General features: G+C 70.7%; 55 protein-coding genes and 1 pseudogene (1 of these 56 cut by a window edge). 36 read left to right on the forward strand and 20 right to left on the reverse strand.

What is annotated here, in order from left to right:
* Positions 1 to 271: 271 nt before the first annotated feature.
* From ACIBM5_RS31160 to ACIBM5_RS31170, 3 genes are all read right to left on the reverse strand, one after another.
* On the reverse strand, positions 272 to 658 hold the full coding sequence (locus tag ACIBM5_RS31160) for a hypothetical protein (protein WP_396009902.1): 387 nt from the start codon (positions 656 to 658) through the stop codon (positions 272 to 274).
* Positions 659 to 1710: 1052 nt separating this feature from the next.
* Entirely contained in the window at positions 1711 to 2979 is a 1269-nt protein-coding gene (locus ACIBM5_RS31165; protein ID WP_396009903.1) for a sensor histidine kinase, read from the reverse strand.
* Positions 2980 to 2990: 11 nt separating this feature from the next.
* Positions 2991 to 3647 carry a response regulator transcription factor gene (locus ACIBM5_RS31170; protein ID WP_396009904.1) on the reverse strand — a complete coding sequence of 219 codons (657 nt, stop codon included), beginning with the start codon at positions 3645 to 3647 and terminating at the stop codon, positions 2991 to 2993.
* Between the two features lie 169 nt (positions 3648 to 3816).
* Here ACIBM5_RS31170 and ACIBM5_RS31175 point away from each other — a divergent pair, with 169 nt between their 5' ends.
* The 4 genes from ACIBM5_RS31175 (at position 3817) to ACIBM5_RS31190 (ending at position 7523) form a co-directional block, all read left to right on the forward strand.
* Complete coding sequence (locus tag ACIBM5_RS31175; protein ID WP_396009906.1) at positions 3817 to 4434, forward strand: hypothetical protein; 618 nt, start codon at positions 3817 to 3819, stop codon at positions 4432 to 4434.
* On the forward strand, positions 4431 to 5522 hold the full coding sequence (locus ACIBM5_RS31180) for a peptidoglycan-binding protein (protein ID WP_396009908.1): 1092 nt from the start codon (positions 4431 to 4433) through the stop codon (positions 5520 to 5522). The genes ACIBM5_RS31175 and ACIBM5_RS31180 overlap by 4 nt, the downstream gene beginning before the upstream one ends.
* 143 nt (positions 5523 to 5665) lie before the next feature.
* Positions 5666 to 6319: an ABC transporter ATP-binding protein gene (locus ACIBM5_RS31185; RefSeq protein WP_396010088.1), complete on the forward strand. Its 654-nt coding sequence runs from the start codon at positions 5666 to 5668 to the stop codon at positions 6317 to 6319.
* A gap of 1 nt (position 6320) precedes the next feature.
* Positions 6321 to 7523 (forward strand): ABC transporter permease, encoded by a 1203-nt coding sequence (locus tag ACIBM5_RS31190; RefSeq protein ID WP_396009909.1) that lies wholly within the window; start codon positions 6321 to 6323, stop codon positions 7521 to 7523.
* A 708-nt stretch (positions 7524 to 8231) separates the two neighbouring features.
* On the opposite strand, the gene ACIBM5_RS31195 is transcribed toward ACIBM5_RS31190, so the two are convergent.
* The 3 genes from ACIBM5_RS31195 to ACIBM5_RS31205 form a co-directional block, all read right to left on the reverse strand.
* The gene (locus ACIBM5_RS31195; protein WP_396009911.1) at positions 8232 to 8438 is read right to left on the reverse strand and encodes a hypothetical protein; all 207 of its coding nucleotides are present in this window, start codon (positions 8436 to 8438) and stop codon (positions 8232 to 8234) included.
* A gap of 11 nt (positions 8439 to 8449) precedes the next feature.
* Entirely contained in the window at positions 8450 to 8665 is a 216-nt protein-coding gene (locus ACIBM5_RS31200) for a hypothetical protein (protein WP_396009912.1), read from the reverse strand.
* Positions 8666 to 8933: 268 nt separating this feature from the next.
* Complete coding sequence (locus tag ACIBM5_RS31205) at positions 8934 to 9098, reverse strand: ATP-binding cassette domain-containing protein (RefSeq protein WP_396009913.1); 165 nt, start codon at positions 9096 to 9098, stop codon at positions 8934 to 8936.
* A 783-nt stretch (positions 9099 to 9881) separates the two neighbouring features.
* Here ACIBM5_RS31205 and ACIBM5_RS31210 point away from each other — a divergent pair.
* Both ACIBM5_RS31210 and ACIBM5_RS31215 read left to right on the forward strand, forming a co-directional pair.
* Complete coding sequence (locus ACIBM5_RS31210) at positions 9882 to 10028, forward strand: hypothetical protein (protein ID WP_396009914.1); 147 nt, start codon at positions 9882 to 9884, stop codon at positions 10026 to 10028.
* Positions 10025 to 10336: a hypothetical protein gene (locus tag ACIBM5_RS31215; RefSeq protein WP_396009915.1), complete on the forward strand. Its 312-nt coding sequence runs from the start codon at positions 10025 to 10027 to the stop codon at positions 10334 to 10336. Before ACIBM5_RS31210 ends, ACIBM5_RS31215 begins: the two co-directional genes overlap by 4 nt.
* A 93-nt stretch (positions 10337 to 10429) precedes the next feature.
* Here the strand turns inward: ACIBM5_RS31215 and ACIBM5_RS31220 are convergent, their stop codons facing one another.
* Positions 10430 to 11263 carry a hypothetical protein gene (locus ACIBM5_RS31220; protein WP_396009916.1) on the reverse strand — a complete coding sequence of 278 codons (834 nt, stop codon included), beginning with the start codon at positions 11261 to 11263 and terminating at the stop codon, positions 10430 to 10432.
* Positions 11256 to 11804: a SigE family RNA polymerase sigma factor gene (locus ACIBM5_RS31225; RefSeq protein ID WP_396009917.1), complete on the reverse strand. Its 549-nt coding sequence runs from the start codon at positions 11802 to 11804 to the stop codon at positions 11256 to 11258. The genes ACIBM5_RS31220 and ACIBM5_RS31225 overlap by 8 nt, the downstream gene beginning before the upstream one ends.
* A 691-nt stretch (positions 11805 to 12495) precedes the next feature.
* Between ACIBM5_RS31225 and ACIBM5_RS31230 the strand changes: the two genes are divergently transcribed.
* From ACIBM5_RS31230 to ACIBM5_RS31285, 12 genes are all read left to right on the forward strand, one after another.
* A complete protein-coding gene (locus ACIBM5_RS31230; RefSeq protein ID WP_396009918.1) occupies positions 12496 to 12915 on the forward strand; it encodes a hypothetical protein in 420 nt (139 codons plus the stop codon).
* Between the two features lie 164 nt (positions 12916 to 13079).
* Positions 13080 to 13988 (forward strand): helix-turn-helix domain-containing protein, encoded by a 909-nt coding sequence (locus ACIBM5_RS31235; RefSeq protein ID WP_396009919.1) that lies wholly within the window; start codon positions 13080 to 13082, stop codon positions 13986 to 13988.
* A 64-nt stretch (positions 13989 to 14052) separates the two neighbouring features.
* On the forward strand, positions 14053 to 14181 hold the full coding sequence (locus tag ACIBM5_RS31240) for a lasso RiPP family leader peptide-containing protein (RefSeq protein WP_396009920.1): 129 nt from the start codon (positions 14053 to 14055) through the stop codon (positions 14179 to 14181).
* Positions 14182 to 14296: 115 nt separating this feature from the next.
* Positions 14297 to 16138 carry an asparagine synthase-related protein gene (locus ACIBM5_RS31245; RefSeq protein WP_396009921.1) on the forward strand — a complete coding sequence of 614 codons (1842 nt, stop codon included), beginning with the start codon at positions 14297 to 14299 and terminating at the stop codon, positions 16136 to 16138.
* The gene (locus ACIBM5_RS31250) at positions 16135 to 16392 is read left to right on the forward strand and encodes a lasso peptide biosynthesis PqqD family chaperone (protein ID WP_396009922.1); all 258 of its coding nucleotides are present in this window, start codon (positions 16135 to 16137) and stop codon (positions 16390 to 16392) included. Before ACIBM5_RS31245 ends, ACIBM5_RS31250 begins: the two co-directional genes overlap by 4 nt.
* Positions 16389 to 16811, forward strand: coding sequence for a lasso peptide biosynthesis B2 protein (locus tag ACIBM5_RS31255; protein ID WP_396009923.1), 423 nt, complete (start codon positions 16389 to 16391; stop codon positions 16809 to 16811). Before ACIBM5_RS31250 ends, ACIBM5_RS31255 begins: the two co-directional genes overlap by 4 nt.
* The gene (locus ACIBM5_RS31260) at positions 16808 to 17776 is read left to right on the forward strand and encodes an ATP-binding cassette domain-containing protein (protein WP_396009924.1); all 969 of its coding nucleotides are present in this window, start codon (positions 16808 to 16810) and stop codon (positions 17774 to 17776) included. Before ACIBM5_RS31255 ends, ACIBM5_RS31260 begins: the two co-directional genes overlap by 4 nt.
* A 5-nt stretch (positions 17777 to 17781) precedes the next feature.
* Entirely contained in the window at positions 17782 to 18651 is an 870-nt protein-coding gene (locus tag ACIBM5_RS31265; protein WP_396009925.1) for an ABC transporter permease, read from the forward strand.
* Between the two features lie 87 nt (positions 18652 to 18738).
* Positions 18739 to 19140: a hypothetical protein gene (locus ACIBM5_RS31270; protein WP_396009926.1), complete on the forward strand. Its 402-nt coding sequence runs from the start codon at positions 18739 to 18741 to the stop codon at positions 19138 to 19140.
* 217 nt (positions 19141 to 19357) lie between these two features.
* Complete coding sequence (locus ACIBM5_RS31275) at positions 19358 to 19600, forward strand: DUF397 domain-containing protein (protein ID WP_396009927.1); 243 nt, start codon at positions 19358 to 19360, stop codon at positions 19598 to 19600.
* Positions 19601 to 19697: 97 nt separating this feature from the next.
* Positions 19698 to 19829, forward strand: a complete 132-nt coding sequence (locus tag ACIBM5_RS31280) for a hypothetical protein (protein ID WP_396009928.1) — start codon at positions 19698 to 19700, stop codon at positions 19827 to 19829.
* 243 nt (positions 19830 to 20072) lie between these two features.
* Entirely contained in the window at positions 20073 to 20546 is a 474-nt protein-coding gene (locus ACIBM5_RS31285) for a hypothetical protein (protein WP_396010095.1), read from the forward strand.
* Here the strand turns inward: ACIBM5_RS31285 and ACIBM5_RS31290 are convergent.
* The 5 genes and pseudogenes from ACIBM5_RS31290 to ACIBM5_RS31310 form a co-directional block, all read right to left on the reverse strand.
* A complete protein-coding gene (locus tag ACIBM5_RS31290) occupies positions 20482 to 20637 on the reverse strand; it encodes a hypothetical protein (RefSeq protein ID WP_396010089.1) in 156 nt (51 codons plus the stop codon). The two genes, ACIBM5_RS31285 and ACIBM5_RS31290, sit on opposite strands and share 65 nt — an antisense overlap.
* Before the next feature lie 106 nt (positions 20638 to 20743).
* Positions 20744 to 20914: pseudogene (locus ACIBM5_RS31295) on the reverse strand (DUF4259 domain-containing protein); the annotation flags it as partial.
* A 314-nt stretch (positions 20915 to 21228) separates the two neighbouring features.
* Positions 21229 to 21453: a hypothetical protein gene (locus tag ACIBM5_RS31300; protein WP_396009929.1), complete on the reverse strand. Its 225-nt coding sequence runs from the start codon at positions 21451 to 21453 to the stop codon at positions 21229 to 21231.
* A gap of 789 nt (positions 21454 to 22242) precedes the next feature.
* On the reverse strand, positions 22243 to 23961 hold the full coding sequence (locus ACIBM5_RS31305; protein ID WP_396009930.1) for an alpha/beta fold hydrolase: 1719 nt from the start codon (positions 23959 to 23961) through the stop codon (positions 22243 to 22245).
* A 62-nt stretch (positions 23962 to 24023) separates the two neighbouring features.
* Positions 24024 to 25490 carry an MFS transporter gene (locus ACIBM5_RS31310; RefSeq protein WP_396009931.1) on the reverse strand — a complete coding sequence of 489 codons (1467 nt, stop codon included), beginning with the start codon at positions 25488 to 25490 and terminating at the stop codon, positions 24024 to 24026.
* 113 nt (positions 25491 to 25603) lie between these two features.
* On the opposite strand from ACIBM5_RS31310, the gene ACIBM5_RS31315 reads away from it, so the two are divergent.
* Positions 25604 to 26629: an Lrp/AsnC family transcriptional regulator gene (locus ACIBM5_RS31315; protein ID WP_396009932.1), complete on the forward strand. Its 1026-nt coding sequence runs from the start codon at positions 25604 to 25606 to the stop codon at positions 26627 to 26629.
* Positions 26630 to 27068: 439 nt separating this feature from the next.
* Here the strand turns inward: ACIBM5_RS31315 and ACIBM5_RS31320 are convergent, their stop codons facing one another.
* Positions 27069 to 27509, reverse strand: coding sequence for a kinase (locus ACIBM5_RS31320; protein ID WP_396009933.1), 441 nt, complete (start codon positions 27507 to 27509; stop codon positions 27069 to 27071).
* Between the two features lie 97 nt (positions 27510 to 27606).
* Between ACIBM5_RS31320 and ACIBM5_RS31325 the strand changes: the two genes are divergently transcribed.
* A complete protein-coding gene (locus ACIBM5_RS31325; RefSeq protein WP_396009934.1) occupies positions 27607 to 27828 on the forward strand; it encodes a hypothetical protein in 222 nt (73 codons plus the stop codon).
* A gap of 516 nt (positions 27829 to 28344) precedes the next feature.
* Here the strand turns inward: ACIBM5_RS31325 and ACIBM5_RS31330 are convergent.
* Complete coding sequence (locus ACIBM5_RS31330; RefSeq protein WP_396009935.1) at positions 28345 to 29049, reverse strand: TetR/AcrR family transcriptional regulator; 705 nt, start codon at positions 29047 to 29049, stop codon at positions 28345 to 28347.
* A 94-nt stretch (positions 29050 to 29143) separates the two neighbouring features.
* On the opposite strand from ACIBM5_RS31330, the gene ACIBM5_RS31335 reads away from it, so the two are divergent.
* The 3 genes from ACIBM5_RS31335 to ACIBM5_RS31345 are packed head-to-tail and all read left to right on the forward strand — an operon-like array spanning position 29144 to position 34355.
* Entirely contained in the window at positions 29144 to 30649 is a 1506-nt protein-coding gene (locus tag ACIBM5_RS31335) for an APC family permease (protein ID WP_396009936.1), read from the forward strand.
* Positions 30646 to 32691, forward strand: a complete 2046-nt coding sequence (locus ACIBM5_RS31340) for an NAD(P)-binding protein (RefSeq protein ID WP_396009937.1) — start codon at positions 30646 to 30648, stop codon at positions 32689 to 32691. Before ACIBM5_RS31335 ends, ACIBM5_RS31340 begins: the two co-directional genes overlap by 4 nt.
* Entirely contained in the window at positions 32688 to 34355 is a 1668-nt protein-coding gene (locus ACIBM5_RS31345) for an amidohydrolase (RefSeq protein WP_396009938.1), read from the forward strand. The genes ACIBM5_RS31340 and ACIBM5_RS31345 overlap by 4 nt, the downstream gene beginning before the upstream one ends.
* Before the next feature lie 179 nt (positions 34356 to 34534).
* On the opposite strand, the gene ACIBM5_RS31350 is transcribed toward ACIBM5_RS31345, so the two are convergent.
* Positions 34535 to 35239 (reverse strand): substrate-binding domain-containing protein, encoded by a 705-nt coding sequence (locus ACIBM5_RS31350; protein ID WP_396009939.1) that lies wholly within the window; start codon positions 35237 to 35239, stop codon positions 34535 to 34537.
* A 95-nt stretch (positions 35240 to 35334) separates the two neighbouring features.
* Here ACIBM5_RS31350 and ACIBM5_RS31355 point away from each other — a divergent pair, with 95 nt between their 5' ends.
* The 8 genes from ACIBM5_RS31355 (at position 35335) to ACIBM5_RS31390 (ending at position 43650) form a co-directional block, all read left to right on the forward strand.
* Positions 35335 to 36102, forward strand: a complete 768-nt coding sequence (locus ACIBM5_RS31355) for an IclR family transcriptional regulator (RefSeq protein WP_396009940.1) — start codon at positions 35335 to 35337, stop codon at positions 36100 to 36102.
* A gap of 307 nt (positions 36103 to 36409) precedes the next feature.
* Positions 36410 to 37621 (forward strand): 4-hydroxybenzoate 3-monooxygenase, encoded by a 1212-nt coding sequence (locus ACIBM5_RS31360; RefSeq protein WP_396009941.1) that lies wholly within the window; start codon positions 36410 to 36412, stop codon positions 37619 to 37621.
* Between the two features lie 33 nt (positions 37622 to 37654).
* On the forward strand, positions 37655 to 38680 hold the full coding sequence (locus ACIBM5_RS31365; protein ID WP_396009942.1) for an amidohydrolase family protein: 1026 nt from the start codon (positions 37655 to 37657) through the stop codon (positions 38678 to 38680).
* A gap of 26 nt (positions 38681 to 38706) precedes the next feature.
* Entirely contained in the window at positions 38707 to 39396 is a 690-nt protein-coding gene (gene ligK / locus ACIBM5_RS31370; RefSeq protein ID WP_396009943.1) for a 4-carboxy-4-hydroxy-2-oxoadipate aldolase/oxaloacetate decarboxylase, read from the forward strand.
* Between the two features lie 2 nt (positions 39397 to 39398).
* Entirely contained in the window at positions 39399 to 40319 is a 921-nt protein-coding gene (locus ACIBM5_RS31375; RefSeq protein ID WP_396009944.1) for an amidohydrolase family protein, read from the forward strand.
* Between the two features lie 24 nt (positions 40320 to 40343).
* Entirely contained in the window at positions 40344 to 41654 is a 1311-nt protein-coding gene (ligA, locus tag ACIBM5_RS31380; RefSeq protein ID WP_396009945.1) for a protocatechuate 4,5-dioxygenase subunit alpha, read from the forward strand.
* Positions 41651 to 42625 (forward strand): Gfo/Idh/MocA family oxidoreductase, encoded by a 975-nt coding sequence (locus ACIBM5_RS31385; protein ID WP_396009946.1) that lies wholly within the window; start codon positions 41651 to 41653, stop codon positions 42623 to 42625. The genes ligA and ACIBM5_RS31385 overlap by 4 nt, the downstream gene beginning before the upstream one ends.
* Positions 42622 to 43650, forward strand: coding sequence for an aldo/keto reductase (locus ACIBM5_RS31390; protein WP_396009947.1), 1029 nt, complete (start codon positions 42622 to 42624; stop codon positions 43648 to 43650). The genes ACIBM5_RS31385 and ACIBM5_RS31390 overlap by 4 nt, the downstream gene beginning before the upstream one ends.
* Before the next feature lie 474 nt (positions 43651 to 44124).
* On the opposite strand, the gene ACIBM5_RS31395 is transcribed toward ACIBM5_RS31390, so the two are convergent.
* Together ACIBM5_RS31395 and ACIBM5_RS31400 are read right to left on the reverse strand one after the other, a co-directional pair.
* Complete coding sequence (locus ACIBM5_RS31395) at positions 44125 to 44694, reverse strand: sigma-70 family RNA polymerase sigma factor (RefSeq protein ID WP_396009948.1); 570 nt, start codon at positions 44692 to 44694, stop codon at positions 44125 to 44127.
* Between the two features lie 523 nt (positions 44695 to 45217).
* A complete protein-coding gene (locus tag ACIBM5_RS31400) occupies positions 45218 to 48319 on the reverse strand; it encodes an AfsR/SARP family transcriptional regulator (RefSeq protein WP_396009949.1) in 3102 nt (1033 codons plus the stop codon).
* A gap of 795 nt (positions 48320 to 49114) precedes the next feature.
* Between ACIBM5_RS31400 and ACIBM5_RS31405 the strand changes: the two genes are divergently transcribed.
* The 3 genes from ACIBM5_RS31405 (at position 49115) to ACIBM5_RS31415 (ending at position 52020) form a co-directional block, all read left to right on the forward strand.
* On the forward strand, positions 49115 to 49945 hold the full coding sequence (locus ACIBM5_RS31405) for an alpha/beta fold hydrolase (RefSeq protein ID WP_396009950.1): 831 nt from the start codon (positions 49115 to 49117) through the stop codon (positions 49943 to 49945).
* A 155-nt stretch (positions 49946 to 50100) separates the two neighbouring features.
* A complete protein-coding gene (locus ACIBM5_RS31410; RefSeq protein ID WP_396009951.1) occupies positions 50101 to 50934 on the forward strand; it encodes an alpha/beta fold hydrolase in 834 nt (277 codons plus the stop codon).
* A 375-nt stretch (positions 50935 to 51309) separates the two neighbouring features.
* Complete coding sequence (locus ACIBM5_RS31415; protein ID WP_396009952.1) at positions 51310 to 52020, forward strand: potassium channel family protein; 711 nt, start codon at positions 51310 to 51312, stop codon at positions 52018 to 52020.
* A gap of 102 nt (positions 52021 to 52122) precedes the next feature.
* Here the strand turns inward: ACIBM5_RS31415 and ACIBM5_RS31420 are convergent, their stop codons facing one another.
* Both ACIBM5_RS31420 and ACIBM5_RS31425 read right to left on the reverse strand, forming a co-directional pair.
* Positions 52123 to 52401 carry a transposase gene (locus tag ACIBM5_RS31420; protein ID WP_396009953.1) on the reverse strand — a complete coding sequence of 93 codons (279 nt, stop codon included), beginning with the start codon at positions 52399 to 52401 and terminating at the stop codon, positions 52123 to 52125.
* Between the two features lie 112 nt (positions 52402 to 52513).
* Positions 52514 to 53434, reverse strand: a complete 921-nt coding sequence (locus ACIBM5_RS31425; RefSeq protein WP_396009954.1) for a TY-Chap domain-containing protein — start codon at positions 53432 to 53434, stop codon at positions 52514 to 52516.
* An 824-nt stretch (positions 53435 to 54258) separates the two neighbouring features.
* On the opposite strand from ACIBM5_RS31425, the gene ACIBM5_RS31430 reads away from it, so the two are divergent.
* Positions 54259 to 54975, forward strand: coding sequence for an AraC family transcriptional regulator (locus tag ACIBM5_RS31430; RefSeq protein WP_396010090.1), 717 nt, complete (start codon positions 54259 to 54261; stop codon positions 54973 to 54975).
* A gap of 141 nt (positions 54976 to 55116) precedes the next feature.
* A protein-coding gene (locus ACIBM5_RS31435) for an AMP-binding protein (RefSeq protein WP_396009956.1) crosses the window boundary here: on the forward strand, positions 55117 to 55738 show its start. It continues 923 nt past the right edge of the window; only the first 622 of its 1545 coding nucleotides appear in the window; the start codon lies at positions 55117 to 55119; its stop codon lies beyond the right edge, outside the window.

The following is a 55738-nucleotide window of genomic DNA, read 5'->3' on the forward strand; positions in this document are numbered from 1 at the left end:
GCACAGACAACTGCTGAACCCGCGCCCGGACTTCCGGACGCGGCCCGACCAGGCTAGGCCCGACCCGCGCCCCGGTGGGCGAACGCCGCGCGGAAACGAACGGTCCGTCGCGCCCGTGCCGTGTCCCGTCGCGGTCGCCCACCGCAACCGTCACCGGGACGGCGTCGCGCAGCTCCAGGCGGGCGGTGCCGTGGCCGCCCCGGGTCGCGGCGAGCGCGGCCCGGACATGTCGGCGGGCCATCCGGATCGCCGGGGTGTTGCGGGGTGGGCGTCAGGCGCCGTCCTCGATGTCCGAGATGAGTTTGGTGCTCAGGTCGCTCTGTACGGCGAGGTGGGTGTGTCGGGCGTCGGGGCCGGTGCCCCAGGTGAGGGTGATGGTGGTGAACAGGTGTCCGGCGCCCGAGTCGTGGTAGGCGACCTGCCAGTGGGTGGGGACGTCCTGGGCGCGCAGCACGCCGTCGGCGTGGTTGGCTTCCTCCCAGGCGGCCAGGCGTTGGCGCAGATCCTCGGTGAGGTAGTGGGCGCGCAATTCGCTGCCGAGGTCGTCGGTGCCGTCGTCGACGGCGTCGATGTAGGCGCCGTAGAAGTCCGCGACCCGGTCCACGGCCGAGTCCGGGCTTCCCTCGCGCACGGCCGTGCCCGTCCGGGTGTCGGTCATGTCGTCTTTCCCCTTCGTTCGTCGAAAGCGGCCGGCTCGGATCGTCGCCACCCGGCCACACCGACCAACGAGGACCCCGCCCCGCAGGCAACGCCCTCCTGCTCCCGCCCTGCCTCTCCGACCGTCGAGGTGGCTGGTCGGCCGGGCCGAGCGGCCTCTGCGAGGAGGCGGCGTGCCGGGCCCGGGTCGGGGTGACGGATTCTCGAACCGAGGGCGGGACGACGGCCGTCGGGCCAGGATGAGGCTCCGTCTACTACGGGAGGGGCCGCGCGTGGCCGAGCACATCGAGGACCAGGAGCACGTGGCGTCGGGCCGGCCCCTTTCGTGTGAACTGCCCGCGCCGAGGCCCGGATCGGTGCCATCGTGGGCGGTGCCCCGGGCACGGGGTCCACACATTCGCCGCGCGGCGGGTTGTGCGGGCAGTGCCCCGCGCCCGGGAGGACGAACGGCCCCGACTCCGGTCGGGGCCGTTCTTCGTGGGGTGGCTCGGCGGCAACGGCCCGGGTGCACGCGTCGAGATCGGCGAGATGGGCGTCGGACGCCGGAAGATCGGTCACGGGAACGATCATCACCGACGCCCCCGGCCTCGACTCGTTCGCGAACGCGGACACGGACGGATTCCCGCAAAGGCCCGGGCCGCACCCGCATGGGCGGCCGTCGGAGAGGGACGCGGGTCAGGAATGACACGAACGGCCGCCGAGCACTGTCCCGACGCACGAACACACGCCCCGCCACGAGGAGTTCCCAATCGCGTCGTGCGACCTTCTCACACCCTGCGACACCGCGGGGTTCGGGACCGCTTCCAGAATGGCGGCGGCTCGTACGGGATTTCGGCGCGATCGGGTTCGATCCCGATGAAGCCCTCGAGACGGAACCGGGAGCCGTACCGTTCGATGCGGGCGTCGGAGGGGGCAGCGAAGTGCAGTCGAGGACGAACAACCGTCCCGGGCTCCTCCTCACCGCTCGCGAGCCCGCATTTGCGATGCCGAACCTCGGCCCGGATCCCGCTGGACCGGGAGGATGACCCTTCGGATCCGAGCCGAACCGTTCGGCTATTCGAAGGACGTGGCGTCCTGCCGGGGTACGGAGTCGCCATTGCCGTCGTCGGGTTCCCGCGCAGCCGGGAGGCTGACCGCGACCGTCAACCCCCCGCCCTCTCGCGGTTCGGCGTGGACGTCGCCGCCGTGGGCGCGGGCCACGGCGCGGACGATCGACAGCCCCAGGCCCGCGCCGGGTGCCCGGGTTGCCAGGCGTTCGGCGCCGAGGCGCCGGAACGGCTCGAAGAGCGAGGGGATTTCGTATCTCGCAACGGCCGGTCCGGTATTGGCGACCTCGACGATCGCCGATCCGTCAGTGCCGGTGCGGCTGGTGACGCGTACCCAACCGCCCTCGGGTGTGTTGTGCCGTATCCCGTTCTCGACGAGGTTGTGTACGAGGCGTTCCAACAACACCGGGTTGCCCGTCGTCGCGGCCTCGGCGGTTTCGGTCTCGATGGTGACGGCCCCCTGGGACGCGAGCTCCACGACATGGTCGACGACGTCCGCGAGGTCGACGAACGCGCGTTCCAGCACCTCGTGTTCGGAACGGGCCAACAGCAACAGGCCGTCGATCAGCCGTTCGTGGCGGTTGTTGATCTCCAGGAGTGTCTCGCCCAACTGGCGGACCTCCTCCGACGCGGTGCGACGGAAGACCACCACTTCCAACAGCGCCTGGTTCAGGGCGAGTGGCGTACGGAGTTCGTGCGAGGCGTTCGCGATGAAACGCCGTTGGCCGTCGAAGGAATGGTCGAGGCGTTCCAGCATCAGGTCGAACGTGTCCGCGAGCCGCCTGAGTTCGTCCTCGGGGCCGTCCAGACCGATGCGTTCGTGCAGGTTCCGGTCCGCGGCGGGCGCCTCGGCGATCCGCCGTGCCGTCTCCGTCATACGGTGCAGCGGCTGCAGCATGCGCCCGGCGATGAGCCAGCCGAGCAGCGTGGCCGCGATGCCCACCGCCGCGAGGGCGATGCCGCCCTGGGTGAGGAGCGCGTCGAGCGCGCCCTGGCGCGTTCCATCGGTCGCATGGGTGAACTGCCCTTCCAGCGGCGGCGATCCTGCCGGCGTACCCCCGGACGCGCCGTGGCCCGTGAGCCCGCCACCGGCGGGAACACCGCCTGTCGGCGAACCGCCGACCATCGTTTGCGAGTTGTCCGGCAACTGCTGTGACACCAGCAGATACGTCGCTCCCAGCACCACCCCGCCCGCGATCAGGAACAATACGCTGTAGACGAGCGTCAGCCGCGCCCGAATCGTCAGACGGGAAGGTCGCCACCTCCGGGCCGCCATGCGCCTCGACCTCACGGGATCCGGTACCCCACTCCCGGCTGGGTCACCACGAGCTGCGGTTCACCCAGTTTGCGACGCAGCTTGAGGATCGTCATCCGCACGACGTTCGTGAACGGGTCGGCGTGCTCGTCCCACGCCTTCTCCAACAGGAGTTCGGCGGACACCACGGCGCCGTCCGCCCGCAGCAGTTCCGCCAGCACGGCGAACTCCTTGCGGGACAGGGGGACATATCGGCCGTCTCGGTACACCTCGCGTCGATGCAGGTCCAGCCGTACGCCCGCCCGCTCCAGTATCGGCGGCGCCGCGGCCCGCGAGCGCCGCCCCAACGCGACCACCCGTGCGCCCAATTCGCGAAAGGCGACGGGCTTGGCGAGGTAGTCGTCGGCGCCGAGCGTCAGCCCCGCCACGCGGTCGTCGATCATGCCGGCGGCGGTCAGCATCAGCACCCGCGCCGTCCCCCCTCCGGCGACGATGGTGCGGCACACCTCATCGCCGTGCACAACGGGCAGGTCGCGATCCAGGACGACCACGTCGTAGTCGTGCACGGCGAGGTTCTCCAGGGCCGTACCTCCGTCGTACACGACGTCCACCGCGTGCGCGTCCCCGCGCAGCCATTCCGCCACCGCGTCCGCGAAGAGCGGTTCGTCCTCCACCACCAGGATTCGCATCCGTCCATGATTGCGCCGAGGGCGTCACTTGCGCGTCAACGAATCCGGTGACGGTGGGATGACGGGTCGGCGGCTCGAATGGGTCCACAACCACGGCCGTTCGGCCACGGCCACACAGCCATGGCCGTTCGGCCACGGCCACACGGCCCAGACCCAAGGAGATCACCACATGCGAACGACGGCAGGGCTCGGTCTCGGCCTCCTGCTCACGCTCGGCGCGGTTGCCGGATGCGGCGGCGGGAGCGACGATGACGGCACCCGGATCGCCTCCGCAGGAAAGCCCACCGCAACCGCTCCCGCATCCCCTGGCGGCAAGGGCACCGGAAACGGCAAGGGCGCGGGCAAGGACACCGGCGACGCCCGCGACGCCATGCTCCGCTACGCCCAGTGCATGCGCGAGAACGGCATTCCCGGCTTCCCCGACCCCACCTTCAATGGCGAGGGCGGCGTCTCCCTGGACCTCCCCGAAGGTACCGACGCGAAGGCCGTCGAGGCCGCGCAGGTCAAGTGCCGCAGCCTCATGCCCAACGGCGGCGAGAACCAGAAGGTCGACCCGAAGGTCACCGAGCAACTCCGCCGGTACGCCCAGTGCATGCGCGAGAACGGTATCCCGCAGTTCCCCGACCCGTCCGCCGACGGCGGCCTCCAGATCAACAACGACGCCCTCGGCCTGAGGCCGGACGACCCGCGCTTCAAGTCCGCCGATCAAGCGTGCTCGACGTACATGCCGAAGCCGCCCGGTGGCGACGGAGGCCGCAAGACCAGCGGCCCGGGAGCCGGCGCGTGACCCGCCGCAGGCGCCGCGCCGCCGGACGGGTGGCCGCCGGGATGGCGGCGGTACTCGCCGCGGGGGCCGCGACCGCAGCCGCGACCGGGATCGGGCTGCCCACCAAGGACGAGGCGAAGCCGCCGCGCAGCACGCTGCCCCCGGCCACCGGCACGGTCACGAAGGAGACCCTCGTCGACACGACATCCAAGCCCGGCAGGCTCGACCACGGCAACACCACGATCCTCAACGGCGGCAAGCTCACCGGAACGCTCACCTCCGTTGCCGCGCCCGGGTCGACGGTCGCCCGCGGGAAACCGCTGTACAAGGTCGACAACACGCCGATACTGCTCCTGTACGGCGCGCTCCCCACCTACCGCGACCTCGCGTCCGGCGTCGAAGGGCCCGACGTCGAAGAGTTCGAGCACAACCTCCGGGAACTGGGCTATACCGGCTTCACCGTCGACACGAAGTACACCGACGGCACCGCCGCGGCCGTGAAGAAGTGGCAGAAGGCCAACGGGCTCAAGGAAACCGGAACCGTCGAACTCGGGCGCGTGCACTACGCGTCCGACGAGATCCGCGTCGACGTCGACAAGGCCGCGCTCGGCGACGCGGTGCAGCCGGGGCAGGCCGTGCTCACCTACACCGGAACCCGGCGGGTGGTGAGTGTCGAACTGGAGATGGCGTACGCGGGTCTCGCCAAGACCGGCACCGCCGTCACGCTCACACTGCCCGACCGCACGACCGCCCCCGGCAAGGTCGCCGCGACCGCCACGGTGATCGACCCGGGCAAGGAGAGCGGCGGCAACCCGGCCGTGCCCACCACGAAAATCAAGGCCACGGTCGCCCTGGACGACGACAAGGCCGTTGCCGGGCTCGACGAGGCGTCCATCGATGTCGCGTTCACGTCGTCGCGCCGCGAGAACGTGCTGACCGTGCCGGTGGCCGCGCTCCTCGCGCTCGCCGAAGGCGGCTACGGCGTCCAGGTCGTCGAGGGCTCCGCGACGCGGATCGTACCGGTGACCACCGGCATGTTCGCGGGCGGACGCGTCGAGGTGACCGGACCCGGGCTCGCCCAGGGCACGACGGTGGGGATGCCGACGTGAGCCTGCCGGACGGGGCCGTCGATGTGAACGTGCCGGGCGGGGAGGCCGACACGAGCCCGCCGGACGGGGACGCCCACGCGAACCTGCCCGCGGACGCACCCGCCACCGACCCCACCCTCGACAGTCCGCCGTTCCCCTCCCCCCTGGTCGAACTCGCCGCCGTCGGAAAGGAGTACCCCGGAGGAGTGACCGCTCTCGCCGACGTCGACGTCGGCATAGCGCGCGGCGAACTGGTGGGCATCGTGGGCCCGTCGGGTTCCGGCAAATCGACCATGCTCAACCTGATCGGCACTCTCGACCGTCCCACCAGCGGCACCGTGCGCATCGACGGGCACGACGTCGCCGCGGTGTCCGACCGTCGCCTGTCCGCGCTCCGCGCCCGCCGGATCGGGTTCGTCTTCCAGCAGTTCCACCTCGCCCCCGGGCGCAGCGCGTGGGAGAACGTCGCCGACGGGCTGCTGTACGCGGGGTTCTCGCCGCGCGAACGCCGCCGTATCGCCCGAGGCACCCTGGAACGCGTCGGCCTGGGCGACCGGCTCGACCATCTGCCGCACGAACTCTCCGGCGGGCAGCGGCAACGCGTCGCCATCGCCCGCGCCGTGGCGGGCGATCCGCTGCTGCTGCTCGCCGACGAACCTACGGGCAACCTCGACACGGCGTCCGGCCGCGGGGTCATGGCGCTGCTGCGTGAACTCCACGCGGCCGGAACGGCGGTGGTGGTCATCACGCACGACCTGGAGATCGCGGCGTCGCTGCCGCGGCGGATCACGATGCGCGACGGACGGGTGGAGACCTGACATGCCAAGCGTTGACTCTCCGGCCCGGCTGAGGCCGCGCGATGTGGCCGCAGTGGGTGCGGTCGGACTGCGCACGCGCCCGCTGCGGGTGTTCCTGTCCGCACTGGGCATCGCCATCGGCATCGCGGCGATGACGGCCGTCGCGGGCATCTCCACGTCCAGCCGCGCGGACCTGGACGACCGCCTGGCCGCGCTGGGCACCGACCTGCTGACCGTGGCCCCCGGCAACTCACTGACCAGCGGCACCGCTTCGCTCCCGTACGAGGCGCCCGCGACGATCGCCCGGATCGGTCCGGTACGGCGGGTCGCCGCGACCGGTCTCGTCAAGTCCGCGAAGGTCTACCGCAACGACCGCATCCCGGCCGCGCGGAGCGGCGGCGTCACGGTCTCCGCCGCGCACCTCGCCCTGCCCCAGACCGTCGGGGCCCACCTCGGACGCGGCACGTGGTTCAACGCGGCGACCGAGCGCTACCCGGCCACGGTCCTGGGCGCGTCGGCGGCGGACCGGCTCGGCATCGGCGCACCGGGCCCGGACGTCCGGGTGTACCTGGGCGGACGCTGGTTCATCGTCGTCGGCATCCTCGACCCGGTGCCGCTCGCGCCCGAACTGGACGCGGCGGCCTTGGTGGGGTGGCCCGCGGCCGGTACGTACCTCGGCTTCGACGGGCATCCGACGACCGTGTACACGCGTTCGGCCGACGCGGCGGTGGCGGCCGTGCGCGACGTGCTCGCGCGTACGGCCAACCCGCGCAACCCGAACGAGGTCAAGGTCTCGCGACCCTCCGACGCGCTGGCGGCCCGCCAGGCCACCGACAAGGCCTTCACCGGTCTGCTGCTCGGGCTCGGCGCGGTGGCACTGCTGGTCGGAGGAGTCGGCGTCGCCAACACCATGGTCATCACCGTGCTCGAACGCCGCGCCGAGATCGGCCTGCGCCGCTCACTGGGCGCCACACGGGGCCAGATCCGCACCCAATTCCTCGTTGAGTCCCTGATGCTCTCCGCCCTCGGCGGATTGGCCGGCATCACCCTCGGAACGGCGGTCACCACCGGGTACGCAAGTACCCGCAACTGGGACGCGATCATCCCGGCCTGGGCCAGCGCCGGCGGCTTCGCCGCCACCCTGCTCATCGGCGCCGCCGCCGGCCTGTACCCGGCGATCCGCGCCGCCCGCCTCCCCCCGACAGAAGCCCTATCCGCAACCTGACCCCCACCCCGCCGCCGCACATCCCACCCTGAACGCCCTTGCGACCCCGTGGCCGCGCCCCTGCGGGCGCGGCCACGGGCTACGGCAGTTCCGCGAGTGGTCGCGATCGCCTGTCGTTCGGCGGACATGGCGACGAGACGACAATCCGGGTCGGCGCGGCACTTGGGAGGGGACGACGACAGCATTGCGATGGCTCGACGCGGCTGTGCGCCGAGGGCGAAGAGGGTGCCGGCGACGTGCGCACCGCCGCCGATGCCAGGACCACCCGGTTCCTCGGGCTGCCCCCGACGGTCACGCCATCGCCTTCCAACCGAGGGGCGAGCCGAGAACCGCAGCGCCGGGACCGCGACGCTTCGCCGACAACTGGGTCGACAGGTTCAACCAGCCCAACAGCCGGAACCGATGGCTCGTGGCGGTACGCCCGAACGTGACCGTGCGCGACCACAACGGGCGGTTCCTCGGCTACGCCGACAGCGTCGTGACCGCCTACCTCGTCGGCGTGGGCACCGACCACAGACCGTTCGGCGACTGCCTCGGCCCTGACCCCTCCACCCTCCGCCGTCGCCACCCCCATCCGATCCCACACCCCCGACCGGATGCCCGGCGAGGTCCGACCCGAGGACGTGTCGCCACCTCGCGTGATGCGCACAATCGTCGCCCATCAAGGATGTGGGCGGATCCGTTTCCGGGATCCCGCCCAACGGCCGGTCACGATGCGTCGTCGGCGTAGGCCGGACGCAACGGCCGCAGCACGTCGGGGAGTTCGGGTAGGGAGAAGGAGTAGCAGCCGAGCATGTTCACATGGTCGCGCGGGAACGGGTTCAGTCGCGCGACGTCCTCCTCGAACCGGTGCCCCCGATCCGCTTGCCACGGCACCGGGCGGGGCGCAGCGCCGGGCCACCCGGTGCCGTGCATGCGGCTGCGGGTCACACGTCCGGTTCGGCACCGGTCAGGCACGACGGGCCGCCGGGAACCGAGCCACCCCGGCGGCGACCCTGGCCGCCGCCGTCACCGCCCGCGCCCACGCCCTGGCCCACCAAGGTGAACAGGCCCGCCGGGCGGTCGCCGACGCCGACGCCCTGATGGAACGCCTCGACACCGGCGCACGGGCGGACACGTGGCTGGCGGGAGGGCGTTGCCATTGGCCGCCGGAGAGGTTGTGGCCGCCCCACCAGGAGCGGGCGAGGCTGGTGTCGAGTCCGTGCGGCAGGGCCGCGATGACGGCGTCGGCGTCCGAGGCGCGAGCGGCGTCGTGGATCGCGTCGTCGCCGCGTTGTTGGGGATGCCCAGGGTGATGGTGTCGCGGACAAGGAACGGCCAGTCGTAGCCACCCTGGGGGACGAGGGTGACGTGTTCCCACAGGCTTTCGGGATCGGCGTCGGCCAGGTCCAGGTCGCCGGTGGGGCCACTTCAGCGCACCCGGCCGGACTCGGGAAGGTAGAGGCCTGCGACGACGCGGACGAGGGTGGTCTTGCCGGAGCCGTTCTCGCCGACGAACGCGATCGTCTCCCCGCGTCGCAGGGCGCGGTCGAGGGCGGGTCGAACGGCCCGGCTCCGCCGTGCGCGAACGCGCACAGCGGAACAAGCACGAGCGGGCCCGTGCAGACGCCGTTCGAGACCGGGTACGCCGCGGCACAGGAGAAGGCGACGGCACACGCGCGCGAAGCGATCGCGCCGCAGGCGGTAACAGCAAGACCCGAGAACGAACGGTGCCGGAGAACCCCGGCCCGCGGGAACGGCGTCCACGGCCGAAAGCCGTCGGCGCCGGCGCGGCGCGTGCACCCGGTCTGCCCACCCGCAGGAATCGTGGGTTCGGTCGGCCGTCGCACGCCCCGTGACTCCGGCGGCGTGAAACACGCCGACGAGCGCGCGAGGGCCGCGATCCCGGATGTGCCCCGCGAACGGTGAAGGCATCCGAGGGGACCGTCATGGACTCGACCCTGTCGATCGCGCGACTCCTCGAGCACCGGCACGGCGACCCGATGCCGCCCATGCCACCCGCCACAACTCGTCCGTGAACTCGCCCACTCCCGGACCGTCCGAGGCATCCCGCGCGCAAACCCCGATCACCCGGGACACGCCGGAATCGGCTCCGACGCCGGCACTCCCATCCGGCGAACGGTCCGGACCGACACCACACGACGCGACGTCCCGGCCCAGTTCGAGGACGGCAGGGTGGGGCAACCCGAACCGCCACCGCCGCCGACGTCGCCACCCGGGCCATCCCGGCGGCGGTGACGTGTCCGGGCGGGACCGGGGGGGAGGCGGCGCTGTTGCTGGCGGAGTTGGCCGTCCCCGATCCCGCCCGACCCACCTGGCCCTCCGCGCTGCGCTGTCGAGCAGGTCGACGGCACCCTCATGGTCCACCGGCGCCTGGTCCGCGACTACGACCACCGGACCGACAACACCGCTTCCCGCATCTACTGGGTCTCCACCACCGTCATACTCCGCCGGCTGACCCGGCCGGCTCCGGCCTGGCGCGACGAGGTCGAGGCCGCCGCGTGAACGTCGCCGAACTCCTGGACATCCTCCGGCAGCAGCACGACCATGCCTCGACCCACGCCGACGGCCTGCGGCACCGGATCGACGAACTGACCACGGCCCTCGGCGAGATGGAGGAACACCTCACCGAACCGACCACCACCCGGAAGATCGTCGATGGCCTCGTTCCCGCCGAGACCGCACCGCTTCCGGCCGAGCCCGCCGCGGTCTACCGGGACGTCGTCAAGGCGTTCAGCGAGAACCCGCAAAGGCGTTCCGCGTCCGCGACCTACCCGAACACCTCGGCCTGCCCACGGACGACACCGCGATGAACACCACCCGCACCCGTCTCGGACGCCTCGTCCGCCAAGGCGTCCTCACCCAACCCGAACGCGGCCAGTACCAAAAACGGACTTGACGCTCCCTCAGTAAGTAGCGTCGCCAGATTGAACAACTGCCGCGTGCGCCAGGGTCAGCGGTAGTTGGGGCCGGCAAACGGCGTCCGCCCCGTACAGGAGGAAGACGACGGTGGTGTCGCGGCGGGCGATCGCGGTGAACTCGACACGTTCGCCCAGTCTCTGACGCCACACGGAGATATCGACGGTCTCTCCCTGGTCGGTACGAGTCGCCAGATGGCAGAGGCCCGTCCGTGTATCCAGATAGTCGGCGACACGGATCGCCTCGGCCCGATCGGAGAAGGAGATGACGATCTCGGAGAACGATGCCGTCGGGCTCGTCCGGCTGGTGTAGCGGAACATCCCCGCATGTCGAACCCCGACGAGTCGAATCCCGCCGATCGGACGCGTGTCGTCACAAGAGATCGGTCCCGGATCATCCGTGGACGATTTCCGGCCTGTGTACATGCCGGTCGGCTTCCCGGGGGCCACGTCCATGAACTCTTCGTAGTTCTTCGAGGTGCGGGTCAGCTCCCATGGAGCGACTTCGGGCGGAAGCTGCCCGGGGTTGAGCGGTTCGGTGGTCGCGGGACCGCCTCGCGATACTCCCCCGAGGTCTGCGGACAGCACGCCGAGGACGGACACCACGACCACGATGGCCGCGGCAACGCCAAGGGTCGCCCGGCGCCGGAGGCGTCGCCGCCGTCCCCGCCGGCGTGCCGAATCCGCGGGGCGCGGTCTCATGGCGGCTTCGGTGCGCACCACGAGGGCGTCCAGATACTCGGTCAGCTCGGCCTGTTCGTCGCGTTCCGACGATTCGCGGCGCTCGGTGGCGCGGTCAGGCGCCCCGCCCGTTTCACCCATGAGGCACCTCCGCGGTGTCCGTTCGATCCGCGACTTCTCGCGGGTGGCTGTGGGCGGTCGTGGTCAGGTCGTCGGCCAGCGCGCGGCGGGCGCGGGTGAGCCGGACTCGCACCGCGCCGGGTGATATTCCCAGGTCGTCGGCGATCTCCTCGATCGGCAGGTCGTAGAGATGGAACAGCACGACGACCAGGCGTTGGCCGACGGGTAGCCGCCGCAGGGCCCAGACGAGGTCGACGTGGTCGGGCGTCGGATCGGGAATGTGTCCGGGTCCGCCGAGCCGCAGGTGTGCCCGCAGCCGGTTGCGCGTACGTCGCCAACTGCTCACGGCCAGACGGAGCGCCACCTTGCGCACCCAGGCGGCGGGATCCCTGGTGGCCGAGACGGTCGGCCATCGCTCCCAGGCCCGCGCGAAGGCCTCGTGGACGGCGTCCTCGGCCTCGGTCACGTCACCGGTGAGCTGGTAGACGGATGCGATCAGCCGACGCGAGGTGCTCGCGTAGAGCGCGTCGAAGTCGGTTCGTAAGTCCTCATCGTCCCGCATCCCGTCCGCCTCCGGTGTCGGCTGCCGTGCGCCCTTGTCCAGAGGAGGACGCCCGAGCAGGCCGAAACGTTACGCGCAAGCACGCGGATCGACTCCGCCCGACGGGCAACGGCGAACGCCGTGGCCCCGGGAGAGTGCCTCCGTAACGTTCCGGCCCGCCCGGGCGTCCTCCTCTTCGACGGACATCGAGTATGAGACCCGCGCCGCGCGACGGCCGGGATCGCCGCTCGTCCCAAGGCACACCGTTCGTGGCCGGCGCTCCGCCGTGCATCCATCCGTCTGTGGCCCGCCATCTGCCGCGAACGAAAGCGAGGACGGACATGCGAATCGAGACCCTGCCGCGACACACGCGTCCGCCCGGTGCGCAACGATTCGATCGGCCCCCGGCCGAGCGCGCGCGGCGCGCCGACACGATTGCGGCGCGGGCATGCGATCCCCGGCCGTGGCGACCGGAGATCGCGCTCGGACCGGTGTCGATGTGGTCGAACACGTCCCGATCGACAGGAGCCCGAAGGTTTCTGACATCGATCCGCCGGCCGCGCCGCAGGCGTATCGGCTCGTCGTGGTCGTGTCGGGCACCGCGCGAGCCTCCTCGGGCGGACCGGACCGGAGCCTGGGCGCCTTCGAGTTCCACACGTTCGACGCGGCGGACCCGTGCACGTTTCGCGCCGACGGAGACCGGATCACGATCGTGGGCCTGGAGATTCCCAAGGCGTTGATCGCGATGTCCGCGGCCCGGGCAGCTCGTGCGATCGAACGCCCCGTGTCGGGCCGGGAAGGGATCGGCGCCCTGCCGGCCCAGAGGCTCCTGCGCCTGGCCTCCGACACCACCGCGCACCCTCCGTCCATGGTCGTCGCCGATCTGGCCACGGCGATGTTCGCACACACCCTCCGGGCCGACGATCAATCTCTCTCCCGGACATCGCGACGGATCCTGCCGGCCCGGATTTACGCCTACGTCCACGACCCTCACCTCGACCCCGACCGCGCCGAACACCGTCGGTGCCGGCCCGTGCATGGCGGCTGTTCCGGCCGCACAGCCCACGGTCGATGTCGTTTCCCGGTCTGGATCGAATATCGAATATCGAATGCGGAATATTGCCTGCATTAATGGGAGAAGAATGTCTCTTCGAATCGATGCATCCGTATCCGTGGTTCATGGCATGCCCGCCCGAAGAAGCACCTCGGGGGGCGTTCGGGGCGGGAGCTCCTGTCATTCGCCCGGATCGTGCGAGCGCCGCCCATCGGCCCGTTTACACACAGCCCGGGACGGTCATGGCTGACGCGTGGATCGGTAGGGAGGATTTCGCGGATTCCATGGTCACCGTGCCACCCGCTCCGTGCCTGCGCGACGCCGTTCATTCCTACCGGGCGTTCGACCTCGCCAAGTATCGCCCGCACGCATTGTCCGCGGTCGACGGGTTCGTGCGACTCATCGTGTTCTTCGACTCCATGGGGGGTCGGGATACGTCGACGGCGCGACCCATGGGCCCGCGGGTGTCGTTCGAATCATTACGCTCGGGGCTGGATGTCACCGGCGCCGAGGAATGTGCGGAAATCCGCGGGTCGGGAATCGAGGTCGTCCTGGAACCGTGGGCGGTGTCGGGCCTCTTCGGGATTCCCTCGGAACACCTCACGTCCGCGCTGAGGATGCGCGACGAACCAGGTGGGGTGGCACCCGTCCATTCGTTGGCCGAAAAGTTGCTCGATGCCACCGACTTGGGTGCCCGACGTGGTGTCCTCGACCGGGAACTCGCTCGGCGTTTGGCAACCGGCCCGCCGTGCCCTGTGCCACTGCGCAGAGCGTGGCAGAGGCTGGCCGACGACGGGGGCACGATGCCGATCCCGAGGCTGGCGGCGGCCGTGGGGTGGAGCCAGAACCAGCTTTGCCGTCACTTCCGCGCGCAAATCGGCCTCGCGCCGAAGGGCGCCGCCCGGCTGCTCCGGCTACGGCGCGCACTGCGACTGCTCGACGGCGGGCACCCCGGAATCCGGGTCGCCGCGGACTGCGGTTTCTACGATCAGGCACACCTCAGTCGCGAGTGCGCCGCACTGACCGGATTACCACCCACCGGATTCCTGGCCGCAACGCGGGCCCGAGGGCGGGCGCGTCGAGTCCATGTGCCGTTCGGCACGACCGGACAGGACGGTGAATTTTTCCAAGACCACACGGAACTCCGATGACAGAGTGGTTCTCGGCCGGGCACGACAAAGGATCGGCCGATGATTCACCAAAGGAGAGATGACGATGACTGAAGTGGAACTCGACTACGAGCCCCCGATGATCGTCGAAGCGGGCGACTTCGCCGAGGACACCCGTATCACCTGCTGTGGCCGGTGGTTCGACGGGATCCTGGGCTACTACTTCGACCTCTGACGGTCGGCCCGGGAAAGATCCGTGGTTCGGGGGCCGGTGTGTTCCGCCGGTCCCCGGGCCCTACCCGAAATCCGTTTCCCTTCGACGCCGACGAGGCTGGGGAGAGGTTGTCAGCGTGGAATTCGTCGTCATTCCGGATCATCCGGCGAGTGGCCGGATCAAAACGCTCGTCCCGCGCTCGGAAGAGGCAAGGGTAATAGACCATGCGTCGGGCAGACCGTGGATCGTGGGCCATTGGTCGGATGCCGACATCGTGTACGCCGCTGCGGGAGACGTCCGCGTGGTGCTGTTCGGTCCCGTCTCCGCCGATCCCGCCACGTTGAGTCGACAACTGCGACGTGTGCACACGGTCGGGGACGTGGACACGATCGCTCGATCGTTGCATGGCTGCTTCCACCTCGTCGCCTCGATCGGCGGCGTCGTGCGAGCCCAAGGCACGGTCTCCTCGGCGTGCCAGATTTTCCACGGCACGGTGGCCGGCGTCACCGTGGCCGCCGACCGTCCACAGACGCAGGCCGCGATGACGGGGGACGGGATCGACGAGGAACTCCTGGCTCTGCAACTGCTCATGCCCTTCGGGCCACCCTGGCCACTGAACACCCGGTCCGTGTGGCGTGGCGTCCACGCATTGCCACCCGGTCACCACCTGGAGATCTCACCGTCGGGTACCGCGCGCACCCGCCCGCACTGGACACCGCCCGAGCCGGAGATTCCTCTGACATCGGGACTCGTCGCCCTGCGCGAAGCCCTCGAGGGCGCGGTCGAAGCCCGCGTCTCGCGAGGCGAGGCCATCAGCGCCGACCTGTCCGGCGGGAAGGATTCGACGAGCCTGTGCTTTCTCGCGTCCCGGTTCCCCATACCGTTGGTGACCCTGCACCTGGCGTCGTCGGACTCCGCCAACGAGGATCGGCTGTGGGCGGAACGCAACGCGGCCCGACTACCGGACGCGCGACACGTGGTCCTCCCGATGAGCGACACCCCGGGGTTTTTCGCGGAAGCGGCGTCGGTTCCGGAACAGGACCTGGAGGCGCCTTTGACCCTGACACGCCGGCCGCTCGTGGAGTACATCGCGCTGTTCGCCTCCTCCCACGGAGCGACACGCCATCTCCAGGGCATCGGCGCCGACGAGTTGTTCCGACCGAGCGTGATGTCCCTGCACGCGCTGGTCCGCGCCCGCCCACTCACGGCGCTGCCCCACGTGCGGGCCATGAAGTCCATGCGCCGCTGGAACATTGCCACGACCGTACGCAGCCTCGCCTACCGGGATACCTACGCGCGTTGGTTGTCCGGGGTGGCCGACCACGTCACTGCCGAACGTGTACTGGGCACCGGCGTCGGGTGGGAGATCACTCCCCGCGTGCCACCGTGGGCCACTCCCGCGGCCGTCGACGTGATCCGCCGCCGGCTTCGCCACGCCGTCCGCGAGGCGCCCGAACCGTTGTCGCACCTGCCGGTGCATCACGAGATGCTGCGGCTCATGCAGGTCAACGGCACGATCGTGCGGGCGGGTTCCCGGATGATCGAACGCTTCGGCGTGTCCTTTCAAGCGCCGTTCCTCGACGACCGGGTACTGACCGCGGCCATGTCCATCCGTCTCCCGGATCGCCACAGGCCCGATCAGGTGAAGCCAGTACTCGCGGCGGCGATGCGGGGGATCACCCCGAACGACGTCCTGGACCGACAAAGCAAGGGCGACGTCAGTCCGGATCTTTACATCGGCCTGCGTCGGCATCGGCGTCACCTGAGGGAGATCTTCGACGACTCCCGCCTCGCCCGTCTCGGGCTGATCGACGCCGACGGCCCGCGCGCGATACTGCGTGGCCTCCACACGGACGCCGGTGCGCTTATGCCCCTCGACACGACGTTGGCCAACGAGCTGTGGCTGCGGTCCCTGCCCGGCGGCGACGGCCCCATGGCGACGGGGATCGGCGCCGTCCTCACCGAAGGAACATCATGACCTTCTCGCTCGCCCCGCACGTGAGCACCACCGAAACCGAGACCGGCATGGTGCTCCTGGACGAACGCAGCGGGCGCTACTGGCAGATGAACGAGACCGGTGCCCTGGTGCTGCGGAACCTCCTCGAGGGCGGCACCCCCGAGTCCGCCGTCATCGCTTTGCGCGCCCGCTTTCCGACCGTCACCGACGATCTCGGCGAGGACGTCGCGATGCTCGTCGCGGCGCTGCGCGGCGCCGGGGTGGTGACCCCGTGACCGCCAGAGCGCTCAGCCTTCAGTCGTCCACTCCCCTGCCCTGGCACGCGCGTCCCCTCGCGCTGAGCGCGGTGGGAGCCGCCCGGTTGCTCACCCTGCTGCCGCCGAGGCGACTCAGGACGGTCATGGAGACAGCCCGGCGTGGGTCCAGACCCGCGAACGAGGCGGAGGTCCTGCGCGCGCGCAACGCCGTCGTCGCGGTCAGCGTGCCCTGCGCCGGCCCCCGCTGCCTGCAACGCTCCATCGCCACGGCGCTGTTGTGCCGGGTACGGGGCGCCTGGCCGGACTGGGTCACGGGAGTGCGTACCCAGCCCTTCCGGGCTCACGCGTGGGTGGAGGCACAGGGCACACCGATCGGCGAGAGCATCGACGAGGTCAAGCACTTCCATGCCCTCATCCGAGTAGCCGGCACGCGATGAACACGCACTCGATGCGCACCGAAGCCGTCCTCGCCCGCGGACTCACCAAATCCTACGGACCCGTCCACGCCGTATGCGGCCTGGATCTGACGGTCCACGCAGGTGAGGCATTCGGTTTCCTGGGACCCAACGGCGCGGGCAAGAGCACTTCCATCGCCATGCTCAGCACGTTGCTGCGTCCCACGGCAGGCCGGGCAGAGGTCGCCGGTCACGACATCCGCGACGAGCAGGACGCAGTCCGCCGTGCCATCGGAATCGTCTTTCAGGAGACGACCGTCGACGTGGACCTGACGGCCGAGGAGAACCTCCGCTTCCATGCCGACCTGTACGGCATGCCGCGCCGCGAGGCCCGCGGACGGATCGCCTCGATGCTCGACCTGGTGGGCCTGACGGAACGCTCCACCAGAGCGGTCCGCACGTTCTCGGGCGGCATGCGACGTCGGTTGGAGATTGCGCGCGGCATGCTGCACACCCCGCGCGTGCTTTTCCTGGACGAGCCCACCACGGGTCTGGATCCGCAGACCAGAGCGGCCATCTGGGGATATCTGCACCGTCTGCGTGAGGAGTCGGGGACGACTCTGTTCATGACGACGCATCAACTCGAAGAGGCCGAGCACTGCGACCGCATCGCCGTCGTCGACGAGGGGCGGGTGGTCGTGGAGGGATCACCGGCGCAACTGAAGGCCGTCATTGGGGACGACCTGGTCGTCCTGCGCACCCGGGACAACGATTCGGCGTTGCGTTCCGTACGGGAGCAGTTCGGCCTGAGGGCGGTGGTGGAGGAGTCGGAACTGCGCGTCAGGGTGGCCGACGGGGCGGCGTTCGTGCCTCGTCTGTGCAGGCAGTTGACGGTGCCCGTGTACTCGGTGAGTGTCACCTCGCCCACGCTGGACGACGTGTTCCTGCACTATACCGGCCGCACCATCCGGGAGGCCGACATCCGTGGACCCGAAGCCAAGGGGTGACTACCGTGAGCTCTGTCGCGTCCGAACCGGACCAGCGCACGCCCCAGGTATCCGATGCGCCCGTGCTCGGAACCGCAACTGCCGGACACACACGCACGATTCGGGTGATGTGGTACCGCGAGGTGCTCCGACTGCGACGCACCCCTGTCAGGGTCGTTTTCGCGCTGATGTCACCACTGCTGTTCCTGCTGGTACTCGGCACCGGATTGACATCCGCAATGGAGTCTGCGGGAGACGACGCGGACTACCGCGTGTACCTCGTTCCAGGCGTCCTGTTGATGGCGATCCAGGTGCCCGCCGTCAACACGGGTGTGTCGATCGTGTGGGACCGCCAGGCGGGGTTCCTGCGGGAGATGCTCGTCGCGCCCGTGCGCCGCTCCGCGCTGCTCACGGGCATCTGCCTGGGCGGAACCACCGTGGCCGTCCTCCACGGCATCCTGATGTTGGTGTTCACCGCCTCGATGGGCATTTCCGTACGACCGCACCTGCTGGCACTGGTGCTCCTGGAACTCGTGGTGATCGCGTTCACGCTCACCGCGGGAGGAATTCTGGCCGCAGTGTGTCTCGAACGCGCGGAGACGTTCCAGGCCGTGGTCGGAATCGCGCTGATGCCGCTGTTGTTCCTGTCCGGCGCGTTGTTTCCGGTGAGCGGGCTGCCGGGCTGGCTGAACGGGGCGGTGTTGGCGAACCCGATGAGCTACGGGGTGGACGCAATGCGACGCACGCTGCCGACGGGCAACTTCGAGAACGTCGCGGAATCCGGGCCGCATTGGTGGGGATGGCAGCCGCCCGTAGTCCTCGAGATCGCCGGCTTGGCCCTCCTCGCCTGCCTCACGCTCACCATTGCGGCCCGCCGATTCTCCCGAATCGAGTAGCGCACATCCTCACTCCTTGTCGGCCCCGACCCGGGGCAGGGCCGGCACCCGTTCGCGCCGGCCCGGAGGGGACCCGGTCGAGGCCGGATGGCTCGGTCCGGTCAGGCAGGCCCCGCCCCGGGTACCGAGAGGCAGGTCGCCGCGAGGTTCGGCACCTGCGGACTGCTCAACGGCTCCCCCAACGCGTTCGACGTCTTCACCCCGATCCGGGTGCTCGCCACGAACCAGTCCGACGGGTCGATCCGCGCCACCGTGTGGGGAAACAGCGTCCAGGGCGCCGAGGCCGACGACACGCTCGCCCAACCCGGCGCCGTCACCGCCTGGTTCACCGTCACCGCACGCATGACCTGGGGCACGGACGACACCTGGAAGGTCTCCGAGCCCACCGACTCCACCGGACCCACACCCCGCACGGTGGGCGAGCCCGATCCTGCCACCGCGTTCGGGCCGATCCTGACCACGGCGGGCCGCACACCCGACGACCGGTAGCCGCACTCCCGGCAGGACAACCATGGGGCCACCGAGCGTCGCGGTCGCCGGCGCGGGCCGGCACCGTCGGGAAGTGGCCACCCTTTCGGGGGACTTTGCTCCCCCGTTTCCGTGACTAGCATCGTTCCAATCGGCTCGTGCAATTGCATATGGCGTTGCACGGCCACGCGTGGGCCTCGTCTCGGGGCGTGCGGATCGGCCGGACGAGGGAGTGGTGATGGACGTGCGCGAGGGTGTCAACGGTGCGCCGGCGGCTTCGCTGGGTGTGACGGAGTGGGTCAAGAGCGCGGCGAGTTCGGCGACGGGTCAGTGCGTGGAGCTGGGCGTGCTGCCCGGTGGTGGTGTCGCGGTGCGGAACTCGCGGGATCCGCAAGGGCCGGCGCTGGTGTACACGACGGCTGAGGTGGCGATGTTCGTGGCAGGGGCGAAGGCGGGCGAGTTCGACCGTCTTCTCGAATAGGGATCGTCGCGGTGTGATCGTGTGATCGGCGGACGGGGGTGTGCGCCTTTGGAATACTGGCGCGTACACCCCCCTTTGTTCCGCTGGGAGTCGCCGCGTGTCCCTGTCCCCCGACCCCGCCACGGGCGCCACCCGCGAGGCCGGTCCCGATCCCTGGCGGCGGAGTCGGGCCCGCAGCAAGGCCATGATCCTCGAAGCCCACGACCGCTACCGGGCACGGACGACCTGACACCCGGGAACACTCGGCATCCTGTTCGCCGGCGAACCGTGAGCGCCCGTCGTCGATTCGGTGGTCGGTTCTACGAGGGGCGACGGGTCTGGTAACTGCCCTGGAGAGAGGATGCGGCCGCGCCGGCGACCTCCGCCCGGGGCCGGCCGCGCAGCCTTGAAGGAACTCCCGGACCCGAGGGCCGGACCAGCCCGCCGCGGCGGCCGCTGCCCAAAAGCGCAACCCGTCATGGGGTTCCCGGGGGTGGAGGAAGTCGAGAACGTGGTCGACGGTTTGCGGGTCGAGACGCAGGCGTTGCGTGGCGACGGCGCGAAGGGTGCCGTCGGCGAGAGCCGCGGTGCCGCTGTCCGTGCACCAGAGCAGGGCGCCGGCCGGGTCCTCGGGGGTACTCAGTCGCACGATGGCATCGCCGAGGGCGACATACACCGCGATGGCGTCGAAGTGCCGTCGGGCGAGTTCGCGCAGCGGGTCGAGCGCAGGCCGGTGGCTGCACGCCCCCAGGGCCATGACCATCTGACATTGGGTCTCCCAGGTGCGACGATCACGCACCTCCCGCCGCAGAGCGTTCGGGCGAGCCCGCGCAGGCGGGTCGGGGCCGAGCGCCGTCTGCCGGAACGCGCATCGCCGCGCTGTTCCACGGCTTCGTCCGATGTCAGTGCCATCGCGTGCCGTCCGGTCTGGTCTCGTCGCCGGCGCGGATCCGGCGCGTGTGGGTGATGTTTCGCCGCCATCGGGGACCGTCGCCGGTCTCGTCGCACAGCTCGGCGAGTTCGGAGTCCTCGGCCAGGACTCGGTCGAGTGCGGCGATCGCGAGTGCGCAGGTCGAAGGAGAGTGGCGGGATGGATTCCTCGGGGCCGTGAGAGGAGGTGATCGGCGCTCCTCCCGGGCATTGAGCTGCGATCAGTGCGGCAGCCGCGACGGCTTCCGTCCCTTCGAAGGCGTCGAGGTAGCCCGGGCCGGCGATCGTGGAGGTGAGAGCGGCGCGGACAACGTTCTCGCGCTCCGTTTCGGGGGCTTCATCCAGGGTGTCGGCGAAGTCGGCGCCCATGTCGTTGTCGAAGGGGCCGATGTCCCAGCTGCCCATGTCGTGCCTCTCGCTTCACCGTCTCGCGGATGTTCGCATCGATCACCGACGCGCAGCCGGCGATGCGAGCGCGGCGCGTTCGAGGCCGTCGGCAACGTGTGAGAGCGGTGACTGACGGTGGGTCAGCCGGAGTCGAGCCACACGAGGATGCCGTTTCCGCATGCGGTGGGCACGGGGAGGGGATCCACGCCGGCGTCGCTGCGCACAGGCGGAATTCGTCGTCGTGGACGGGGCGTTCCCGGTCGGCCGGTCCGCCGGCATCCGCGCCGCTGGGCACGTCTGGTGAGGGCTTCGCAGTATCGCGCGCCCAGGGGTCAGCCGTCGGCTGCCGACAGGCCCATCGCGCGCAGCAGTTCGAAGAAGTGGTGCTCGGCGAACCCGAGGCGATCCGCCGACAGGATCTCCAGCACCTTCGCGGGATCGGGGCCCCAGCCCGCCGCCTCGGCCCAGGTACAGGCCTCGCGGGCGCGCTGCGGCATCTCGTCCCTGATGCGGCTGTGCGCCGCGTCCCACGCGGCCTGGTAGGCCGTGCCCGGCATGCCGTCTCGTCCTCGTAGCAGATGTCGTTCGGGACTTCGTATTCCGCGGCGAGTTCGGGCGTGAACCAGGTCTCGAACAGGCCGCCCCCGTCCGACCACCCCTGGACGAATCCGGTGTCGCTGTCGCAGATGTACACCACCAGCGCGGGCCGGCCGGTCCGCTCCACAAGCGTTCGCAGCGTCTGCGGTGTGTGGCCGGGCAGCCCGTGGTGCACGACCACCGTCTGCCAGCCGTCGCCGTGGGCACGGGGAACACCGACGCATCCCTGGTCGCCGTCCCGGCAGACGCCGGCGCTCAGTGGTTCCAGTTCCGACAACGACCGGTCGCTGCGGGCCACGACGTATTCTCCCCAAAACCCCATGCCACGCCTCTCGTTCCGCGGGTGTGCGGCGAACCTACCGGCGGGCACCCACATCCCTCGCCACGCGGACCTGAAGAAAGAGTTCTACGAGCGCGTGCGCACCGAAACTCGGCAGGTCCCGGAGCCGGAGAAGCAGTTACGGGCGACCATCGCCAAACTCAAGGCGACGATCGCCAACCAGAGGGCTGAGATCGAAGAGCTCCGTCAAGTGGTGGCCAGGCTTACCCTCGCGGGCGCCGTTCTCACCCAAGCAGGCACGTCCGCGTCGGACCTCGACATCGCGAAGCACAACGTCACCCCGATTCGTCGGCCCCTCGGCCGAGCCCCACGAGGCTGCGTATGTCAGCGCGGTGCCTCGGCGCGTGACCGGGCGGGCCTGGCAGGCGGTTGCGCGGGGGGAAGTCACTGCGCGGGTCCCGTCGGCCAGTCACAACCGTGTGTGGTGTGTGGGGCGGGCCGCTTGCTCCGTGAGGTCGCTTCGGAGGACTCGGCGGAGGTAGGCGACGCTGTGTGCGATGAAGGGGGCGGGGTCGGTTCCGGCGAGGGCGTGGCCCGCGTCGGGGACGAGGACGAGTTCGGCGGGGACGCCGCGCTGGGTGCATGCGGCGACGAGCTGTTCGCTGTGGAAGGCGGGGACGGCTGTGTCGTGCGTGCCGTGGATGACGAGCATGGGTGCGGTGTCGACGTCGGTGTGGTGGAGGGGGCTGGCTTGGCGGGCGAGTTCCAGGTGGCCGCCGAGGAGTTGTTGGGCGGGTTCGGGTCGGCCGTGTTCGAGCATGGCTGGGATGTCGGTGGGGCCGTACCAGGAGACGGCGGCGTGGATGCGGCTGTCGCCTGTGGTGACGCCGTGGCTGCCTTCCAGGTGCGGCTGGGTGCCGGTGGTGGCGAGGAGCGCGGCGAGGTGTCCACCTGCGGACTCGCCCCAGGCGGCGATGCGGCCTGGGTCGATCCCGAGGCGGTCGGCGTGGTGCTTGAGCCAGCGGACGGCGCTCTTGATGTCGTGGAGCTGCGCGGGCCAGGCGGCCTCGCCGCTGAGCCGGTACTGGACGGACGCGAACGCGATTCCGGCGGCGAGCAGTTCCTCGCGGATGCGCGCGGAGTCGATGGGGGTTGCGGTGTGCTTGTTGGTTCCCCACATCCAGGCGCCGCCGTGCAGCCAGACGACCACGGGGACCGGACCGTGCCCGGCCGGCACGTCGACGTCGATCATCAGCGGGCGGTGGCCGCGGATGCGGGCGACGAGCCCGTCCGGGAATCGGGTTCGGTCGCCCAGCGGTTCGGGGCGCGGGAACTCGTGGTCGGCGAAGCGCATCAGCTCGGCCTCGGCGCTGCTCATCGGCGGTGCTTGGGGGGCGGTGGCGGCGAGGCGGTCCGCGAACCAGTCGGCGGTGGCGACGACGGCCGAGGTGGTGAGGTCCCGGTCGCGGTCGAAGGCGTTGAAGATGTGGTCGCCGCCCGGCAGTTCGGTGAAGGTGATGTCGGGGCTGGGGACGCCGCGCAGGAACGCCGCGGTGGCGCGGGGGGCGATGACGGTGTCGGCCGAGCCGGCCAGCGCCAGGATCGGGCGGTCGAACGAGGCGAGTGCGGCGGCCAGGTCCATGCGGTGGGTCTGTTCCCACCAGGTCCGCGAGAACGTGAAGCGGGCGAACCCCAGGTCCACGTCGGCGTGGTCGCCGCCGTCGGCGAACGCGGGCGCCAGGACGGCGAACGGGTGTCCTTGCGGGGACGCGGGACCGGACGACCACCACGCCAAAGCGGCGAGCCCCGGCTCCGCCCCGGCCAGGAGGGCGGCGACCATGCCGCCCTGGGAGAAGCCGAGTACGCCGACGCGGGCGCCGTCGACGTCGTCACGGGCGGCCAGCCACCGGTACGCGGCACGCGCGTCGGCGACTTCTCCGCTCACCGTCAGGTCGGTCTGCGGGCGGGTGCTGGCGCCGCAGCCGGCGAAGTCGATCCGCACCGAGGCGACACCGCGGACGGCGAGGGCGGCGGCGAGCCGGGCGAACATCCCGCCGACCTCGTCGCGGTGGCTGGCGGTGCCGTGCAGCAGGACGACGGCGGGGAAGGGCCCGTCCCCGGGAGGGGTCGCCAAGGTGGCGGGTATGGCCCCGGCCGCGCCGGGGATCGACAGGCTGCGCTCGTTCATCGGTCGTCTTTCGTCAGGTCGGTCGGTGGTCGGCCCGGTGGCGTGCTTGCGGCGGGGTGCGGTCAGGCCTTGGACTTCTGCGGCACGCCGGCGCCCGGCGCGTCCGGAACCTGCGGTTCCGGACGGTTGCGGGGCACCAGGAACGCGCACAGCGCCGCCGCGACCATGAAGACCGCCATGAGCGTGAAGGCGTTGGTGAACGCGTTCTCGGTCGGCAGCGGCGGCGCTCCCGGGGCGGAGACGGTGTCCTGGGCCAGCACGGACCCGCCGAGCGCGAAGCCGAGCGATGCGCCGAAGGAGAACAGCACCGACACGACCCCGGGGAGGAACGCCGGCGCCTCGGCCGGCGAGAACAGCACGCCCAGGCCCGTCGCGGCGGTCATGGCCGCACCGGAGAAGACGCAGGTGACCAGCGTGACGAACACGAACGCGGGCACCGCCGTGCCCATGCACACGGCGAGCCCGACCAGCCCCGCCCCTGAGACGGCGGTGGCGACGATCAGGATCGGCCGCCACCCGACGCGGCGCGCGATATTGCCCATCGTCGGGGCGATGCAGACGGTGAGGAAGGTGCCGGGCAGCACCGCGAGCGAGTAGTCGGTCGCGCTCAGCCCGAATCCGCCGGTGAACTCCGGGATTTGGGCCCAGAAGGGCATGAGCAGGTTGGCGGCGCCCATGAACGCGGTCATGCCGAACACGATGACCAGCGCGAGGCCCCACACGCGGCGGCTGGCGAGCAGGCTCACCTGGACCATCGGACGGGCCGTGACCCGCTCGACGACGACAAAGGCGCCGATGAGGGCGATGCCGCCGCCGATGAGGAGCAGCGTCCCGGTCCCGGTCCAGCCCCACTCGCCGGACTGGGCGAGCCCGCTCGACACCGCCACGACCCCCGCGCCGAGCGTCGCGATGCCCCACCAGTCGGTGCGCTGCGTGATCGGGGCGGTGTGCGGCACCACCACGAGCACGCACACCAGAGCGGCCGCGGCGACCGCCGCGGCGATCCAGAAGATGCCCTGATAGCCGATCGTGTCGGCGATGCGTCCTGCGATGAAGACGTCGATGCCGCTGACCCCGCTGTTGAGCGCGTTCAGCCACCCCAGGTAGAGCGGGTATTCGTCGGCCGGCACCTGGTCGCGCAGGATCAGGAACGACAGCGGCAGCGCGACGACTCCGGTGGCCTGCAGCCACCTGCCCAGGTCGAACAGGACCAGGTTCCCGGACGTGGCCACCAGCACACTGCCGATGATCACCAGCACCAGCACCGCGGCGAGCATGCGGCGTCGGCCGAAGCGGTCGCTGATCGGCAGCGCCGCCGCGGTGAGCCCGCCGATCGAGAAGAACAGCGCCTGCGACAGCGAGATTTGCGAGGGCGACGCCCCCAGTTCGCCGCCGATCTTCGGCAGCGCGGGAATGATCATCACGGCCGCCACCTGGAAGGCGGAGATCGCGAGCAGCAGGGTCACCAGCAGCGCCACCCGGGAGGGGGCGTGCCCGTGTCTGGCAGACGGCGAGGGATCAGGTGTCATCGTCAACTCTCCGGACTGGCGTTCCGCAGCAGCGGGTGCCTCGGACTCCGATCCTGACGGTTGAGGCATGAACTCCCCGAAAACACCGGAAGCCGTCATCTACGATGCCTGCCATGCCCGATTCCGTCGCCGCCCCGGTCGCCCTCAGCGAGCTCGACCTGGCGGTCATCCATGCGGTCGAACGCTCCCCGCGCGCCTCCTGGGCGGCCGTCGGCACGGCCGTGGGCGTCGACCCGACCACCGCGGCCCGGCGCTGGGACCGGCTGGAGAGCACCGGAACCGCCTGGGTCACCTGCTATCCGCTGGTACTGCCCTCGTCCGTCGCCGCCATCGTCGAGCTGACGTGCGCCCCGGACGCCGCGCCGGCGACCGCGCGGCGGATCGCCCGCGACCCGCAGGCCCTCTTCGTGGACGTCGTCGCCGGAGCCGGCGACGTCCTGGCCACCATCGCCACCGACGGCATCGGCGCGATGTCCGCGTACGTCGTGGAACAGCTCGGCGCCATACCGGGCGTCACCTCCGTGCACACCCAGCCCGTCCTGGCCGTCCTGTCGTCCGGCACCCACATCGCACGCGGCACCCTCGACAAAGCCGCCCTCAGCAGACTCCCCGTGCCGGACCCCGGCCACTTCGGCAGCGCCACCGACCGAGTCGACGACCTCGACTGGGCACTGTGCCTCGCCCTCAGCCGCGACGGCCGACGCCCGCTCAGCGCTCTCAGCACCGACGTGGACGCCGGCGAGGCCACCGTCCGACGACGCCTGGCCAGGCTGACCAAACTGGGTGCACTCCGCATGATGGTCGAGGTCGCGACAGCGCAGACCACCACCCCCCTCACCGCCTGGTACTCGGCCCGCACCCCGGCCCGCTCCCTCGTCACCGCCGCCACCACCCTGGCGGCGATGCCCACCATCAAAGCCGTCACCTCCGTGGCCGGCTCGAACAACCTCGTCTTCAAAGCCGTCTTCCGCGACCTCGAAGACATCCACCTCTTCGACACCCGACTCGGCCAGTCACTCCCGGAACTCGAAACCACCGACCGCAAACTCGTCCTGCGCCCGATCCGCCTCATGAGCAGACTCGTCGACGCCGACGGCTACGCCCAAGACGTGGTCTCCATCGACATCCGCCGACACTGATGACCACGATGTTCCGCCCCCGGCCCGCCGCCCCCGCATCCGGCGCCGCACCGCACACCTCGCCCGACTGGTCGACAAACCGCTGGCCGGTCCCGCGCCCCAGGCCACAATCCACCAGGCGGCAAGGCCGCTCTGGCTGGACACCTGGCAGGCCTGGCAGGTCGCCGACGCGGTCGACTGCAGCGCCAACTCAGGGCGCGGTACCCGGCGAACAGCGACACGAGTGGGCTGGGGCCGCCGTTGCAGTGTCCGATGGCGGCGACGTGGCGGGTCCGCGCGGACTTTGGAGGGCGAAGGTGTGGTGGCGAAAGTCCTCACCTCGGAGGAGAGGCGCTGGTGTGCTTCGGGTCCGACATCGAGTGAGATGATTTGGATACATCCCGCCAACGTTGATCGTTTCCTTGTCAGCGGAGGCCGACGCGACGAAGGTCCTGCAGGATCAGAGATCCTGTGGAGGCAACCTGTCGAGGCCAGTGTCGCGCATGATGTAGTCGACCGTCTCCTTCAACGAGCTGTCGGCGCCGATGACGGTCTCGACTCCACCGGGCAGCACGTCGCGTGCGCGGTACCAGCCGGTGAGCTCCTGATCGGTTACGTGTGTGAGGTACTCGGCGTCGGGTTTGGTCGCATGCCGAACCATGGTCTCCGCGAGGGGTACGTCGAGGTAGTAGCAGCAGGAGGTGCCGCGGTGCTCGCGCACGAGGGCCTCCAGCATTTCTCCGTAGCGGTCGGCGTACAGGATTCCCTCGACAACCACGTGATAGCCGGCATCGAGCGCATAGCGTGCCACGGTGGAGACGGGCCGGAACGTGGCTCCGTTGTCGCGGGCGAGCCGGGCGATGTCCGCGGGCCGGCCCTGGCGGGTTGCGTAGGGCGCCACGGGGCGGTGGAGTGGCGGGTTGTCCCCGAGGAGCACGGTCGGGCGGTGCCGGAGCCGGTGGTTGCGGACGCCGTGGCATCACGGTGAGCGGGCTTCCGTGCCAGGCGAGGAGCCGGCTGTCCGTCCCGGGCACGCCGACGAGGGACTCACCGGCCGCTGGGACGTCGACACCGTGCTGGAGGACCTGAGCCGACCGTGCTGCGCCTTCGGCCCGCGCCGGCGCTCCGTCGCCCCCATCACCGGCGTCGACCTGCTCACAGCCGCCCGCGCCGGGATCGAGCGCGCCCCGCCCGCAACCACCCGAATTCGTCCGCGGTGAGAGCGTCCTGCCGTCGACGAGGCCCACATCGTCGAGGCGAGGGAACGTCGGAGTGTCGAACACCGCGAATGCCCGATCATCCGTCACCCGGCGTCGATACGCTGACGCTCACGACGCCGAACTCCGCCGTGGGCAGTGGAGTTCGTGGACGGCGCGTGACCGGCACGTTGCGGTCGGGGCTCGCGTCAACCGGTACACGGCGGGCATCCGGGCCGAGAATTCTGCGCGTGTTCGACGTTGTGGGCGGCGAGCATTGGAACGCCGTTGACGGTGGTCGATCTCCGATTCGCACGACCGTTGAGATGTTCAGGGTCGTGATCGTTGTGAGCACGGTGGACCCGAACTCGGGGTTCGAGTACCTGTGGCACCGCGACGCGCAGGGTGTCGCCCCGCTCGCGACGATCGGGTTCAGCTCCGGCTCTCTCGATCGCCTGTTGGTGGCCTGGTTGATGGCGGACGTCGCAGGCCCGTCCGCGAGGCACGGGGGACGCGTGTCGCCGAGGAAGGACGCGGTTCTCATCCCGGTTCGGTGGGGTCCGCGGTGAGAATGGCGAGTTCGTCGCGGAGTCCGTTGACGAGGACGCGGAGGCCGAACTCGAAGGCGACGTCGGCTCGACGGGGCTCGGCGGGCCTGCCGGGACCGGTGCCCGTCCCGGTCGCGGTCGCGGCGGCCGCGAACGCGGCCGTGAGGCGCGGGTACCGCGCGGCGTCGCTGGCCAGGTCGATCATGTGCTCGGGGGCGACCATGTCCAGGGCGGATCCCAGGACGAAGGACTCCAGTACGGCGATGATCCGCAGGGTGTGGCCGGTCGGCCATCCGCCGGACTCCAGTGCGACAGCGACGCGTTCGTACTCGTCGAGGACCCGCGGCGTGCGCACCGGCATCGTGGCCAGCAGCCGCACGGCGTTGGGGTGCCGAGCGAACGCGGCGCGGTAGGCGCGGGCCCAGTCCGCGAGGCCGGTGTCCCAGGGGGAGAGTGCCAGCGCGGCCGAGTCGATCTCGGCCGCGATCAGTTCGCGGACGGCGTGGACGACGTCGTCGCGGTTGCGTACGTGGTTGTACAGCGACGGCATGCGCACGCCCAGCTCTTTGGCGAGTCTGACCAGGGAGAACGCGTCGGCACCGTCCCGGTCGATGAGTTCGAGTGCGGTCCGGTGGATGGTGTCGGCGGTCAGCACCGCCTTCCTGGGGCGGCCTGCCGGGCGGGGCGAGGTGGTCATCGTGCCGCCGAGCATATGCGAGCGCCCCCTTCCCAACGGAGGCCGAGGGCGCTAACTTCCCTTAACTTCACCCTATAGTTTTGTGGGGGCATCCATGAACTCCTCCCCGACTTCTTCCCCCTCCCCGACTCCCGCGCCGTCCCCCTTCGCCGCCGAGCCGCCGAGGCCGACCTCCGGGACGACCCTCCGGCGCGACGCGATCGGGACCTGGGACCTCGTGTTCTTCGTCGTGGCGGCCGCCGCGCCGCTCACCGTCATGGCCGGCGTCGCCCCGATCGGAATCGCCGTGGCCGGCCCGGGCGCGGTCGCCGGATACCTGATCGCCGGCATCGCCCTCGCACTGTTCGCGGTCGGTTTCACCGCGATGAGTCGACACGTGAACAACGCCGGCGCGTTCTACGCCTACATCGCCCAGGGGCTCGGCCGCCCCGCGGGCGTCGGCGCCGCCCTGGTGGCCCTGGTCGCGTACTCCGGCATCGGCATCGGCCTCTACGGCGCCTTCGGATTCTTCGCCCACACCACCGGCGACGACCTGCTGCACCTCGATCTCCCGTGGTGGATCTGGACGTTGGCGTCCGTAGCCCTGGTCTGGCTGCTCGGCTTCCGGCAGGTCACGCTCAGCGCCAAGATCCTGGGTGTCGCACTCGGTGCCGAGGTGCTGATCCTGAGTGTGCTTGCGGTGGCCGTACTGGCGCAGGGCGGTCCCGAAGGCTTCAGCGTCGAACCCTTCCGCTCGGACAACATCTTCACCGACGGCTTCGCCGGGGCCCTGTCGATCACCTTCGGCGCGTTCATCGGGTTCGAGGCGACCGCGATCTACGGCGAGGAGGCCCGGGACGCGGGCCGCGCGGTCGGCCGCGCCACCTACATCGCGGTCGGATTCCTCGCCGTGTTCTACACGTTCATCGCCTGGATCGTGGTGACGGCGTACGGACCCTCGCTGGTCACCGGCGCGGCCCGGGAGAACCCGCCCGCCCTGGTGTTCGCCGCGACCGACGAGTTCGTCGGCGCCTCGGCCGTCGACGTGATGAACGTGCTGATCGTGACCAGTTCGTTCGCCGCGATCCTGGCCTTCCACAACGCCGCGAACCGCTACTTCTTCGCCCTCGGACGCGAAGGCGTCCTGCCCCGGCCGCTGGCACGGGTCCACCCCGTCCACCGCTCGCCCTGGGTGGCGGGCGCGGTGAGCACGGCGCTGTCCGTGGTGATCATCGCCGGGTTCGCGCTGGCCGGCCTCGACCCGTTCCTCAAGCTGCTGATCTGGCTCAACTCCCCGGGAATCATCGGCGTCATGGCGCTCCAGGCGCTGTGCTCGTTCGCCGTCGTGGGCTTCTACCTGCGCCGCCCCGAACTACCCGGCTCACTCTGGGTGCGGATCATCGCCCCGCTGCTCGGCGGCCTCGTCCTGACCGCGGCCACGTGGCTCGCGGTCGACCACATGGACCTGCTCACCGCGGCCGACACCACCACGAATCTCGTCCTGCTCCTCCCACTGCCGATCGTCTTCGCGGCCGGCGTGCTGCTCGCGCTGCGGCTGCGCGCCACCGACCCGGCCCGATACGCCCGCCTGACCACCGACGTCGAGGAGGTCCCGGCATGAGCCGGTACACGCACACCAACCACACCGACCACGGAGACGACGGCGACCAGGGGAATGCCGACGCGAACCTCGCCCGCCCCACCGGCGCCGGTGGCCGCAACGACGACGAACTGGGCATGAAGCGCCGAATCAGCCGCCGCGACTTCCTGGACGGCGTGGCGATCGCCGCCACGGCGGCGGCGGTTCCGACCGTCCTGGCCGGCTCCGCCGCGGCCGCCCCGGCCGGGCCGCCGTCCGACACCGGTCCGGCGAGACCGGACGGCCGCCCGGCCGGGTACCCGCCCGCGCTGACCGGGATGCGCGGCAGCCAGGACGGCTCCTTCGAAATCGCCCACGCACTGCGCGACGGCACCTTCTGGGAGAAGGCCGGGCGACCGATCGACACCGGCGAGGAGTTCGACCTCGTCGTGGTCGGCGCCGGCATCAGCGGCCTGTCGGCGGCGCACTTCCACCTGCGCGACGTCGACCCGCACGCGCGCATCCTGGTGCTCGACCCGCACGACGACTTCGGCGGCCACGCCCGCCGCAACGAGTTCCGGGTGCGTGGCGAGACCCTCATCGGCTACGGCGGCTCGCAGTCCATCGAGTTCCCCAGCACGTACCCGCCCGAGGCCTCGCGGCTGCTGACCGACATCGGCATCGACCTCGACCGGTTCGACGACTGGTTCGACAAGGACTTCTACCGCAACCACGGCACCGCGCGGCGCGCCACGTTCTGGGCCAAGGAGGACTGGGGACGCGACCACCTGGTGGTCGGCGGCCGGGGCACCTCGATGGCCGCGCAACTGGCCGACGCCCCGCTCGACCCGGCGGCGAAGGCCCCGCTGGCCGCGCTGTTCGACGCCCCGCGGGACTACCTCGCCGGACTCACCCACGACCGGAAGATCGCCCGGCTCGCCGGTCTCAGCTACGGCTCCTATCTCACCGATGTCGCCGGACTGACCGGCGACGCCTACCGGTACCTGCGCCGCTTGCCGGCCGCCGGGACCGGCGCCAACTCCGACCAGTTCTCCGCACTGGACGCCGCGGCCCAGTCGTACCCCGGCACGTCCGGCCTCGGGCTGGACTTCGCGAACGGCCCATGGCCGGGACTGAGCAAGACCATGAACCGGTTCTGGGGCGCACAGGACCCCTACATCTTTCACTTCCCGGACGGCAACGCCACGGTCGCCCGCGCGCTCGTCCGCCGACTGATCCCCAGCGCCCTCCCCGGCCGCACCATCGAGGACCTCGTCACCAGCCGCTGCGACTACGGGCAACTCGACCACGGCCACCCGCGCCGTCGAATACGCCTCAACAGCACCGTGGTCCGCGCCAGGCACCGGCCCGGGAACCGCAGGGTCGACGTCGCGTACGTCCGCAACGGCCGTCTCGAGCAAGTCACCGCCCGCTCGGTCGTGTTGGCCTGCTGGAACAACCTCATCCCCTACATCGCACCGGACTTCACCCCCGCCCAGCACGCAGCCGGCCACCAAGCGGTCAAGTACCCGCTGCTCTACGCCACCGTCGCGCTGCGCGACTGGCGCGCGTTCCAACGGCTGGGCGCGAACTCGATCGGCTTCGTCGACAACTACTGGAACGGTGCCTCACTGGACTTCCCGGTCAGCATCGGCAAGTACAGGTTCTCCCGCGGCCCCAGCGAGCCGATCCTCCTGCACCTGGACACCGGCCTGACCGTGCCCGGCATGTCTGCGCAGGCGGGCGCGAAAGCGGCGCGCGGCCGACTCATGCGCACCACCTTCGAGGACCTCGAACGCGGCATCCGCGACCTGCTCGCCCGCGCCCTCGGCCCGTCCGGCTTCGACCCCGCCCGGGACATCGCCGGCCTGACCGTCAACCGTTGGGCGCACGGCTACGCCCGGTACTACGGCCTGCCGTTCGACGCCGCGTTCTGGCCGCACGGGCCCACACCCGCCGACATCGTCGGAACCCCGGTCGGCCGCATCACCGTCGCCACCACCGACCAGGCCCACCACGGATTCGTCGACGGCGCCATCGAAACCGCCTACCGCGCCGTCCGTTACCTCGGAGGCAGTGCTTGACCAGCCACCTCGCCGACCTCGTCCTGACCGGCGCCGCCGTGCACACCATGGCGCCCGGCGGCCAGGACGGGGCGGCCGTCCCCCGCCCCGACACCATCGCGATCCGAGCGGGCCGGATCGCCGCAGTCGGCACGGCCGCCGACCTACGCACCTGGATCGGCCCGGCCACCGAGGTGCGCGACCTGCCCGGCGGCATGGTGCTGCCCGCGTTCCAGGACGCGCACATCCACCCGCTCACCGGCGGCCTCGAACGCCTGCGCTGCGACCTTTCGCCGTACGACAGCCGCCCCCGCTACCTCGACGCGATCTCCGAATACGCCAAGAGCCACCCCGAGGCCGCGTGGATCTCCGGCGGGGGTTGGATGATGCCGGCCTTCCCCGGCGGCAACCCGAGCGCGGCCGACCTTGACGGCGTCGTCCCCGACCGACCCGTCTACCTCCCCAGCCGCGACCACCACAGCGCCTGGGTCAACACGCGCGCGCTCGAACTGGCCGGGCTCACCGCCGACACCCCGGACCCCACCGACGGACGGATCGAACGCGGCCCGGACGGACGCCCGATCGGGGTCCTGCACGAAGGAGCCATGCACCTGGTCGAACGCCTCATGCCCGCACCCGACCGGAACGACGAGGTCCGGGCACTGCTGGAGGCCCAGCACTACCTGCACTCCCTGGGCATCACCGCCTGGCAGGACGCCATCGTCGGCGACTACCCCGGCAGCCCCGACCCCACCGCGGCATACGCCGAACTGCTCGCCCACGGACAACTGACCGCGCGCGTACGCGGGTGCCTGTGGTGGCGCCGCGACCTCGGCCCCGACCAACTCGACGACCTGCTGCACCGCCGCGCGCTCGCCCCGCGAGGACTCGTCCTGGACGCCGTGAAGATCATGCAGGACGGCATCTGCGAGAACTTCACCGCGGCCACCCTGACGCCCTACCTGGACACACACGGCTGCCGCACCGCGAACCGCGGCCTGTCCTTCCTCACCCCCGCCGAACTCTCGATGGCGGTATCGGCCCTGCACGAAGCCGGGTTCCAGGCGCACTTCCACACGGTCGGCGAACGCGCGGTCCGCGACGCGCTGGACGCGGTCGAAAGCGCGATACGCCGACACGGACCGCGCGACCTGCGCCACCACCTCGCTCACGTCCAGATGGTCCACCCCGAAGACCTGCCCCGCTTCGCGGCTCTGGACGCCACAGCGAACATGCAGCCGGTGTGGGCGCAGCACGACGACCAGATGGACGTCCTCACCCTGCCCTATCTCGCCCCCGAACAGGCCGAATGGCAATACCCGTTCCGCGCCCTGGAGCGCCACGGAGCACACCTCGCGATGGGCAGCGACTGGCCCGTCTCGTCACCCGACCCGATCCTCGGCATCCACATCGCCGTCAACCGAGCCGCCCCCGGAGCCGCCCGACGCCCACCCCTGCTGCCCGGCCAACGCCTGAGCCTCGCCGGCGCACTGCGCGCCGCCACCCTGGGCGCGGCACGCGTGAACCACCTGGACGCCGTCACCGGCACGCTCGAAGTCGGCAAGGACGCCGACCTCGTCGTGCTCGACCGCGACCTGTTCGACCTGCCCGCGGCGGAGATCCACACCGCCACGGTCCGGACGACCATGACGCGCGGCATCGTCGTACACGACAGCTTCGACTGAACATCGTGTGCGCCCGACCCGTCGGGGCCGCGCCCGAAGGCCGGCCCCGACGGCGGCACTCCCGAACGGATCCGGCGCCGCGCGTGCACGCGGTCCCGCCGTCGGACGCCGCCTCGGAAGCGCACCGGCTGCCACCGAGCCGCGGCACTTCCGGCGAACTCGTCCTGGCTGTGGGCGCCTCAGACCGACACCGCCCGCATCCCGCGTGCCCGGGCGATTGCCGCGCCGGCCGCCGAGCCGAGCAGGTCGAGCACCGTCCGGGCCGACTCGGGGTCGTCCGACGCCGCCATCACCGCGCCGCTGAACGTCGACGCGATGGCGGTCTCCCCGGGCAGCGGCCCGACGACGAACACGCCCGGCAGATCCATCAGTTCGCTGTGCTGCTGTAGGGCCAGGTCGGCCTGGCCGGACGTCAGCAGGGTGCCCACCGGCACCCCCGGCGGGGCCTGCACGAGCCGGTCGCCGAGCGTGTCGGCGAGCCCGAGGCGGGCGATCAGCTCGATCAGGGCCGTCCCGCTCGGGCCGGTCGAGTAGGCGATCCGCCGCGCGCCGAGCAGCGCGGCGCGCAGGTCGGCTTCGCCGGCGAGGGCCGGGACCGGTGCGCCGGACGGCACCGCGGCGACGACCTGGGACACCCACAGCGGGCGCACCGTGGCGGCGAGCACGTGGCCTTCGGCGGCCAGCTTCGCCAGAGCGCCTTCGGCCAACACGGCCACGTCGCCCGCCGCGCCGTCGCGCACCCGCTGCGCGATCGCGACGCCGCCGCCCGCCTCGAAGTCCACCGGGATCCCGTGCGCCTGCCCGATGTGCTCGGCAAGCTCGGCCAGGATCTGCCGCGTCGCCATCGAGGACAGCCCACGGATCTGTCGGTTCTGCCGGTCCACGTTGTCGCCTCCTTGCGTCGGCGCGATCGTACGGCGTGCCACGGCCTACGCCGTCGACCGGTCCGCGTGATCGCCCGGTCTGGGAGACTGGCCGGGTGAGTACCACGCGGAGCACGGCGGCGGGAAAAGTCCTCAAGGTCCTGTCGACCTTCGACCGCGAGCACCAGAGGCAGACGCTGTCGGAGATCGCCCAGCGCACCGACCTGCCGGTGAGCACCGCGCACCGCGTGGTCATGGAACTCGCCGGGTGGGGCGCGATCGAACGCGGCGACGACGGTTCGTGGCACGTCGGGCTGCGCCTGTGGGAGATCGCGTCCGGCTGCCCGCAGACGCAGATCCTGCGTGACGTGGCGCTGCCGTTCATGCAGGACCTGTACGAGGGCACCCACGAGAACGTCCAGCTCGCCGTGCGCGAAGGCACCGAGCTGGTGTTCGTCGAACGGATCGCCGGGCACCACTCGGTCGAGCTGCTGACCATGGTCGGCTCCCGGTTCCCCATCGGCTCCACCGGCATGGGCCGGGTGCTGCTCGCGCACGCGCCCCGGCACATCCAGGACGCGGTCCTGGACGGGCCGCTGCGGTCCTGGACCCCGCACACCGTCACCGACCCGAAGGCGCTGCGCGAGCAGCTGGTCCGGATCCGCCACGAACAGGTCTTCGTCAGCGACCGGCAGCTGTCGGAGAGCACGACGGCGGTGGCCGCCGCGGTGCGGATCGGCCGTACCGGGCCGGTGACCGCGGCACTGGGCATCGTCATCGCGGCGGGCAACGCGAGCCGGCTGCGTGGCCTGCGCGAAGCCGCCCTGCGGGCCGCCTTCGCCATCTCCGACGAGCTGGGCCGACGCGCCAAGACGACCGCCTAGCCAGGCCGTGTCCGGCGGGTCTTGGTGGGGCCGCGCCGCCCGGCACCGCACCTCGCCGCACCGGAGAAACAGCCGAATGGAACCACTGTGCGGCTGCTTCTCCGGCACGCCGAGCCACGACACCGGACGACGCGACCTCAGCCACCAGGATCCACCGGACACGGCCTGGCACACCGGTTGCGGCACCGGTCGGAACACCGGCCGCGTTTGTTTCCGCCTGACGGAAACGGGGCTGACCGCGGAGGGGGCGGACTGCCAGCGTTCCGGGTAACCGCGCAGTTCAGCAGTCACCCGGGAGAAGAACCCCATGGCCGATGCCGCCGTCGATTCCGTCACGCCGGTCCCCGTTGTCATCGTCGGGGCCGGTCCGGCCGGCCTGATGCTCGCGCACCTGCTCGGCCGGGCCGGGATCGAGACGATAGCCCTCGACACGCGCACCCGGCACGAGATCGAGACCACTCAGCGCGCCGGCATCCTCGAAGCCGACGTGGCCCGCGACCTGGTCGAAACCGGTGTCTCCGACCGGATCCTGCGCGACGGCTACGAGCACGAGGGCATCGAGCTGCGCTTCGGCGGCCGGGCGCACCGCATCGACTTCCGGGAACTCGTCGGCGAGTCGGTGTGGCTCTACCCGCAGACCGACGTCTTCATCGACCTCGCCGACGCCCGCGAACGCGACGGCGGCACGGTCCGGTTCGGCGTCGCGGACACCGAAGTCCTGGACATCACCACCGACGATCCGCGGGTCCGCTACAGCACGGCGGACGGCGCCCGGCACGAGATCCGGGCCCGGTACGTGGTCGGCGCCGACGGCTCGCGCAGCATGTGCCGCGGCCTGGTTCCCGAGGACCGCCGGGTGCGCTACGGCAAGGAATACCCCTTCGCCTGGTTCGGCATCCTCGCCGAGGCGCCGATGAGCGCGCCCGAACTGATCTACGCCCACTCCGAGCACGGCTTCGCGCTCATCAGTCAGCGCACCGAGACCGTGCAGCGCATGTACTTCCAGTGCGACCCCGAGGAGTCCGTCGACGCATGGCCGGACGAGCGCGTCTGGGAGACCCTCCAGGCCCGGGTGGCCGGCCCGGACGGCTTCCGCCTCGAGGAGGGCCCGGTCTTCGAGAAGTCCGTGCTGAAGTTCCGCTCGTTCGTCCAGGAACCGATGCGCTGGGGCTCGATGGTGCTGGCGGGCGACGCCGCGCACACCGTGCCCCCCACCGGCGCCCGCGGCCTCAATCTGGCGCTGCACGACGTCAAGGTGCTCGCCAAGGTGCTGGTGCGGGCGCTCGGCGCCGAAGGCGAGAACGCGCTGGACGACTACCAGCCGCAGGCCCTGCAACGGGTGTGGCGGGCGCAGAACTTCTCGTACTGGATGACCCGGATGCTGCACACCGCCCCCGGCGGTTCGGACTACGACCTGCGCCGCCAGCTCGGCGAGCTGGACAACGTCGTCGGCACCCGGGCCGGCCGCACCTACCTGGCCGAGCAGTACACCGGCTGGCCCACCCGCCCGAACGCCTGACCCGCCCGACGCGCGACCCCGAGGAGAGCACGCATGATCATCGATTGCCACGGGCACTTCACCACCGCCCCGCCGCAGCTCGCAACATGGCGGGACCGGCAGGTGGCGGCGGTCGGCGACCCGCGCGACGCTCCCGACCCCGACGACCTGGTCATCGGCGACGACGACCTGCGCCGGGCGATCGAGGGCAACCAGCTGCGGCTCATGGACGAGCGCGGCAGCGACCTGACGATCTTCTCGCCGCGCGCCAGCTTCATGGCCCACCACATCGGCGACTTCGAGGTCTCCTCGGTCTGGGCGCGGATCTGCAACGACCTGGTGTACCGAGTCGGCACCCTCTACCCGGACCGGTTCGCGATGGGCGCCATGCTGCCGCAGTCGCCGGGCGTCGACCCGGCCACGTGCGTGCCCGAGCTGCGCCGCGCGGTCGAGGAACTCGGCGCGGTCACGGTCAACCTCAACCCGGACCCGTCCGGCGGCAAGTGGACCGCCCCGCCGCTGACCGACCGCAGCTGGTACCCGATCTACGAGGCCATGGCCGAGTACGACATCCCGGCGATGATCCACGTCAGCACGTCGTGCAACCCGGCCTTCCACACCACCGGCGCGCACTACCTCAACGCCGACACCACGGCGTTCATGCAGCTGATCCAGGGCGACCTGTTCAAGGACTTCCCGACGCTGAGGTTCGTCATCCCGCACGGCGGCGGCGCGGTGCCCTACCACTGGGGCCGCTTCCGGGGTCTGGCGATGGCGCTCGGCAAGCCGGACCCGGAGACGCTGCTGGACAACGTCTTCTTCGACACGTGCGTCTACCACCAGCCCGGCATCGACCTGCTCACCCGGGTCGTCCCGAGCCGCTCGGTGCTCTTCGCCAGCGAGATGATCGGCGCCGTCCGCGACGTCGACCCGCGCACCGGGCACTGCTTCGACGACACCAAGCGGTACGTCGAAGCCACCACGAACCTCACCGACGCCGAGCGCGAAGCCGTCTACTCCGGCAATGCCCTGCGCGTCTACCCCCGCCTCGCCGACCGCCTCGCCGCGGCCGGCCGCTGACCCGCCGAGCCCAGGAGACGGAACACATGGAGCACACCGAGATCGGCGTCGTCCACACGGCGATCACCCGGGCCGACCCGGAGGCCGTGGCCGCGCTGTCCGCGTTCGGCGTGGCGACGATCCACGAGGCGATGGGCCGCGTCGGCCTGATGCGCCCGTACCTGCGCGGCGTCTACCCGAAGGCCCGCCTGTGCGGGACCGCGGTGACCGTTCTGCTGCAGCCCGGCGACAACTGGATGCTGCACGTCGCCGCCGAGCAGGTCCGGGAAGGCGATGTCGTCGTCGCGGCCTGCACCACGGAGAGCGAGGACGGCTTCTTCGGCGAACTCCTCGCCACATCGTTCCGCGCCCGCGGCGCCAGGGGTCTGGTCATCGACGGCGGCGTGCGCGACGTCGCGGACCTGGAGGAGATGGACTTTCCGGTGTTCTCCCGGGCGATCAACGCCAAGGGCACCGTCAAGGCCACGCTCGGCTCGGTCAACGTGCCGGTCGTCTGCGCCAACGCCCTCGTGCGTCCCGGCGACGTCGTGATCGCCGACATCGACGGCGTCGTCGTGGTGCCGCGCGAGCGCGCCGCCGAGGTCGCCGCCGCGTCCGCGAAGCGCGAGGCCAACGAGGAAGGCAAGCGGCAGCGGTTCCGCGAGGGCGAGCTGGGCCTGGACATGTACGGCATGCGCGGCCCGCTGGCCGAGCTGGGCCTGCGGTACGAGGACTGACCATGACCGAGACGTTCGAGAAGACCCCCGGCTGGCTCGATTGGTACGCGAACCCGAGCCGCCCGCGCTACGAACTCCCCGAAGGCGCCGTCGACGCGCACTGCCACGTCTTCGGCCCCGGCGCGGAGTTCCCGTACGCCCCGGAGCGCAAGTACACCCCGTCCGACGCCTCCAAGGCGCAGCTCTTCGCGCTCCGCGACCACCTCGGCCTCACCCGCAACGTGGTCGTGCAGGCGACCTGCCACGGCGCCGACAACCGCGCCCTGGTCGACGCCCTGCGGGCCTGCGGCGGCCTGGCCCGCGGCGTCGCCACGGTCGAGCCCGGCGTGGCTGACGCGCAGCTGCGCGAGCTGCACGAGGCGGGCGTCCGCGGCGTGCGGTTCAACTTCGTCAAGCGGCTCGTCGACGCGGCGCCGCGCGAGGACCTGTGGGACGTCGTCGAGCGGATCAAGCCGTACGGCTGGCACGTGGTCGTCTACTTCGAGGCCGCCGACCTCGCCGATCTGCGCGACTTCTTCCTCGACATCCCGGTGCCGCTGGTCGTCGACCACATGGGCCGCCCCGACGTCACCAAGGACCCGCACGGCCCCGAGTTCGCGGCATTCGTCGACTTCATGCGGGCCCGCCCGGACATCTGGTGCAAGGTGACCTGCCCGGAGCGTCTCTCGCAGAGCGGCCCACGCGCCCTCGACGGCGAGCGGAACGCCTACCGCGACGTCGTCCCGTTCGCCCGCCGCATCGTCGAGGAGTTCCCCGACCGCGTGCTGTGGGGCACCGACTGGCCGCACCCCAACCTCAAGGACCACATGCCGGACGACGGCCTGCTGGTCGACTTCATCCCACACATCGCACCCACCCCGGAACTCCGGCACAAGCTGCTCGTGGACAACCCGATGCGCCTGTACTGGCCGGACGCCGGCTGACCGCCGGACGATTGGAGCCCCGCCATGGCATTGGACCGGACGTACCGACTGGTTCCGGGAACGACGATCTTCGACGCGGAGCAGGCCGCGAAGGGATACCACCTCAACCAGTTCTGCATGTCGCTGATGAAGGCGGACAACCGCGCCCGCTTCCTCGCCGACCAGCGCGCCTACCTGGACGAGTGGCCGCTGCGTGAGGCGCAGAAGCAGGCGCTGCTCGACCGCGACCTCAACGCCGCGATGCGCGAAGGCGGCAACATCTACTTCCTCGCGAAGTGGGGCGCGGCGCTGGGACTGTCGTTCCAGCAGATGGCCGGGTCGATGACCGGCATGACCGAGCAGGAATACCGCGACATGATGGTCGGCGGCGGCCGCTCCCTCGAGGGCAACCGCATCGACCACGCCGTCCTCGACGCCGCCTACGCCGACCGGACGCCGGCCGCCGAGCACGCGGTGATCACCAGCGCGGTGTTCACCTCGCACGTTCCGGCGATCGGCGCGGCGCTGGACCACGGCAAGACCGAAGAGCCGTACTGGCAGCCGCTCTTCGCGGGCTACGACTACGCCAAACGGTGGGAGAGGGACGACCTCCCCGACGTGGTCTTCCTGGTCTACAACGACCACGCCACCGCGTTCGACTCGTCGATCGTCCCGACGTTCGTGCTCGGCACCGGCGCCGCCTACCCGACCGCCGACGAGGGCTACGGCCCCCGCCCGGTCCCCGGCATCGAGGGTGACCCGGGCCTGGCCGCGCACATCGCGCACTCGCTCATCCAGGACGACTTCGACCTGACACTCGTCAACGAGATGCCGGTCGACCACGGCCTGACCGTGCCGCTGTCGCTGATGTTCGGCGACGTCGAGAAGTGGCCGGTCAGGGTCATCCCGTTCCTCGTCAACGTCGTGCAATACCCGGCGCCGTCCGGTGCCCGGTGCTTCAAGCTCGGCCAGGCGCTGCGCAAGGCCATCGAGTCCTACGAGAAGCCGCTGAGGGTCCAGGTGTGGGGCACCGGCGGCATGAGCCACCAACTCCAGGGCCCGCGCGCCGGTTTGATCAATCGCGAGTGGGACAACGCGTTCCTCGACGAGCTGATCGAGAACCCCGCGGGCCTGGCACGGGTGCCGCACCTGGAGTACGTCGAGCAGGCGGGGTCGGAGGGCATCGAGCTGGTCATGTGGCTGATCGCGCGCGGCGCGCTGAGCGACATCGACGGCACCGGCGAGGTCGAGGTCAAGCACCGCTTCTACCATGTGCCGGCGTCCAACACCGCCGTCGGCCACCTGATCCTGGAAAACCACCCGCGGGCCGCGGAGCCCGCCGAAGGAGTGTCATGACTGACGAGCAGACCGTCCGGATCGCCCTCGCCGGAGGCGGCGCGTTCGGCGCCAAGCACGCGGCCGCGCTCAAGCGCATCGAGGGCGTCGAGGTCGTCGCCGTGGTGAGCAGCAGCCTGGAGAGCGCCGAGCGGTTCGCCGCCGAGCAGGGCGTCGGCCGCGGCGTCGCCTCGCTGGACGAGGTGTTGGCGACGGACGACGTGGACGCCGTCATCCTCGCCACCCCCACCCGGATGCACGCCGCGCAGACCATCGCGTGTCTGGAAGCCGGCAAGCACGTCCAGGTGGAGATCCCGCTGGCCGACTCGCTCGCCGACGCCGAGGCCTGCCTCGAAGCCCGGCAGCGCACCGGCCTGGTCGCGATGGTCGGGCACACCCGCCGGTTCAACCCGAGCCACCAGTGGGTGAAGCGCCGCATCGAGGCCGGCGAGTACGGCATTCAGCAGATGGACGTACAGACGTACTTCTTCCGCCGCGAGAACCTCAACGCGCTCGGCCGGCCGCGCTCGTGGACCGACCACCTGTTGTGGCACCACGCCGCGCACACCGTCGACCTGTTCGCGTACCAGACCGGCTCGCCGATCGTGCAGGCCAACGCGGTCCAGGGCCCGATCCACCCCGAGTTGGGCATCGCCATGGACATGTCGATCCAGCTGCGCGCGCAGAACGGCGCCATCTGCACCCTGTCGCTGTCGTTCAACAACGACGGGCCGCTCGGCACGTTCTTCCGCTACATCGGCGACACGGGCACCTACATCGCCCGCTACGACGACCTGTTCACCGGCAAGGAAGAGCCGATCGACGTCAGCGGCGTCGACGTCTCGACGGACGGCATCGAACTCCAGGACCGCGAGTTCGTCGCCGCCATCCGCGAAGGCCGCGAGCCGAACTCGTCCATCGCCCAGGTGTTGTCCTGCTACCGCACACTGGCCGCCCTCGAAGCGCAGCTCACCGCTGCCGCGACCGCGTGACCCCCGCCCCGGTGGCCGGTCCGGCCCGCGCGCCGCGCCGGATCGGCCCCTTCGAGGTCCCCGCGATCGGGCTCGGCTGCATGAACGTCAGCCACGCCTACGGCATCGCGCCCACCACGGAGGACGCGGAACGGCTCCTGCGCACGGCCGTGTCGGAGGGCGTCACGCTCTTCGACACCGCCGCGCTCTACGGCTTCGGCGCCAACGAGGAACTCGTCGGCCGCGTACTGGCCGACCACCGGGACGCGATCGTGCTGGCCGACAAGTGCGGCATGACCGGCGTCAACGGCAAGCGTGTCATCGACGGCCGCCCCGAGACCATCCGGCGCACGGCCGACGAGGCCCTGACCCGGCTCGGGACCGACGTCATCGACCTGTACTACCTGCACCGGTACGACCGGCGGGTCCCGATCGAGGACAGCGTCGGCGCGATGGCCGAACTGGTCGCGGCCGGGAAGGTGCGCACGCTCGGGCTCTCCGAGGTGTCCGTCGACACGCTGCGCAAGGCGCACGCCGTGCACCCGATCACGGCGCTGCAGAACGAGTACAGCCTGTGGTCGCGCAACCCGGAGGAAGGCACGCTCGCCGCGGCTGCCGAACTCGGCGTCGCCCTCGTCGCGTTCAGCCCGCTCGCGCGCGGCTTCCTGACGGCCGCGCCGCCCGACCCGGCGACGCTGCCGGAGAACGACATCCGGCGGAACATGCCGCGCTTCGCCGCGGACAACTACGCCGCCAACCTGGTGCTGCACGCCCGGATCGCGGACATCGCCCGCGACGCGGGCTGCACTCCCGCGCAACTGGCCCTCGCGTGGGTACTGTCGCGCGGCGAACACGTCGTCGCCATCCCGGGCACGCGTTCCATCGCCCACCTGCGCGAGAACATGGCCGTTCTGGAACTCGACGTGCCCGCACAGGCGCTGGAGGCGGCCGGACGGGTCCTGAACGCGGCGACCGTGCACGGGTCCCGCTACAACGACGCCACCTTGGCGGAGATCGACACGGAGCGCTGCGGCGCCGCGGGGTGACGCGGTGGTGACGTGCGCTTCGACGGCCCCGGGCCGGAGGTCGAGCCTCCGGCCCGGAGGCGATCGCAGAGCCGGGGAGCGTCCTCGTCGCCGATCCCGAGCCGGTGGCGCCGCCTCGCGCACACCCTGACGGCCTGACGCCCCTCGGCCCACGCGGGCTCGCCGGGGTTTCGGCTCGTTCTGCCAGGCCACCACTGGGCGAAGAAGACCGCGCCGGTGGTGTGATCTACGAACGGATCTCCCATTCGATGCAGGTCCTGCCGGAAAAGTGCTCGAAGGTGGCCGGCCAGTAGTCGGCGAACCAACCCATCCCGCTCCCCGCTCCGTCGACGACCTCGCAAAGTCTTGACGGGTTGAACCACCGGTTCGGTCCTACCCTTGCGATGTCGCGGTCGGGGCGAGGCTGCTCGGCGCATCGACCCCCGCGCCGTGCCCCCTGAGAACCCGCGCCTGCCACCGGCCCGTGCGCCGTGGTCACCCGGTGAGGACGCCCTGTTCTTCCAGCGCCTTGCGCAGTGCCCGCACGGCGTAGTAGGCGCGGCTCTTCACGGTGCCGGGCGGGATGCCGAGGTGCTCGGCGGCCTGGGCCACGCTGCATTCCAGGTAGTACATGAGACGGATGACGGTTCGCTGCTGCTCGTTCAGTTCCCGCAGGGCCTTCAGCACCGCGTGCGTGGTGATCGTGGATTCCGTGCTGTCCCACGACGTGTCCAGGTCCTCGACCGGCACGAGCTCCAGCGGCCGATTCCGCCGGGCCCGGTGGTGGTCGATGACGAGGTTCCTCGTGACGGTGAACAGCCATGGCCGGATGTGGTCGCCGTGGGTGTCCAGAAACCGGCCATGCTTCCAGGCGCGGGCCGCGGTTTCCTGAAGGATGTCCTGTGCCTTGTGCCAGTCGCCGTCGAGCAGCCGCGTGGCGTACCGGACGAGCAGGGGCCCGTACCGGTCGTAGACGTCTCGCACCAAGGCATCGCAGTCGGTGTCCGATGCGACGTGCCGGTTGTGCGCCCGAGGTGGAGCGAGGGTGGTGGTCCCCGCTTCCATGGTCCGGTTCATGGGTGGTGCCCGTTCCTGTTCAGGTGTTCTGTGGCCTGCTCTCCCGCATGCGCGGACGAGTGGCTCAACAGTCGTGGGGGGCCCTTGACCGAACCTTGTCGTCTCCTTGTCGTGCCCCTCGGTGTCTTCACGCCGTCCGCCCCGGAGAGCCGGGGACGCGGTCGGCGCGACGCGAAGTGAACCGCCGCCGTGCCCCGGGCGTTCACAGGACAGGGACACACTTCGGAGTTCTTGGCGCACGGGTCGACGACCGACGCTCCGCCGCGCCTTCCGGCAGGGTGTCCACCACCGCCATGTCCCGGCGCCGTCGCCTGCGCCGCAACGATTGGGAACATCGGTGATCGGTTCACGGCTTCGCCGCGTCCCCGATGCGCGGCGACAAGGACTACGGCTTCAGGGCCGACCGTGCGCTCCCGCGCCGCCGCATCGCCTGTACCTTCCCGGAGAAGATCGATCAGGCCCGCGACCGCGGCGCATGGCCGGGAAGCAGGATCGACTGCTGCGACGGACCCTACTGCGCGGAACCACCGCTGCGCGGAACCGGGAGGCGATGGCTTCCGGCCGCCCTCTCCGGCACGATGGGCGCGGGGTCCGCATCCATCTCCAAGGCGGTGAGCCGGTCGCGGACCTGCCGCGCGCTGTGACGCATGGCGCGCGCGTCGGCGTTCTCGAGGGCCTTGACCCAGTCCGCGCGTGCGCCCTCCCGGTCGCCTTGGGCCAGCCGGGTGTCCCCGAGTCGCATGAGTGTGCCGATGGCGTTCCTGTCGTCGCCCAGTTCCTCGAACGCCAGCGTCGCTCGCCGGTAGGTGGCCACCGATTCCTCGTAACGGCCGAGCGCACGCAGGGTGTAACCCACGATGTCCCACCCCTGGGCCAGTTGCCACGGCGCGTCCAGGCGCCGGAACAGGGCGATGCCTTCCTCGCTGTACTGAAGGCTCTTCTCCAACTGCCCCAGGTTGGCGCGGAACCAGGCGAGTTCGAGGAGACACTCGGCCAGCCACAATTCCTCACCGGTCTCCCGGGACAGCTCCAGTCCCCGCTCGGAATACGTCACGGCCTCCTGGATCCGACCGGACAGGAACAGCGCGCACGCCCTGACGTAGTGGGTTCGCGCCTGTTCGCCGATCATGTCGAGTTGCTCGAAGATCGTGGTGGCGCGTCGCAGGTGCCGCAGGGCTTCTTCGGGGTGGCCGAGATAGCCGTGGATGCTGCCGAGGTGGCGCAGACAACGGCCCTCTTCGAGCCGGTCGCCCCGGCGTCGGGCCACTTCGAGGGCGGGCGTCAGCGCGGAAATGGCTTCGGGCCAGAACTCCTGGCGTTGCAGATGTTCCTTGAGCGACCAGGCCAGCCCGGTGGTGTGGTGGTCGAGCCGCCGGCTCACGGCGAAGTGGAGCAGGGCGTCCAGCACCCGGTGCTCGGCGGCGAACCACCGGGTCGCCTGCCTGACGTCGGTGAACCTCTCCGGGACGACCCCCGGACCGGGCACCCCGAGGTCGAGTTCGGCCGTCGTGTCCTGCTTGAGGAGTTGGTTGGCCCCGTAGGCGGTGAACATGTAGTGCTCCAGGACCCGCAGGGTGGCGTGGTGGCGTTCCTGGGCGGTGTCGTGGATCCGGGTGAGTTCCCCGGCGTAGCAGCGGAGGAGGTCGTGCACGCCGTAGCAGCCGGGCAGTGGTTGTTCCACGAGGCAGGAAGCGGCCAGGGCGGCGAGTGCGCGGCGGGTTCCGGCGAGGGGGAGGCCGACGAGGCCGGCGGCGGCGGGGGCCGTGATGTGGGGGCCCGGGTGCAGGGCCAGGAAGCGGAAGAGCCGGGCGGCGGGCTCGTCCAACGACCGGTAGGACCAGGAGAAGACGGTGCGCACGTCGGTGCTGCTGTCGAAGCCGGTGAACGCGTCGAGGTCGCCGCGGGTGTGCCGCAGGTCCTCGACTATGGCACCGAGAGGAAAGGACGGGTCGAGTTCGGCGCGGGCGGCGACGACGGCCATGGCCAGGGGGAGTCGTCCGCACAGGCGGATGATCTCGGATGTGGCGGTGGGCTCGGCGGCCAGTCTCTCGCTTCCCAGGCGTCGTTCGAGGGCTTGGTGGGCCTCGGTCTGTGAGGGCAGCGAAAGCGTGAGCGGTTTGGCGCCGTCGGTGGTGATCAGGCCGGCAAGCCGGTTGCGGCTCGTGATCAGGGTGAGGCAGCCCGCCCCCGCCGGGAGCAGGGGGCGTACTTGCTGCTCGTCACGAGCGTTGTCCAGGACCAGGAGGACCCGCCGGTCGGCGAGGAGGCTGCGGAAGAGCGTGCTGCGGGCCGGGGTGTCTTCCGGGATGCGCTGCGCGGGAACGCCCAGGGCGGTGAGAAAGCCGTGCAGAACGGTACCGGGGTCCACGGCCGGCGCGTGGGGGTGGAAGCCGCACAGGTTGACGAAGAGTTGTCCGTCGGGGAAGGACGGGACAACGCGGTGGGCGTGGTGGACGGCGAAGGTGGTCTTGCCGACGCCCGGGGTACCGCTGATGACGACGACGGAGGAAGCCGTCGGTCCGGGTCGGTCGGGTGCACCGCTCATGGCCGACAGCCACGCTCCCTCGGCGGCTCGTCCCGCGAACACCGGGAGACCGCCGGGCAATTGAGCCGGACGTGGTGGGGGCGACGGTGCGTTTTCCTCCTCTGCGGCCTGGGCGCGACGTACGTCGGAGCGGTCGGCCGCGTCGGCGGGCGCGGTGGCCTCGTCCTCGTCCGGCCCCCCGGACGTGCCCGGCCCGATCGCATCGTGGCGCTGCTCGATGCCCTTGCCGGGGACGGACGCCGCGCCGAATCCGTTCGGCTCACCGGCCGAGTGAAGGGGTGGCAGATCGTGATGGAGGATGCCCTGGTGCAGGGCGCGCAGGGGCGGGCCGGGTTCGAGGCCGAGTTCGTCGGCGAGGTGCCGGCGCAGTTCGTTGTAGCGCTGAAGCGCCTCGGGGTGGCGGCCGGCGAGGTACAGGGCGCGCAGCAGCAGGGCCCAGCCGGTTTCCCGCAGCGGATGTGCCGCGGTCAACTCCTGTGCCGCCTCCAGGGCCTCGGTGACTTGTCCTCGCATGAGCAGTGCCGTGGTGCGGATCTCGCTTGCGGTCTGCCGCAGTTCTTCCAGACGGGCTGTTTCATGGATGGCGAACAGGTGGTGCGCCGCGTCGGCGAACGCCGTGCCCCGCCACAGCTCCAGGGCGTTCCGGGTCTCCTCGACGACGCGTTCGGGCCGGCCCTGGTCCATGAACAGGCGCGCCTGGGCAAGGGACCGCTCGAAGCGTACGGTGTCACGGCTCTCGGGCGGCACACGCAGGGCGTAGCCCAAAGGCTCGGTGACCAGCAGTTCGAAGGCGCCGTCCCGACGCAGATGCCGGGGTTCCAGGACCGCGCGCAGCTTGCTGACGTGCGCGTGCAGGGAGTTCACCGCTGTGGCCGGGCTTTGTCCCGGCTGCTGCGGCCACAGTTCGTCGCACAACGTCCGGGGCGCTACGGCCCGGCCGTCGGCGAGCAGGAGACGGATCAGCAGCAGTCGCTGCCTGAGTCGACCCGGATCGAGGACCGCGCCCGCCCGCCGTACCACCAGCGGACCCAGCAGCCCGAAGTCGAGCCCCTCCCCCACAGCTGTCATCGCATCCATCCGGAATCCCACTCGACGGCGCCACCATCGGGGGCACACCATGTGTCTTGCTCGGCGGACATGTGCGCGACCGCTCCGCGGTGACGGAACGGGTGCCCGGCCCACCCGAACATCCGCGCGCACTTCGTTGCGGTGAGCCCCGCCGTCAGCTGTCCGCATATCGAACGGGACATTCGCACCGCTGCCCGCATACCGGACATGACATTAGCAGGAGCCCATTCGCGCGATGACGTCGCGGGCAGGCGGCGCCAGGCCACACATTCAGGGCAGCCGCCTTCGCCGGAAGACGCTCGGCAGTAGGGGCCACTCACCCATTGCCACGATCTCGGCCCGCTCCGACGCGAAGCGGCGGCCGACCGCCCGTGCCGCCGGGCCGCGAACACCGCGCGCCTGACGGGCGGCGTGTCCATCCGCGACGCAGTACGAACCGGAGTGGGCGCGGACCGAGCGCGGACCGCCATGTGGCGCCCGCGAAAGAACGCCCGCGAAAGAACAGTGCCGTTCTCGGGGTGAACCGAGCCGGTTCCGCCGTCGTAGGACAGGACGAAGGACACTCCACCCCGGCGGCCGGGGTCGGTGGTGCTCCAGGCCCAGGTGGGGCCGTGGCCGGACAGGCACCCTCGTGCCGCCGCGACGCGTCACCCACCCCTCCGATTCGCGCCGGCCATTCGGCCCGGATCGAACACACCAACCCAGTTGTCGACCGGTGCTTCGCCTCTCGAACGCACCGCCCCGTTTCGCCGGGTCCGATCAGGGCCGACGGCAAAGGAAAAAGGACATTCACGCATGCGCACGACCCTTCTCAACCGCAGATCCGCCCTGCTCGGTGTCACAGCGGCCGTAGGACTGTCCGTCGCCGCCGTCACCCTGCCGGGTGCGGCCGGTTCGGCACCCCTGCGCCCGGAACGACCAACGATCGTGCTGGAGCACGGGGCGTTCGCCGACGGCGCGAGCTGGGACGGTGTCGTCTCGCGGCTCCAACGTGCGGGCTATCCCGTGGTGTCCGCCGCCAACCCACTGCGCGGTCCGGCGACCGATGCCGCCTACCTGCGCAGCGTCGTCGACCACGTCGACGGGCCGGTGGTCCTGGTCGGCCATTCCTACGGCGGTACCGTCATCAGCCAGGCCGCCGCGGGTCTGGAGGGCAAGGTCAAGGCCCTGGTCTACATCGCCGCGTTCCTGCCCGACACCGACGAGAGCTCGCTCGGCCTGACGAACAAGTTCCCCGGCAGCACCCTCGGCCAGGCGATCGAGTCCGTCGACCACACACTGCCCGACGGCGGTCGTGGCGCGGACGTGTACATCAAGGCGGAGAAGTTCCGCGCCCAGTTCGCCGCGGACGTGCCGGCGGACAAGGCCCGGCTCATGGCGGCAGGACAACGTCCGATCGCCGCCGCCGCGCTGGAGGAAAAGTCGACGAAGGCCGCTTGGAAGACGATCCCCTCCTGGTCCCTGGTGACCACGAAGGACCTCAACATCCCCGTGGCCGCCCAGCGTTACATGTCGGCCCGGGCCGGCGCCCGCACCACGGTCATCGACGCGTCGCACGCGGTGCCGGTGTCCCGTCCCGACGCCGTCGCCCGCATCGTGGAGCGCGCGGCCCGCACGGTCCGCTGAGCGACAGGACCGCCCCCATCGCGGCCTCGGAGAACTCCGAAGCCGTGCCCAACCGGGCATCGCACCACCGTGCCCACCCGGGTCATCACCCGCCGTACCTCCCGACCCGGGCGCTTCATCACCCACCACATTTCTCATCGAAAGGCAGTAACACCATGGCGTTCATCACCGTCGGCCAGGAGAACTCGACCGACATCGAGCTGTACTACGAGGACCACGGCACCGGACAGCCGGTCGTGCTGATCCACGGCTACCCGCTCGACGGTCATTCCTGGGAGAAGCAGTCCGCCGCTCTGCTGTCGGCCGGCTATCGTGTGATCACGTACGACCGGCGCGGTTTCGGTCGCTCCAGCCGACCCACCACCGGGTACGACTACGACACCTTCACCGCCGACCTGAACACGGTCCTCGAAACCCTCGCCCTCGACGACGTCATCCTGGTCGGCTTCTCCATGGGAACCGGCGAGGTCGGCCGCTACCTGGGTACCTACGGCTCCGCCCGGATAGCCAAGGCCGCCTTCCTCGCCTCCCTCGAACCGTTCCTCCTCAAGACCGACGACAACCCCGGTGGCGTCGACGGCGCCGTCTTCAAGGACATCGAAGCGGCCGTCACCGCCGATCGCTACGCCTACTTCACCGCCTTCTACGAGGACTTCTACAACCTCGACGAGAACCTCGGCACCCGCATCAGCGAGGAGGCCGTCCGCAACAGCTGGAACGTCGCCGCGGGAGCCTCCGCGTACGCCTCCCTGGCCTGCGTGGCGACCTGGACCACCGATTTCCGTGCCGACCTGCCCAAGATCGACGTCCCGACGCTGATCCTGCACGGCACCGCCGACCGCATCCTGCCCATCGAGGCCACCGGCGCCCTCTTCCACCAGGCGCTCCCGCAGGCCGACTACGTCGTCATCGACGGCGCACCCCACGGCCTGCTGTGGACCCACGCCCGGGAAGTCACCGACGCTCTCATGGCCTTCCTGGCCAAGTGACCGACGTCCGGGGGCCGTTTCACCGAGAGCGGGCACGCGCCCCGTTACGCGGCGGAGGCGAGGGCGCAACCGCTTGCCCGTACGCACGCCGCTCGTCGGCAGGACCGTGATCCACATGCACCCCGCCGTCGTTCCCACGACGGCGGGGTGCACGGACGCGGCGGCTTTCGGCTCGGTAGACCCAGGGTTACCGGGCCACCGGTCGCTGTGTTCCGATCTCGCGGGCGGCCTGCGCTGTCATTTAGCATGCGTGGGGGAGCAACCCTCGGTCGGTCCGGCGGAGTCCCTACCGTGACGGAGTTCGTGATGCGGGGCTCGAGCGCAGACCAGGAGTCCACGGCGTATCGGCGGTGGGAAGGCGCGATAGTCCCGTGGTTGACGCTCTTGGCGGTCGTTTCGTTGACCACGTTCGTACTGGGCGAGGTGTTGCAGGCCCGGGAACGCCCGGTGCTGTGGATCGAGTACGGGGTGTGGATGGTCTTCCTGACCGACTACCTCGTCAGGCTCGGACTCAGCCGGGACCGTTGGAGATTCGTGCGCGCCCATCCGCTGGACCTTGCCGCGGTCGCACTGCCCGCAACGCGTGTGCTGCGCCTGATCGCGGTGATCGGGCGGGTCGGGGCGGTCGCCCGCGGTGGGCGCGCCGGCCGCCTGCTGGCGAGCACCGTCGTGCTGGTGCTCACGATTTTGGTCGCCGGCGCCGCTGCCGTCCTGGCGCCGGAACGCCGCGCGCCGAACGCGAACATCACGGGTTACCCGGACGCCTTGTGGTGGGCGATCAGCACGATAACCACCGTCGGATACGGTGATCTGCACCCGGTCGCCACCGAAGGTCGCCTGGTGGGTGCGGTGTTGATGGTCGTGGGCATCGGCATGATGGGTGTGGTCACCGCGACCATCGCCACACGGTTGATCCTCCCCGAGCAACAGGCCGAGGAACGCCTCGAATACGCCCGCCTCGAGAAACGCTTGCGGGGTATGGAGGAGCAACTACGGCGTCTGAACGATCATCTGGGCGCACATGCACAGCCCGATGCCGCGGTCGATGGTTCCGCCCGCCGGCCCGATCCCCCGTCCGCGCCCTGAGAGGGAGCGTCGAACCGCCGGCCGGCGGGCTTCGAGGACGATCTGCTGCGATGGGGCGAGTCCGCACCGTGGCGTCAGGGTCGCGCACGAGCCCGGCCTCCTTCAGGCGCGCGAGCGCCAGGTCGAGAAGAGGGTCGGCGCGGTCGTCCTGCGTGGGGCGTTCCCGGAAGTCGGTCGGTACGCTGTGGTGAAGCCGGGATCGTCCGGCTCCGAGGCCATGGCGTACTCGAAATCGATGCGACGGCGGACCGCTTCCGCTGCCCGGCGGTCCGACAGGCCGAGCAGGAACTGCAGCACACCGACGGTCGCCGGCTGGGCGCGTGAGATGCCGGGCCGTCCCGCGTGGGGGTACCAGCCCGCGAAGTCCTCGTCGGACCTCACCCCGTCCAGCCGGTCTCTCGCCCACGTCGCCGTCGTACCGCCCGGATTGCTCGCCCACTCGATCTGCGCGGTCAGAGACGGGACTTGCTCACCAGAGCTGAGAGCTGGGCGCTCACCGCCGGGTCAGGCCCAGCTCGTCGAGGGCGTATGTCGGGTCGGGTCGGGAGCCGTTGCGGAAGACGCTTACTGTGACCTCGTCCGGCCGTTCGGCGCCCAGGGTTTGCAAGGCGGCGACGGCCTTGCGGGACAGCGGACCGGCGCCGGCGTAGACGACCGGCTCGCCGAGCGTCCACTCGGCGAAGTGCGGGGCGGCGATGTCGGGCTGCCAGCCGTTCGCGAACATGCGCCGGGACTGCTCACTGCCCGGGGCGTCCGGGGTCGGCAGGTTCCGGGGGTCGAGCCTCTCGCCGGACGCACTCGTGCGGATCGTGCCGTTGAAGGTCGTCATGAACTGGACGATGCTGTCCCGCGGGCCGTTCATGATCACGGCCGCGTCGGTCGGCAACGTGCCCAACACCCAGTCCAGTCGGGTCTGCAGGTCGTCCCACGCCGTGCACGGCCCGGTGGCGCCGCGTGTGCTGGGACGATCGTCGAAACGCTCCAGGCCGTGGACCCTGAACGGGCCGTCCTCGCCCCACCCCCGCACCGTCACCTGCTCGGCGGGTACCGCCAGCACGTCGCGCAGGGAGGCCACGATCGCTCGGCCGTACTGCGCGCGGAGCGGAGCGTCGGTGTACCAGAGCCACTCCAGACACCAGGTCGGCTGGATCGGCGAGGTGCCTGTCTCTCGGCACTGCCAGCCGAGTTCCGCCAGGTCCCGCTCCTGTCCGGCGGTCAGGGGAATCCCGTCCGCTGCGAACACTTGCGCCATCACATGCCGCTCACCGCGCCGGGTCATCGTGACGGAGACGGAGTTCTCCGGCGCCCCGATCCGCACCCGGTCCCAGTCTTCTACATACTCGCCCCCCAAGAGGTCCGCGACCAAAGGCACTTCACCGCGGCCCAACAGGGCGTCCCACACTGTCGACTCCATGCCGCCCAGCATGCCCAACCCCTCCGACACCACCGGGCACCGGGCTCGGGAGCGCACGGCCACCGACTTCACGCGCGGCGCCGACCCCGGCCATGGATGCCGGTGCCGGTCACTCGCGGGTGGGCCTACGTGCGGGATCCGACCCGGGTACGACCTGCGATGCACGAACAAGGTTGTCGCTACTTCTGGTTGCCAACGTGGGATCGTCGACTCGCCGAGCACTCGGCTCACATCGTTCTCCGAACCCGCCGACCCCGCTACGACTGTGAGGATTATCGAGTGCTGTTCCGGGCGGTGGCCTGACTCGCGCTACGGCCGGCTTCGTGCCTTGAGTTTGATCTGTCGGCCACCTGCTCGGAGCGGCACTTGCTGCCGCCAGGCAGGGGACGTGTCCCGAGCAAAGGACCACGAGCACGGTCGCCGGGTTCCTGGGGCAGGACGCGAACCCGATTCCCCGGCTGCGTGCGCTCCGAACGCCGGCGCACGAGACCGGCGACCCGGAATTCGCGCACGAACCGATCGCGGCCATCCGCAACCGCCGCCTGGGTCATGACAGGAACGCTTTCGCCCGCGCCGGTCTCCGGAAACGGGCCCGTGGTCGGGTCGAGCAGGTCGCGCATCGCCGCCACGACCGAGGGCTGCGAGAGACGAGGTGGGCCGGTGCTCACGGCCGGGCGCACCGTCCACGTGCCCTCACGGGCGCGTTATCGGATTCGTGGTCTCCTGTTCCGATGGCCCGCCAAGCGCGGGCTATGGTGTCTGCTGTGACCGAGGTTGCGCAGCAGGCAGTGTTCTGGACCGACGACTCGCCGGCCTGCGAACTCATGCCGCACGGTGAGGACATCGCCGCGCACTTCCACGACTACGGACAGCTGAGGTACGCCGCCTCCGGGGCGCTCGTCACCACGACCAAGGTCGGCACCTGGGTGGCGCCGGCGAACCGCATCACGTGGGTGCCGCCCTTCCAAGTCCACCGCAGTCGCTCCTACGGCGAGACCGATGTCCGCGTGCTTGCGGTTCCGGCAGCGCTGTCCGAGGAACTGCCGCCCGAACCGTCGGTCTTCGCGGCCAGTGCGCTGCTGCGCGAGGCATACCTGGCGATGAGCCGCGAGCGCGAGTCTGCCGCCAGTGAGCGCGGCCGTCTGCTGCTCGCGGTGATCGGCGCGGAGCTGATCCGCGCCCCGCAGGAGCCGCTGCGGCTGCCGGAGCCCAGCGATCCTCGCCTCAAGGCCGTCACCGACCTGCTGCACGCCGACCCGGCCATGTCGGCGACGCTGGCGGAGCTGGGGCACCGAACCGGTTCGAGCGAACGGACTCTCAGTCGGTTGTTCGGCATCGAATTGTCGATGAGCTTCCATCAGTGGCGCACGCTGCTGCGGATTCAGCGGGCGCTGCTCGAACTCTGTGAAGGTACCTCGGTCACCGATACGGCGATGCGACTCGGCTGGGCGAACCCCGGCAGCTTCATCGACGCCTTCACCACTCTCGTCGGCCAGACGCCCGGTCGTTACCGCTCCACGGCGGGGGCGGCTCACGACTGAGCACCGCCTCCGTCGACCTGGCGGGTTATCGGAAATTCGAGGCGGAACATCGGTGGCACGCCAGTCCGCTCGGCGGCCACGCTTTGAGGCATGTCTCACCACCTTCCGGTTCACGGCGCTGCGGCTTCACCAGCCGCCACAATGGCATCCTCCGGAGTCACGCTGGGTGACCTGATCCTGCAGGCGCTCAGCCGGCACAGCTCGTCCGAGGCCTTCGTGGCCGGTGATCGGCGATTGACCTATGCGCATGTCAGGGATCTCCTCTCGCAATACGTGGCCGCGCTGGCCCGTCGGGGAGTGGGGCTCGGCATGGGGGTCACGATGCTCGGTCCGAACATGCCGGAGTCGTGGATCGTCCAGGCCTCGACGTATCTCTTGGGCGGCCGCTTCACCGGGCTGCAGACCCTGGCCTCGGTCACGGAGCACATCACCGTCTGCGAGGACGCAGAGGCCACGGTGCTGGTGGTGACCGCGCCCTTGGAGGAGCATGGACGCCAGGTCCTCGCCGAGGTCGACTCCCTGCGACACCTGATGGTGATCCCCGCCGCCGGTGGTCTGCCCGAGGGCGAGCCCTCGGCGGTCCGATCGCTCGACCGTGGTCCGGCGACGGAGATGGATGTCGCCTGGCTGCAGTACACCGGGGGGACGACCGGCAGGCCCAAGGGCGTGATGCAGCCTCATCGGTCGATGGTGCAGATGGTCCATGTGCACATGGCCGACTTCGAGCTGCCACACCTCCCGCGGTACCTGGCAGCGGCCCCGC

It is taken from the genome of Embleya sp. NPDC050493 (genome assembly GCF_044458105.1).
Taxonomy (GTDB): domain Bacteria; phylum Actinomycetota; class Actinomycetes; order Streptomycetales; family Streptomycetaceae; genus Embleya.

What these genes read in the sequence shown, in the direction of transcription:
- ACIBM5_RS31405 (WP_396009950.1), top strand. Translation starts at nt 49,115, where the DNA reads ATGCGCACGACCCTTCTCAACCGCAGATCCGCCCTGCTCGGTGTCACA.
- ACIBM5_RS31425 (WP_396009954.1), bottom strand. Translation starts at nt 53,434, where the DNA reads ATGGAGTCGACAGTGTGGGACGCCCTGTTGGGCCGCGGTGAAGTGCCT.
- ACIBM5_RS31160 (WP_396009902.1), bottom strand. Translation starts at nt 658, where the DNA reads ATGACCGACACCCGGACGGGCACGGCCGTGCGCGAGGGAAGCCCGGAC.
- ACIBM5_RS31330 (WP_396009935.1), bottom strand. Translation starts at nt 29,049, where the DNA reads ATGACCACCTCGCCCCGCCCGGCAGGCCGCCCCAGGAAGGCGGTGCTG.
- ACIBM5_RS31375 (WP_396009944.1), top strand. Translation starts at nt 39,399, where the DNA reads ATGACCGAGACGTTCGAGAAGACCCCCGGCTGGCTCGATTGGTACGCG.
- ACIBM5_RS31340 (WP_396009937.1), top strand. Translation starts at nt 30,646, where the DNA reads ATGAGCCGGTACACGCACACCAACCACACCGACCACGGAGACGACGGC.
- ACIBM5_RS31305 (WP_396009930.1), bottom strand. Translation starts at nt 23,961, where the DNA reads ATGAACGAGCGCAGCCTGTCGATCCCCGGCGCGGCCGGGGCCATACCC.
- ACIBM5_RS31260 (WP_396009924.1), top strand. Translation starts at nt 16,808, where the DNA reads ATGAACACGCACTCGATGCGCACCGAAGCCGTCCTCGCCCGCGGACTC.
- ACIBM5_RS31225 (WP_396009917.1), bottom strand. Translation starts at nt 11,804, where the DNA reads ATGCGGGACGATGAGGACTTACGAACCGACTTCGACGCGCTCTACGCG.
- ACIBM5_RS31175 (WP_396009906.1), top strand. Translation starts at nt 3,817, where the DNA reads ATGCGAACGACGGCAGGGCTCGGTCTCGGCCTCCTGCTCACGCTCGGC.
- ACIBM5_RS31310 (WP_396009931.1), bottom strand. Translation starts at nt 25,490, where the DNA reads ATGACACCTGATCCCTCGCCGTCTGCCAGACACGGGCACGCCCCCTCC.
- ACIBM5_RS31250 (WP_396009922.1), top strand. Translation starts at nt 16,135, where the DNA reads ATGACCTTCTCGCTCGCCCCGCACGTGAGCACCACCGAAACCGAGACC.
- ACIBM5_RS31190 (WP_396009909.1), top strand. Translation starts at nt 6,321, where the DNA reads ATGCCAAGCGTTGACTCTCCGGCCCGGCTGAGGCCGCGCGATGTGGCC.
- ACIBM5_RS31235 (WP_396009919.1), top strand. Translation starts at nt 13,080, where the DNA reads ATGGCTGACGCGTGGATCGGTAGGGAGGATTTCGCGGATTCCATGGTC.
- ACIBM5_RS31240 (WP_396009920.1), top strand. Translation starts at nt 14,053, where the DNA reads ATGACTGAAGTGGAACTCGACTACGAGCCCCCGATGATCGTCGAAGCG.
- ACIBM5_RS31385 (WP_396009946.1), top strand. Translation starts at nt 41,651, where the DNA reads ATGACTGACGAGCAGACCGTCCGGATCGCCCTCGCCGGAGGCGGCGCG.
- ACIBM5_RS31360 (WP_396009941.1), top strand. Translation starts at nt 36,410, where the DNA reads ATGGCCGATGCCGCCGTCGATTCCGTCACGCCGGTCCCCGTTGTCATC.
- ACIBM5_RS31300 (WP_396009929.1), bottom strand. Translation starts at nt 21,453, where the DNA reads ATGCCGGGCACGGCCTACCAGGCCGCGTGGGACGCGGCGCACAGCCGC.
- ligA (WP_396009945.1), top strand. Translation starts at nt 40,344, where the DNA reads ATGGCATTGGACCGGACGTACCGACTGGTTCCGGGAACGACGATCTTC.
- ACIBM5_RS31395 (WP_396009948.1), bottom strand. Translation starts at nt 44,694, where the DNA reads ATGGAAGCGGGGACCACCACCCTCGCTCCACCTCGGGCGCACAACCGG.
- ACIBM5_RS31315 (WP_396009932.1), top strand. Translation starts at nt 25,604, where the DNA reads ATGCCCGATTCCGTCGCCGCCCCGGTCGCCCTCAGCGAGCTCGACCTG.
- ACIBM5_RS31400 (WP_396009949.1), bottom strand. Translation starts at nt 48,319, where the DNA reads ATGACAGCTGTGGGGGAGGGGCTCGACTTCGGGCTGCTGGGTCCGCTG.
- ACIBM5_RS31220 (WP_396009916.1), bottom strand. Translation starts at nt 11,263, where the DNA reads ATGGGTGAAACGGGCGGGGCGCCTGACCGCGCCACCGAGCGCCGCGAA.
- ACIBM5_RS31195 (WP_396009911.1), bottom strand. Translation starts at nt 8,438, where the DNA reads ATGCACGGCACCGGGTGGCCCGGCGCTGCGCCCCGCCCGGTGCCGTGG.
- ACIBM5_RS31210 (WP_396009914.1), top strand. Translation starts at nt 9,882, where the DNA reads ATGGTCCACCGGCGCCTGGTCCGCGACTACGACCACCGGACCGACAAC.
- ligK (WP_396009943.1), top strand. Translation starts at nt 38,707, where the DNA reads ATGGAGCACACCGAGATCGGCGTCGTCCACACGGCGATCACCCGGGCC.
- ACIBM5_RS31430 (WP_396010090.1), top strand. Translation starts at nt 54,259, where the DNA reads ATGCCGCACGGTGAGGACATCGCCGCGCACTTCCACGACTACGGACAG.
- ACIBM5_RS31165 (WP_396009903.1), bottom strand. Translation starts at nt 2,979, where the DNA reads ATGGCGGCCCGGAGGTGGCGACCTTCCCGTCTGACGATTCGGGCGCGG.
- ACIBM5_RS31270 (WP_396009926.1), top strand. Translation starts at nt 18,739, where the DNA reads ATGGCTCGGTCCGGTCAGGCAGGCCCCGCCCCGGGTACCGAGAGGCAG.
- ACIBM5_RS31170 (WP_396009904.1), bottom strand. Translation starts at nt 3,647, where the DNA reads ATGCGAATCCTGGTGGTGGAGGACGAACCGCTCTTCGCGGACGCGGTG.
- ACIBM5_RS31410 (WP_396009951.1), top strand. Translation starts at nt 50,101, where the DNA reads ATGGCGTTCATCACCGTCGGCCAGGAGAACTCGACCGACATCGAGCTG.
- ACIBM5_RS31200 (WP_396009912.1), bottom strand. Translation starts at nt 8,665, where the DNA reads ATGGCAACGCCCTCCCGCCAGCCACGTGTCCGCCCGTGCGCCGGTGTC.
- ACIBM5_RS31365 (WP_396009942.1), top strand. Translation starts at nt 37,655, where the DNA reads ATGATCATCGATTGCCACGGGCACTTCACCACCGCCCCGCCGCAGCTC.
- ACIBM5_RS31275 (WP_396009927.1), top strand. Translation starts at nt 19,358, where the DNA reads ATGGACGTGCGCGAGGGTGTCAACGGTGCGCCGGCGGCTTCGCTGGGT.
- ACIBM5_RS31335 (WP_396009936.1), top strand. Translation starts at nt 29,144, where the DNA reads ATGAACTCCTCCCCGACTTCTTCCCCCTCCCCGACTCCCGCGCCGTCC.